Raw genomic sequence first — 57,063 nt, 5'->3', positions numbered from 1 at the left:
CCAGTGCAGGACGCAGATCAGGGTGAACAGGCGCCGGGCCGTGTCGTTATCGACATCGGCCTTGCCCTCCAGCCTTTCGCGCAGGATCGAAGCCCCCTCGTTGTGGATGCCGCGCCGGGCCATGTCGATCGCCTCGATCTGCGAGGGTGGCAGCCGTTTGACCGCATCGAAGTAGTTCTCGCAGATCTGGAAATAGTCCTTCACCACCTGCCGGAAGGGGCCAAGCGACAGGTGAAATTCGGCCGCCTTGTCACCATCTTCCGTGCCGATGTCAAAGACCAGCCGCCCCTCACGGATCGCCAGCCGCACGCGGTAGGGGCCTTCGGGGTGGATCCGGTCCGGCTTTGGCGGCAACCCGAACGAGTTCTCCTCCAACAGGTCATAGATCGCCACACGGCGTTCCTGTTCGATTTCCGGCGTTGGGCGGACGAGGCCCTTCTCGTCGATCTCGATCTGGCAGATGCGATTGGTCATGGGGCGGAGCCTTGCACGAAAGACCTGCCCGTGATGCCCGACCGGATGCGCCAGCGCAAGGGTTTAGGCCGGCGTCACCCGTTCAGCCGGTCCAGCCGCGCCCGCACGCTCAGGCCATGCGCCTCAAGGCTTTCGCTGATTGCCAGCCGTTCAGCCGCCGGACCAATGGCCTTCAGCGCGGCGGGGGTCATCTTGGCCAGCGTGGTGCGCTTCATGAAATCCAGGACCGACAATCCGCTGGAAAACCGGGCCGACCGGGCAGTTGGCAGCACATGGTTCGGCCCGCCGACATAGTCGCCAATCGCCTCGGGCGTGAAGGCCCCAAGGAAGATCGCCCCGGCATGAGGGATTTTCGCGGCCAAGGCGTCAGGGTCCGCGACCATCAACTCAAGGTGTTCCGGCGCTATCCGATTGGCCAGGGCCGCCGCCTCGTCCAGCCCGCGCACAGTGATCACCGCGCCATTGTCACGCCAGCTTGCCCCGGCAATCGCGCGCCGCTCCAGCGTCTCCAGCCGCTTGTCCACCGCGCGGGCCACGGCCTGACCAAAGCCGGGATCGGTGGTGATCAGGATCGACTGCGCGCTTGCGTCATGTTCCGCCTGGCTCAGCAGGTCAAGCGCCACCCAATCGGGGTCATTGTCGCCATCGGCGATGACCAGAATCTCGGACGGCCCGGCGATCATGTCGATCCCCACCCGGCCAAAGACCCGGCGCTTGGCCGCCGCCACATAGGCGTTGCCCGGCCCGGTGATCTTGTCCACCGGGGCAATGGTTTCGGTCCCGTAAGCCAGGGCCGCAATCGCCTGCGCGCCCCCGATCCGCAACACCAGATCGACCCCGGCAATCTCGGCCGCCAGAAGGACCAGCGGGTTGACCACCCCACCCGGCGTCGGGCAGGCCACAACCAGCCGCCCCACCCCCGCCACCTTGGCCGGAATCGCGTTCATCAGGACCGAGGACGGATAGGACGCAAGCCCCCCCGGCACATAGAGCCCCGCCGCCGAAACCGGCGTCCAGCGCCAGCCAAGTTCCGCACCCGAGCTTTCCGTCCAGCGCGCATCCTCGGGCTTCTGGCGGTCGTGATAGTCGCGGATACGCCCTGCGGCCAGTTCCAGCGCCGCGCGATCCTCGGCCCCGACCTTGGCAATCTCTGCGGCAATCTCGGCCTTGGAAAAGGCCAACGTTTCGGGTGTCAGCTCCAGCCGGTCAAACCGCGCGGTCAGTTCCAGCACCGCCGCATCGCCCCGCGCCCGGACATCGGCGATGATATGGGCCACGACCTGATCCACGTCTTCGGCCTCTTCCCGCTTCATCCCCAGAAGAGCGGCAAAAGCGGCTTCAAAGCCCGGGTCGGCGCTGGACAGGAAAACCGGCATCAAATGACCTCCATGGCAGACCCGCTCAGATAGCGCGCCCGGCCTGCCCTCTCAAGCACAGAACCGCAAGACAGGTTTCTGTCGCCAAATATCCTCAGGAAGGAAATGGGCATCTGGCCCCGGGGCGCGACACGGTCCCAGCGCCCACGGTCGCAGTCTTGGCCGCAAAAGGGGCAGACAGCCCGCCGCACCCGCTTGGCACCGCAGGCAAACGGTCATTCGTGCGCCGGCACCTTGCCCGACGGCGCGCGGTAAGGCCGCGTCACATCTTCCAGCCGCAGCTCAAGCGCCTCGACCTCCAGCGCCAAGCCGCCGTCACCCGCCAGCACCAGCACCAGCCGTCCCGTCCCGTCCGCCCCCGGCTCGAAGCTGATCGACAACAGCGACAGGACAAGATCCTTGTCAGCCCGGTCAAAGCCATGGCTTTGCACTTTCAGCACATCCTCGATGACCAGCACCGACCGCACCCGCTCATATGCACGCCCAACCGTCTCGGCCTCGGTCCGGTCCTCCCAGCGAAACCGGTTCACCAGCATGGCAAAGCGGCGGCGCTTGGCATCGTGCTTCATCTCGGTCACCGGCAGGACCGCATCCTGCACCAGCGCCGAAATCACCTGCACATCCTCGGCGTCCTGCGCCACAAGATGCAGCGGCGCCTCGCCTCCATCTTCGTACTTGGCATCCGTCATGCACTTATCCGTTCGATTTGCGCCCCACAGGCGCGCAGCTTTTCTTCCACCCGCTCATAGCCGCGATCAAGGTGGTAGACGCGGGAAACCACTGTCTCACCCTCCGCCGCAAGGCCGGCAAGGATCAGGCTGACACTGGCCCGCAAATCCGTCGCCATCACCGGAGCGCCCTTGAGCCGGTCAACCCCGGTCACTGTCGCCGTGCCGCCATGCACGTCAATCCTGGCCCCCATCCGCAAAAGCTCCGGCGCATGCATGAAACGGTTCTCGAAGATCTTTTCCTCCAGCACCGACACCCCGTCCGCCGTGCAAAGCAGCGCCATCATCTGTGCCTGAAGATCGGTCGGAAACCCCGGGAACGGTTCGGTCGTGACATTCACCGCCCGGACCCGGCCATTCTTGCGCGACACTTTCAGCCCCCGGTCGGTTTCGGTCACCGACACCCCGGCCTGATCCAGCTTTTCGGCAAAAGCGCCCACCAGTTCCAGCGTGCCGCCCAGACATTCCACCTCGCCGCCGCAGATCGCCGGGACCAGCATGTAGGTGCCAAGCTCGATCCGGTCGGTGACCACGGGATGCGTGGCCCCGCCCAGCCGGTCCGTGCCTTCGATGGTCAGGGTCGATGTCCCCTCGCCCTCGATCTTCGCGCCCATCTTCCGCAGGCAACGCGCAAGGTCCACGATCTCGGGTTCCCGCGCGGCGTTCTTCAGAACCGTCGTCCCCTTCGCCAGCGTCGCCGCCATCAGCGCGTTTTCCGTGGCCCCGACCGACACGAAGGGAAATTCGAACACCGCCCCCCTCAGCCGCCCTCCGGGCGCCTTGGCATGGACATAGCCGTCGCGCAGATCCAGTTCCGCCCCCATCGCCTCCAGCGCGCGCAAGTGCAGATCCACTGGCCGCGCCCCGATGGCACAGCCGCCGGGCAAGGACACGATCGCATGGCCATAGCGCGCCAGCATCGGCCCCAGCACAAGGATGGAGGCCCGCATCTTGCGCACGATGTCGTAGTCGGCCGTGTGGTTGGTGATCGAATGGGACGACATCGCCAGCACCAGCCCGTCCTGCAGACTGGCAACCTCGGCCCCCAGCGACTGCAAAAGCTGGGTCATCGTGGCGATATCCGACAGGCGCGGCGCGTTGGTCAGTGTCAACGGCTCGTCGCTCAGCAAGGTCGCCGGCATCAGCGTGAGGCAAGCGTTCTTCGCCCCCGCGATCGGAATCACCCCCGACAAAGCCCCGTTGCCGCGCACCAGAATCGAATCCATCTGCCCTATCCGCCTTCGTATCAGTTGTCGTCGGTTTCCCCGGACGCGGTTTTCCCAGACACCGGTTCCCCGGCATTCCGGGCCTTTGCCTGAGCCTTCCTGCGCGCCATATTGGCCTTGAGCGCCGCCTTCAACCGGTCTTCCCGCACCTTTGCAGGCTTGGCATTTGCGGGCCGGTCAGGGTTCGGCGGGTTGGATGGGGTACGCATGGCCCTCTCCATAGCGCAGCGCGGCAGAGCGGTCCAGTCAGCCGGGCCAGTCAGCCGGGCCAGTCACCCTGCCAGTCATCCGCCGCCAGACCGTCAACCAACATGCATCGGACTGGCGGAAAACCCTCTTGCACGCCCTGCCGATTGCGTCTATTCCCCCGCCACCAACAGCGCTGCAGTAGCTCAGTGGTAGAGCACTCCCTTGGTAAGGGAGAGGTCGAGAGTTCAATCCTCTCTTGCAGCACCATTTTTCTCCCTTTCAGGTCAAGAAGATAGGCGCCACAGACACGTTCGGGGGTTCAGGCCTGCACCGGTGCTCCAGACCATGGTCCGCCCCCGCACTGGCCTGTCCTTTGCTCAGATTGATCCGGCCTCGACCATGTAGCTGCTTGCGGTGCACATTGCCGCGTCGTCCGAGGCAAGGAACAGGACCATGCGCGCGACATAGACCGGCTCGATCAGGTCGGGCAGGCATTGCCGCGCGCGGTGTGCCTCGATGGCTTCGGGTTTCGCCCACAGCGTCTTTTGCCGTTCGGTCATGACCCAGCCGGGGACGACCGCATTGACGCGGATCCTGTGCTTGCCCAGATCCCGTGCCATTGTCCGGGTCAGACCATGAACCGCGGCCTTTGCGGTGGCATAGGCCGGAAAACCGCCGCCTGCTTCGAACCAGCTGTTCGACCCCATGTTGATGATCGACCCACCGCCGTTGGCGATCATGCCCGGCGCGACGGCCTGTGTCGCAAAGAACTGGTGCCGCAAGTTTGTGTGCATCCGGTCGTCCCAATATTCCGGCGTGACATCGTGCCAGGCGTGCCGATCATCCCTTGCGGCGTTGTTGACCAGAACCTCCGCCGGCCCTATCCTTGACCGCAGCTTTGCGAAGGCGGCGCGCAAGGCGTCGATGTCGCGCAGATCACAGACCTCATGCGTCACGTTTGAATGTGCGGCGCAGAGCGCGGCGCTTGCACTTGCATCCATGTCGACAAATCCGACCTTCGCGCCCTGATTGGCAAAGGCCGCCACGATCTCGGCCCCAATCCCGGATGCACCGCCAGTGACATAGACGACCTTGCCGGCAAGGCTTGGGTAGCGGGCGAATGTGTCGGTCATCTGGATTTTCCTTTGCACAACGATGGACCGGGTGACGCCGTTCGTCTGGTTGCCCTGCCCTGCGGGACGAATTTGCCGGTCTGACCGGAGGACGGCAAGCCTCAATCCGCCATGATCCAACGGAAGGCGCTCCTGCCCTATCTGCAAAAATCCGGTTTATTGGCCTTGACCTTCCCATCATGGGAAGCCCCATATACCAAAGGTCTCCGGCCAAAGGATCCATGGACCATGACCGCCACCTTACCTGTCGAACCGCTTTCGCTGCCCGTCACCGGCATGTCCTGCGCCGCCTGCGCCGGGCGGGTGGAGCGCGCGCTTCGCGCCCAGCCGGGCGTGACGGCGGCCAATGTGAACCTTGCCACCGAACGCGCCGAGGTCTCGGGAACGGCCACGCCCGAGGCCTTGATCCGCGCGGTGGAGAAGGCAGGCTATGCCGTCACCACCACCGTGCAAGAGATTGCCATCGACGGGATGACCTGCGCGTCATGCGTGGCCCGGGTCGAACGCGCCTTGCGGGCGGTGCCGGGGGTCACGGCGGCAAACGTCAACCTTGCCACCGAAAGCGCGCGCATCGAAGGTGTGGCCGAAGCCGGGGCCTTGCTGGCGGCGGTCCGGGCCTCGGGCTACGGCGCGCAGATCGCCGGGGCCGCCAATGCCGAGACCGCAGGCGAACGCCGCACGCGGGAGGCATCGGGCCTGAAGCGCAACGTGATCCTTGCTGCCATCCTGACGCTGCCGGTCTTCGTGCTGGAAATGGGCGGCCACATGGTTCCGGCCTTTCACCACTGGGTGCATGCGACCATCGGGATGGGCAACAGCTGGCTGATCCAGTTTGCGCTGACCACGCTGATCCTTGCCGTGCCGGGGCGGCGCTTCTTTGCCAAGGGCATCCCCGCCCTTGTGCAGGGCGCGCCGGACATGTCGTCTCTGGTGGCGATGGGGGCGGGGGCGGCCTGGGCCTATTCGACGCTGGCCACCTTCCTGCCTGCCCTGTTGCCGCCCGGCACCGTCGCCGTCTATTTCGAGGCTGCGGCGATGATCGTGACACTGATCCTGCTGGGCCGGTTGCTGGAATCCCGGGCGCGGGGCCGGTCGTCGCAGGCGATCGAACGGCTGATCGGGCTGCAACCTGCCATTGCCCATCTGCGGCGCGACGGGGTGACGGTGGATGTGCCGGTGGCCGAGGTGCGGCCGGGCGACCTCTTGGACCTGCGCCCCGGCGAAAGGGTGCCGGTGGATGGGCTGGTAACCAGCGGGACAAGCTGGGTCGACGAGGCGATGGTCACCGGAGAGCCGGTCCCCGTGGCCAAGACCACGGGCGAAAGGCTGATCGGCGGCACCGTCAACCAGACCGGCGCGCTGGTGATGCAGGCAACCGCCGTTGGGGCCGACACCATGCTGTCGCGCATCATCCGCATGGTCGAGGCCGCACAAGGCGGCAAGCTGCCGATACAGGCGCTGGTGGACCGGGTGACGCTGTGGTTCGTGCCGGCGGTCATGACGCTGGCGGTGCTGACCTTCGCGGTCTGGCTGGCCCTTGGCCCCGCCCCCGCCCTGCCAATGGCGCTGGTCAATGCGGTTGCCGTCCTGATAATCGCCTGCCCCTGCGCGATGGGCCTTGCCACGCCGGTCTCGATCCTTGTCGGCACCGGGCGCGGGGCGGAACTGGGCGTGCTCTTTCGCAAGGGCGAGGCGTTGCAGGCCTTGCAGGGCGTAGAGGTCGTGGCCTTCGACAAGACCGGCACCCTGACCGAAGGCAAGCCCACCCTGACCGGCTTTCACCCGTCCGAAGGCGAGACGCGCGAAACCCTGCTGCCCCTTCTGGCGGCGGTCGAGGCGCAGTCGGAACATCCCGTTGCCCGCGCCATCGTCGCGGCGGCCGACGGGATGACGCTGCCCGAAACCGAGGGCTTTCGCGCCAGCCCCGGCCACGGGGTTTCGGCACGGGTGAATGGCGTTGAAATCGTCATCGGTGCCGCCCGCGAGATGGCCGCACGCAGGATCGACATCAGCCCCTTCGCTGATCTTGCCACCACGTTTGCCGAACGGGGCGAAAGCCCGGTCTTTGCGGCGCGGGACGGACGGCTGGTAGCACTTCTGTCGGTGGCCGATGCGGTGAAGCCCACCACCCCCGCCGCGATTGCCGCCTTGAAGGCGCAAGGCTTGCGGCTGGCGATGATCTCGGGCGACGATGCCCGCACCGCCCGCGCCATCGCTGCGACCCTTGGCATCGATGAGGTGGTCGCCGAGGTGACCCCCGAAGGCAAGGTGCAGGCGGTGGACCGGCTGAAAGCCCTTGGCAAGCTGGCCTTCGTCGGTGACGGCATCAATGATGCGCCCGCGCTGGCCCATGCGGATGTGGGCGTGGCGATGGGGACCGGCACCGATGTCGCAATCGAGGCGGCGGATGTGGTGCTGGTGGCGGGCCGCCTGCCCGCGCTGGCCGAAGCAATCGGCCTGTCGCGCGCCACCATGGCGAACATCCGGCAGAACCTGTTCTGGGCCTTCGCCTACAACGTCGCCCTGATCCCGGTGGCCGCCGGGGCGCTTTACCCGACCTTCGGCATCCTCTTGTCACCCGTCCTTGCGGCGGGGGCAATGGCGCTGTCGTCGGTCTTCGTCCTGACCAACGCCCTGCGCCTGAAACGATACGGAGCCCGCTCATGAACATTGGCGAAGCAGCCAGCGCCTCGGGCGTGTCGGCCAAGATGATCCGCTATTATGAGGAAACCGGCCTGATCCCGCCCGTTGGGCGCACCGCGTCCGGTTACCGGACCTATGGGCCGCGCGACGTGCAGCTCTTGCGCTTTATCCGCCGGGCGCGCGACCTTGGCTTTCCGATGGACCGGGTGGCCGAACTTCTGGCGCTCTGGCGTGACCGGGACCGGGCCAGCGCCGATGTCAAACGACTGGCCGCAGCACAGGTCGCGGCGCTTGAAACCCGGATCCGCGAGATGGAAGAGATGAAGGCAACGCTGCAACATCTTGTCCACGCCTGCGCGGGCGACAACCGGCCCGATTGCCCGATCCTTGCCGATCTTGGCGGGGTGAAGGCCTGAAGCGGGGCGACAAGCGCCCCGCCCCCGGCTCAGACGTTGGACCAGCCGCCGTCGATCACATGCGGCACGCCCGTGGTGAAGGCAGATTCGTCGGACGCCAGATAGACCACCAGTGCGGCAATCTCTTCGGCGCTGGCAATCCGGCCCATCGGCTGCCGGGCGATGAAAGCCTTGCGCGCCGCCTCATAGTCGCCGGTATCGCGCATCCGCTGGTTCAGCGACGGGCTTTCCACCGTCCCGGGGCAGATCGCGTTGCAGCGGATGCCCTTGGTCACGAAATCGGCCGCAATCGCCTTGGTCATCCCGATCACGCCGGCCTTGGTCACCCCGTAGACGAAGCGGTTCGGTGCCGCGATGATCGACCCCACCGCCGAGGCCATGTTGATGATGTTGCCATGCCCGCGCGCCGCCATTCCCGGCAGCACCGCCCGGCACATCCGGTACATCGCCGTCAGGTTCAGATCCAGACTGAAGGCCCAGGCGTCCTCGTCACAATCAAGGATCGTGCCATTGGCCACGAAGCCCGCGCAGTTGAACAGCACATCCGGCGTGCCGATTGCGGCAAAAGTGGCGGTGATGGCATCGGGGTCGCGCACGTTCAGCAACCGCGTCTCCAGCCCCGCCGATGCCAGTTCTGCCAGCGCCGCTTCGTTCACATCGGTTGCGATGATCCGCGCGCCTTCCTTGGCCAGGGCCAGCGCCGAGGCCCGCCCGATCCCCTGCCCAGCCGCTGTCACCAGAACCGTCTTGCCGTCCAGCCGTCCCATCGCGTGATCCCTCCATACCGGTCTTGTCGCCACCCTAGCGGCTGTCAAACTGACATGCCAGTTCCCTCTGCGCCCTTGCGGCCCGGTGGCAGGGGGCGTTAGCCTGACACCCGATCAGCCCCCCGATCAGCTCAAGGAAACCCGGCCATGACCGTCACCACAACCGCCCGGGGCATCAGCTTCGACTTTGCCCCACGGGGGGGTGTGCTTGCCGGGTTTACCGTCACCGACGAAGGCACTCCGATCAGCCCGCTGCACCGCGCGCCATGGTCTGCCGACGAAGTGCCACCGGAGGCGCCGCCGCATCAGCGCTGGCTGGCCGGTGATTTCCTTGCCGCTCCAATGGGGGCCAGCCCGGGCGGCCTGCACGGGCTGACCGCAAACGGTGACTGGCACATCACACCCGCCGACCCCGGCACGCTGCGCGCGGTTCTGGAAGGGGCGGTGTCAGGCGCCACCATCGTCAAGGAGCTTTCCGTCACCGACGACCAGCCCTTCGTCTACCAGCGCCACCTGTTCATCGGCGGCACCGGCGCGCTGCCGGTGTCCAACCACGCGATGATCTCGGTTCCGAATGGCGCGAAGCTGTCCTTCTCGCGCAAGCGCTGGTGGGAAACGCTGGCCGAACCGATGGAAACCACAGAAGGCCGCTCGTGCCTTGCCTACCCCAGACGGCATGAGGACGCAGCCGATTTTCCGGGCGCGGATGGCGGCACGGTGAACCTGCACCGCTACCCCTGGGGTGCGGCGCATGAGGATTTCGTCACCGGTGTCGATGACCCCGGCACCCTGCTTGGCTGGACCGCCGTTGTCCGCCCCGCCGAGGGTGATCTGATCCTGTCGCTGAAGAATGCCCGCGCCCTGCCGATGACGATGCTGTGGCACTCCAACGGTGGCCGCGACTACGCGCCATGGAACGGGCGGCACAAAGGCTGCCTTGGGGTCGAGGAAGGCGCGGCGCTGCCCGTCCTTGGCCTGTCCTCGCGCGAAACCCCCGATCCCCTGACCGCCGCTGGCCAACCTGCCCTTGTGACGCTGGACCCGATGGGAACCGTCGAGGTTCGTCACATCCTTGGGGCGGTCCAGTGGCCCACGGGCCAAGCCATCGCCGGAGTGATGCTGGAAGGGGATGAGCTGACCATCACCGGCGACTGGGGCGCAGAACGCAAGCTGCCGGTCCGTGGCGGCTGGCTGCGGCTTGACGGGCAGGCGGCAAAGACGCAGGCGAAACCCGCGCCGGACTGGGACATCTGACCGCGCGCCTGATATCGGGTCAGGCTGAAAATCCCGGCTTCTGCGCCCAGGCCCAGGCGTCACCGATCATCTGGCGAAGCGATGAATGTTGTGGCTCCCAGCCCAATTCCGCAACCGCCCGCGTTGACGATGACACCAGCGCCGCCGCGTCCCCCGGGCGTCTTTCACCCATCACCACCGGCACCTCCCGGTTGGTCACGGCCCGGCTGGCCTCGATCACCTCGCGCACCGAAAATCCCCGTCCGGTTCCCAGACAGAAGACCCCGTTGCCCCGCCCATCCAGAAGCCGTCGCAGCCCAAGGACATGCGCCCCCGCAAGATCAGCCACATGCACATAATCGCGCAGGCAGGTGCCATCCGGTGTCGGGTAATCGGTGCCGAACACGGTCAGCGCCGGCCGTTTGCCCGCCACCGCGTCCAGCATCAGCGGGATCAGATGGGTTTCCGGGCGATGCTGTTCGCCGATCTCGCCATCGGGGTCCGCACCGGCCACGTTGAAATAGCGGAAGATCACATGATTGATCCCGTGCGCCACACCGAAATCGCGCAGCATCTGTTCGATGGCCAACTTCGACCCGCCATAGGCGTTGATCGGACGCTGCGGGGTGTCTTCGGTCAATAGCACCCCGTCCTGATCGCCATAGGTCGCGCAAGTAGATGAAAAGACAAAGTTCTTCACCCCCGCGGCGCTGCACGACTCCAGCAGGTTCAGCGCACCCCCGACATTCACCCGCCAGTAAAGCGCGGGATCTTTCACCGATTCCCCAACAAGTGACAGGGCCGCAAAATGCATCACCGCAACGGGCCGGTGTTCGGCAAGTGCCGCATCGATGTCTGGCCGGTCCATCAGGTCGCCCCGCACCAACGGACCCCATTTGACCGCCTCGGCCCAGCCATTCGACAGATTGTCAAAGACGACCGGAAGATACCCGGCCCGTGCCAAGGCCTTGCAGGCATGAGCCCCGACATAGCCCGCACCACCCGTCACCAAGACCCGGTCTGCCATACTGCCTCCAGTCGCCTTTCCTCAAAGGAACGCGATATCGTCCACCAGCAGAGATGCGTCGAAAATTCCCCGGATGTCCAGCGTGTTCCCCTCACCCAGAGAGAGGACAACGCCTGCTGCCGTGACCATTGCCCCGGCCAGCAGGTCATTGAGCGATGGCGGTTCGCCCGGCCAAAGCGCCCGGTCCAGAAGGATGCGGTCCACCCCATCCTCGAAGTCAGAGATCACATCGCGCCCGGCCGAAAAAATGAACGTATCCGCCCCGGCCCCACCGACCAGCATGTCATCGCCGCTACCGCCCAGGAGGGTGTCGTTGTCAGCGCCGCCGTCCAGAAGGTCATTGGCCGATCCGCCGTCCAGATGGTCCGCCCCCGATCCGCCGAACAGCCAGTCAAGGCCGGTTCCTCCAAAAAGACGATCATCGCCCGACCCGCCATACATCCGGTCATGGCCCGAGCCGCCGTCCAGCAGATCGTTGCCCGTGTCCCCGTAAAGCGTGTCGGCACCGTTGCCGCCGACAAGAGTGTCGGCCCCGCCGCCACCGTCCAGCCAGTCATCGCCGTTCGCGCCAAGGATCAGGTTCGCCGCCGCATCGCCCCGCAGCGTGTCGGCATGGGCCGACCCCTCCAGATCCTCGATCCCGATATAGACGTCCCCCAGCGCGTCGCCCGTGTTCTGGCCTGCGTTGGCAAGGTCGGCCAGCACGCCCGCACCCGCATCGCGGTAAGACGCAAGATCGCGCCCCGCCCCCCCGTCCAGCCGGTCTGCCCCGGCCCCGCCGACCAGCGTGTCATTGCCATCGCCGCCCAGGAGGGTGTCGTTGTCAGCGCCGCCGTCCAGAAGGTCATTGGCCGATCCGCCGTCCAGATGGTCCGCCCCCGATCCGCCGAACAGCCAGTCAAGGCCGGTTCCTCCAAAAAGACGATCATCGCCCGACCCGCCATACATCCGGTCATGGCCCGAGCCGCCGTCCAGCAGATCGTTGCCCGTGTCCCCGTAAAGCGTGTCGGCACCGTTGCCGCCAAGAAGCGTGTCGGCCTCTGACCCGCCGTCCAGCCAGTCATCGCCGTCACCGCCAACCAGCGTATCGGCACCGCCGCCGCCCGACAGAAGGTCATTGCCCGCGCGCCCGTCCATCAGGTCATCGCCGGCAAGGCCATGGGCAATATCGCCAAGCGTGGTGCCGAAGAAACTGTCGGCATGCTGTGAAAGCTCGAACTCCTCGATGGAAAGGAAGGTGTCGCCGACCGCCTCGCCCGTCGACAGGCTCAGGTTTGTGCGATCAAGATAGATGCCGGCGCTACTGTCGCGGTAGCTTGCCCTGTCGATCCCGGAACCACCGTCCATCCGGTCCGCACCGGCCCCGCCAATCAAGGTGTCATTCCCGTTGCCACCGAACAGACTATCGTCACCGGCAGCCCCCTCGATGAAGTCGTTGCCGTCTGAACCATAAAGGACATTTGCCGCGCCATCGCCGACAAGCGTATCGGCATGCCGCGAGCCTTCAAATTCTTCGATGCTGAGAAATGTATCCCCTGCCGCTTCGCCGGTATTGCGCGCCGGGTTGCCAAGATCCAGCAGGATGCCCGAACTTGCCTGGAAATAGCTGATGCGATCCCGGCCCGCGCCACCATCCAGCAGATCGGCCCCGGTCCCCCCCCACAAAGTGTCATTTCCCGTGCCGCCGTAAAGCGAGTCATTCCCGGCACCACCGAAGAGCCTGTCGTTTCCAGCCGCGCCGTCGAACAGATTGTCGGCACCGTTGCCGGTAAAGCTGTCCGCGAATTGCGTCCCGATGGCCCCTTCGACCGACAGATAGGTCTGACCAGCGGCAAGACCGCTATTCTGGTGTGGTGCCTGAAGGTTCAGCCCGACGGCCCCGGTAGCATTGCTGAAGTCAAGCAGGTCAAATCCATCACCGCCGACAATGGTGTCGTTGCCCAGCGAGACCAGGAATATATCATCGCCGTCGGTGCCATTCAAAAGATCCGCCTGTATCGTACCTTCGATCCGCGGGCTGGCGTCGGCGGTCGGCGGGGCATGCCACAGGCCGATGAAATCGATCAGCCTGAATGCTGCGGGAAGGATCGGCAGGCCATTGGCCGACCGGATTTCCAGCACCTCGTCGCCGTAGACAATCAGAGCGCCGTTCGCAAACGCGGTGATGCTCAACGCGGAAAGCGCGTGGATCTGTCCCCAGGCGGACAGGTCGACCCGGTCGATGCCAAGCTGGAAATCCCCGATCACATCGGCCACGCCATCCGCAGCCATCACAAAGATATCGGCCCCGGCCCCGCCAAACAGCGTATCCGTCCCGGCCCCATCGGCCACGAGATCGGCACCGGCACCACCTTCGATCCGTTCGTCACCGTCGCCGCCGATGATCATGTCACCGGATGCAGAGCCGATGATCGTCTCCGGCCCGGCCCCGCCGTTCCGGATCGGTGCAAGCGGGCCGGGGTCGATCTGCAAGCGGGTGATGCCGCTGCCTTCGCCGGCAACGAACAGATCGATCCGGCCATCGACCACCCTTGCCGTCATCGCGGTGATGTTGTGCAGCGCAAGCCCGGGGGCCTGAAGCTGCTGTCCGACCATCACCAGCCGACCATCCGGCATAAGCGTCATCAGCGTGACGCCACCGTCAGCGCCCCCGACCATGACAAAGACCCGATCCCCGAGCATGGCCGTCGCTACCGCCTGGACGCCCTGAAACCGGGTGTCAAGCGTGTCGACCACATGATCGGCCACGCGCATCACTCCGCCCGAAGACATTTCCAGCACACTCAGCGACGACGATCCAGGCGAGGCGACCAGAAGATAGGTCAGCTCTCCCATCAAGACCACCTGCACGGCCGATGGATCGGCAATGCCCAACCCTTGCGGAGCGCCCAGCATCTGCGGATTGCCCAGCGCACCATCCGACCCGATCGGAAAGGAGCGCACCACATCGCCGGTCAGCGACAGGCTGACAAGGTAGCTTTCGCCAGCGACCGTGACCGGGGTCAGCGCCGCAAGATCGACACCGGGACCGGGGCCGTCAATCACCCGGGTGGCGACCAGCGTCATGCTGCCGTCGGGGGCTACCTGATAGGCGTGGATCGCGCTTTCCCCCATCCGCGCGGCATAGAAATAGGTCGCCCCGTCGGCCTGCACGACAGTCTGGGCGCAAAGCGTGCCGGCAAGGCTGCCGGACAGTTGCAGCGGACTTGCCAGCGCGCCACCGGGTTGCAGGCCATGCGCCTGAACCGCGCCCTGATTGGCCCCGGTGACCACCAGATGTTGCGCGCCGCCGATCTGCAACACCTCCAGCGCTGCCTTGGCCGGAAGGGTCATCCCCGGCGCGATCTGGGCCTGAGACACCAGCGACATCCCGGCATCAACGTCCAGCGCCAGAACACCGCCGCCGGCGCGCGTGGCGGTGTAAAGCAGGACATTGCCGCCCTGCACCACCAATTCCATGTCGCTGATACCAGAGACCATGTTCAACGGCGCAGCCGTGAACGTCTCCATCACCTGAAAGGTATACATCCCAAGCCCCACACAACCCATTTACCCAAGAGGCAGGGTGCCGGGATCAGGTTACCGACGGGTAATCAGCCTGAGGCGGAAAGACGACGTTTCCTGCGGATTTTTAGCAAAGCCGCAGGAAATTCCAAGACTCGACGCCACAAGCACCCGGCCCGGACCGGGCGCTGCGCAAGGGCGCAACCTGCCGCCCGCTACCGACCGATGCCGACATAGCGGGCAAAGCCCGCCTCCCGCACTTCGGCGGGGTCGTAGACATTCCGCAGATCGGCCATCTGCGGCACCGCCATCTTGCGCGCCAGCTTGGCCAGATCAAGACCGCGGAATTCGTTCCACTCGGTCATCATCGCCAGAAGATCCGCCCCCATAGCCGCCTGATAGGGGCTGTCGACCCACTTCACCCCCGGCAACAGCGCTTCCCCTTCGTGGCGGCCTTGTGGGTCGGTGACCCGCACCTTCGCCCCGGCGCCCAGCAGCGCCGGGATGATGGTCAGGGACGGAGCGTCCCGCATGTCATCGGTGTTGGGCTTGAAGGTCACGCCAAGGACGGCGATCGTCTTTTCGCGCAAGGTTCCGTCGCAAAGATCGACGATCTTGTCGATCATCCGGCGCTTGACCTCGTCATTGACCTTGATGACCGTCTCGACAATCTGCATCGGCACGGCATGATCCTGCCCGATCCGCGCCAAGGCCTTGGTATCCTTTGGAAAACAGCTGCCGCCGTAGCCCGGCCCGGCGTGCAGGAACTTGTCGCCGATCCGGCCGTCCATGCCCATGCCCTTTGCCACGGCCTTCACATCCGCCCCCACCCTTTCGCACAAGGCGGCGATTTCGTTGATGAAGGTGATCTTCGTGGCCAGAAACGCGTTTGCCGCGTATTTGATCATCTCGGCGCTTTCCAGCCCGGTGTAGACCATCGGAAATTCGCGCAACGAAAGGGGCCGGTACAGTTCCGCCATCAGCTTTCTTGCCTGCTCGGTCTCGACACCCACGACCACCCGGTCGGGATGCATGAAATCGTCGATCGCTGCGCCCTCGCGCAGGAATTCCGGGTTAGAGGCGACATCGAATGCCGCGTCCGGTTTGGTGGCCTTGATCACCTCGGCCACCTTGCGGTTGGTGCCGACCGGGACCGTGGATTTCGTCACCACCACCGCATAGCCGGTCAGCGCCTGCCCGATCTCTGCGGCAGCGGCCATCACATAGCTCAGGTCCGCATGCCCATCGCCCCGGCGCGTCGGGGTGCCAACGGCGATGAACACCGCTTCGGCCCCGTCCACCGCCTCGGCCAGATTGGTCGTGAACGACAATCGCCCCGCGGCGGTGTTCTTGGCCAAAAGCGCCTCAAGCCCCGGTTCGAAGATCGGCACTTCGCCGCGTCGCAACCGTTCGATCTTGGCTGCGTCCTTGTCGACACAGATCACATCGTGACCAAAATCAGAGAAACAGGTTCCCGAGACAAGACCGACATAGCCCGTCCCGATCATCGCAATCCGCATTACAAACCCTCAAACTCCACTCCAAGCCTCGTCTATGCACAGCGATCAAGGCTGTCAAATGGCGACAAGCGTTTGAAAAGTGGGCCGTGCGGCAAGATTTGCCGCCCGGCAACGTTTCACAATGCAAAGCCGCGCCGCGCGGCCGGTGGCACCTGCATGATCGGCCCAGGTCAGGGCCAGATCGCAGGCGGGCAACAGGTGCCTCCGACGGCACTGGCAGCCCTCAGTAATCCGTCTCGACGTAAAGCCCCATCACAGCCATTCCGATGACCGAAGACGTGCCGCCGACGCTCAGGCGAGACCAGGGCGCCAGAAGGTTCGTGGCATCGGGCAGATCGGTTGTGACCGTTCCGGTTGCGCTTGCGCCTGTTTCAAGGTTCCTGACCTCGTATTGCAGAATGCGCGCCGTTCCGGGTGGGGCAAAGAGGGCGATTTCAAACACATCCGTGGCGTCAACGGTCGGCTTGGGCATCCCCAGATCGATCTTGGTTGCAGTGCCGGAGCCATCGTTGTGCATGAACTGGACGTTGGTATCCCCCGCATCCCAGCCCATACCGCAGATGTTCAACGAAGCGGACGGTTCCGCATCGGTCGGCGCGCTGGTGGTGGCCGCCATACCGACGAAGGAACGGTGGGTCGCGGTTGCCGCCCCGGTCGCCATCCCCCAGCGCCAAACGAGATGCAACCCGCCAAGGCTGTCGACAGGCCCGTTGATCGTATATTGCCGCTGTGACGCCCGCAGACCGACAACAGCGGTGGACGAGGCGCTCGTCACCCGGTAGCTCAGCCGCCGCATATAGGTGAAAAGCCGCGTCGTCGCGACGCTCTCGGTTGTGGCCGTACCGGTTGTTGCCCCGGTGAAACCGAAGGTCTGGACGGTCGTGCTGTTGCCGACCGGCTGCCACATGCCAATCTTGTTGCGCCCGAAGAACGGCTGCACTGCCGTATCAAGACCGCTTGGCCCCATGAACGCAGGCATTGCCCGCCCGGCAAGGGACCGCCCGAACAGCTTGAGGCCATCCGCAGCCGGCGCGGCTGGCGCGCCGATAGTCGCAAGCCGAAGCTGTCCGCCCTCGATCTCTACGTCCGCCGCGCCTGCGAAGGCGCCGGCGTTGTTCCATTGCACTTCGCCCGACACACCGCCCGGCGCGCCCCCGCCACCACCCGGAGGCGCTGCAAACGTGCCATCTGCCCGCAGAAAGTTGGCCGTTCCCCCGCCCGAGGCCGGGACAAGGCCCTTTGCGCCGCTGCTGAAGATGTCCAGCAAGGCCGTGGCCTGCGTCGCACTCAGATCTTCCGGGTCACCTGTGCCTGCCGTGCTGCGGCCCTTGATCGTGGCGGTTGCCATGTCAGCGAGTTTGGCGTTCGTCACCGCGTCCGCGGCAATGGTCAGCGCGCCGCTGCCGGTCACATCGCCAGTATGGGTTGCGTTTGTCACCTTGGCAGCGTTGGCCGTGACCGCCGCAGTTGCCGCAACCGCCGCCGCAAGATCGCTGATCGTCGCGGCGAGTTGCGAGCCGCTGTGCGTCGCACGATCCCGCAAGGCGGCATCTGTCGCATTCGCCGTGGCCCCGTCTGCCACGTTCAACAAGCCTCGCGCATCTGCCGGGGTCATGACTTCGGGACTGCCTGTCCCTGAAGCGGTGCGGCCAAGAAAGCTGGCCGTCGCCATGCTGGTCAACTTGCCCAACCCCACAGCGCCGTCATCAATCGTCCAGACCGCGCCGCCGCCGGACACGGTGATATCGCCCTTGTCGCCGTCGCTGACACCGCCGCCACCACCTCCCAGCGGCAGGGTATTGCCCGCGCTGCGCACCTTCACCTCGCCGGTTGTGGTGTTCAGCCACAGCGTGCCATCGCCCGGGCTTGCGGGGTCCGCCGCCTGCCCGCCCAGATGCAGGGGCTGCGGCAATGTCACCTCGCCCGTCGCCGCCTCGGCGGTCAGGGCAGTGGCGAACCCTGACCCGTCAGCGCTGACCTTGACCGAGAAATCATCCGTCCCCGCGGCTCCCATCTCGGCCCGGCCGGAAAACCCGGTCTGGAACAGAAGACTGGCTGTGTCCCCCGTCGAGGCCTTGTTCAGTTTCAGCTGATGGCCGCCCCCCGCATGGTTCAAAAGTGTCGCCGGCGCGGCAACCGTCAGACGGTTCGTCGCATCCGCCGTAGCCGAAACCCCAAGCTGACTGACCGCAAGCGGCCCGTCCGACACGGCCTTCCACGCCAGCCCGTCAAAGGCCGCGGTCTGCCCCTCGGCCAGCACATGCGCCTGCCAGCCGGGCAGGGGTTGGGTGAACTGCCACCCCGTCTCGGAGAATAGTGCGATCTGGCCCGCCTGCCCTGCCCAGTCACCCGTCGGCGCAGGCCCCACGATATGCCGGTCCCCGACCGATGGCAGCGCCGGAGGTGCGGTCAGTGTCCGGTTGATCACCGCCAGCTGGACAATCAGGTCCAGCTGCACCAGTGCCTCGTTGTGGGTAACATGTTTCTGCGCCTGCGCCGGAAGGATCAGGGGCAGCGACAGGATCGTCGTATCATCGGGCATGAAAACCTCCGCAGGATCGCCTTGACCCGCGACCCTAGGCAGGGACCGTCAACACGACCTCACCGCAGCGGGCGCAGAAGGCAGCGCCCACGCAACACCCTACGGCACCGGCTGCGGCGGAATCCGCCCGCGTCGCGCCTCGGCCCAGGTGTTCAGGCTGACCGCGCCCACGATCAGCGCGCCCCCCAGCAGCACGAAGGCATCCACCCCCTCGCCAAAGACCAGCGCGCCCAAGAGGGCGGCCCAGATGATCTGCAAGAACGTCACCGGCTGCGTGACCGCCAAAGGTGCAGCACTGAACGCCCGCGTCATCGTGTAATGCCCCAAGGTCGCCAGCGCCGCAACCAGCGCCAGCCATGCCAGTTGCACCCCCGTCACCGGTTGCCAGACCCACCACGCAATCGGCGCCAACCCCGCCGCCACCGTCACCGACAGCACCGCCACGACCACCGCCGCCGGGGCCAGCCCGCTTAGCCGCTTGGCAAAGATATAGCTGACCGCAAAGCACAAGGTCGCCGCCAGTTGCGCCAGATGCCCCACCGACACCTCACGCAGGCCCGGCCGCAGCACGATCAGCGCGCCCGCCAAGGCGACCAGCACGCTGATCACCCGCCCGCGCCCCAGCCCCTCGCCCAACAGAAGACCCGCAATCACCAGCACCACGACCGGGTTCAGAAACCCGATCGCCGCCATTTCCGCCACCGGCACCCGCGCCATGGCGTAGAACCAGAAGATCACCGCCGCCACATGCAAGGCCCCGCGCCAGCCGAACAGCCACAATACCGGCACCGGAAAGCGCGTCGCCCGCGCCTGCCATATCGCCGGGGCCAGGAACGAAAGCCCAAAGACAAAGCGGATGAAAGCCGATTGCGCCGCCGGAAGGTCGGTTCCAAGATGCCGGACAATGCCATTGACCCCGACAAAGGCAACCGTGGTGGCCAGCATCCACAAGACCCCTTCGACGGGGCGGCCCAGATCGCTTGGCACATGCATGGGGCGCACTGAAACCGAAGCCTCAGCCAAAGGCAAGCGCCGCCGCAATCGCCCACATCGTAGAGCCTACCCCAACCTCCAGCCAGACCCAGGCCACGGGCTTCGCAAAGACCGGCGCAAGCAGCCGCGCACCAAAGCCCAGCGCGCTGAAAAAGCTCAACGACCCGCAGGCCGCAGCGATTCCGAACGCCAGCTGATGCGGGGTATACTGCGCCGAGATCGAGCCGATCAGCACCACCGTATCCAGATAGACATGCGGATTGGCCCAGGTCAGCACCAGACAGGTCGCCACCACCTTGCCCAGCGGTGCCGCCGGCGCTTGCGACGGCAACAGCGCCTCGCCGCCCTTCAGCGCCGCGCGAAAGCACGCTGCGCCATAGACCAGAAGGAACGCCACACCGGTCCAGCGCATCGCCTCGCCGATCCATGGCACGGCCCGTGACAGCGCGCCAAACCCCGCCACCCCGGCACCGATCAGCATCGCGTCCGACAGCGCGCAGACGGCGACCACCGCCGCCACATGTTCCCGTCGCAACCCCTGCCGAAGCACAAAGGCATTCTGCGCCCCGATCGCAAGGATCAGGCTGATGGCCACGACATAACCCTGAAGCGCCGCCTCAAGCACGCGACAACGCCCGCAGGGCGGCCAGCGCTTCGTGGCGCCGGTCCCATTGCACGAAGATATGGTCGTGATGGAACCCCGCGATCACATTGGCGCTGATCCCGAACTCTGCCAGAGCCGTGGCAAGGGTCGCCGCCAAGCCAACGGCCGCAAGGTCACTGTGAATGGTCAGACTGATCCGCGCCCATGGGTCCGATGCCAACCCCTCGGCCTGCATCTCTGCCAACCCGGCCACCACGGTCAGCCCCTCGTCCTCGGCGACCGTGGCGAAGGGCCGAAGGACCAGCGCCCCGCCGGTCCAGACCGCAAAGCCATAGGGTGCCTCGGAAAGGACCGGCTCCATCCCCCGCAACAAGACCGCGATATCCCGCTCACCCATGTTCCTGCCCACCCTTGTCATTTCACCGTTTCCGGCTTGACCTATCCGCAGCGCGCTGCATCAATCAAATTAATATTTCTGAAGTAAAGTTAGCATCTCTCATGCTCGACCCCGCCCAACTCGCCGCTCTCGCCGCCGTCCACCGGCGCGGTTCCTTCGACTTTGCGGCGGCGGCGCTGGGGGTGACGCCCTCCGCCATCTCGCAACGCATCAAGGCTCTGGAAGAGGCGACCGGAACGCTGCTGGTCCGCCGTGGCCAGCCCTGCACCGCCACCGAAACCGGGCTTCGCCTGATCCGCCATCATGACGAGGTCGCGCTGCTTGAAAGAACCCTCGTGGCCGACCTGCCCGGGCTCTCCACCGGTCCGGCCACCCTGCGCATCGCCGTCAACGCCGACAGCCTTGCCACATGGGTGATCCCGGCCCTCGCCGCGACCGAAGGGCTGCTGTTCGACCTCGTGATCGATGAAGAAGACGTAAGCCAGGAATGGCTGAAGCGTGGCGAAGTGGTTGCTGCCATCACCTCCCACGCCGGGCCGCTTCAGGGGTGTGATACGCTGCCCCTCGGCAGCCTGCGCTTTCGCGCCACCGCGTCACCGACCTTCGCGCGGCGCTGGTTCCCCGACGGCCCGACCGCAAAGGCACTTGCTCAGGCGCCGGCGATCACCTTCTCGGACAAGGACCGCCTGCAGGAAAAGTGGATCATTCGCCATATCGGCACCGGCGCCCGCCGGGTGGCATTCTCCAGCCACCGCATGGCTTCGACGCAGGCCTTCCTCGATGCCAGCCTGCACGGCCTTGGCTGGACCATGAACCCCGAGATACTGGCGGCACCCCACCTCAACCAAGGCACTCTGGTCGAGCTTGCGCCGGATACCCCGCTGGACGTGGCGCTGCATTGGCAGTTCACCCGCCTTGCCGCGCCGGCCCTTGCACCGCTTACCCAGGCCATCCGCAGCGTCGCGGGCCGGATGCTGGTCCCCGCCTGACACGAAAAAGCAAACGGGGGCGGCTTGCGCCACCCCCGTTCAAGATCAGATCCCGAAGGACCGGTATCTTATGCGAGCGCGAGGTTCACAGCCGATTCACGGCCGTTGCGGTCTTGCTCGACGTCATAGGTCACAGCTTGCCCATCGGGAAGCGAACGGATGCCAGCGCGTTCCAGCGCGGTCACATGGACGAACACGTCCTTGGAACCACCAGCCGGAGCGATGAAACCGAAACCCTTGGTTGCGTTGAACCACTTCACGGTGCCATTGGCCATCGTGATATCTCCTGTCATTGTGCCACCCACAACATGCGATGGCCCGGCTCAAGTGTCGTCACGTTCGAAGAGCTGCGGGCCGAATGGCAGACAGAAGACCGAAAGAGAAGAAGCTTTGCCCCTGCTATATGCGCCATTTGGCGTCAGATTGCAAGGGTCTTGCCAGAAGATATCCTTGAGTGGCGGCAGGATGGAGCAATCACTCCAGTTGCGCGGCCACTTCCTCGGGGATGTCGAAGTTGTGCGTCACGGTCTGCACATCGTCATCTTCTTCCAGCAGATCGATCAGCCGCATCAACTTTTGTGCCGTGTCCAGATCAACCTCGGTCCGGGTCTGCGGCTTCCAGACCAGCTTGGATTCCGTTGATTCGCCCAAGGCCTTTTCCAGCGCGTCCGAAACCTCCGACAGCGCCTCGACCTGGCAATAGATCCAATGGCCGTCCTCGTCGGATTCCACGTCATCCGCCCCGGCCTCAAGGGCCGCCATCATCACGTCATCGGCCGAACCGGCCGAGGCGGGATAGCTGATCTCGCCCACCCGATCAAAGCTGTGCGCGACAGATCCGGTGGTGCCAAGGTTCCCGCCGCTCTTTGAGAAATACGACCGCACGTTTGACGCCGTGCGATTCACGTTGTCGGTCATCGCCTCTACGATGATCGCGATGCCGTTGACCCCGTAACCCTCATAGCGGATCTCGGTGTAATCGGCCCCGTCGCCCATCTGGGATTTCTTGATCGCCCGATCGATCACGTCCTTCGGCATCGACACGGCTTTCGCGGCCTTCACCGCCAGCCGCAGACGCGGGTTCATGTCCGGGTCCGGCATCCCCATCTTCGCGGCAACGGTGATTTCCTTCGCCAGCTTGGAAAACATCTTGGAGCGCAGCTTGTCCTGCTTGCCCTTGCGGTGCTGGATGTTCGCCCATTTCGAATGGCCTGCCATGAGCCCTGTCTCCGGTCATTTGTCGGTGCTGGCGTCCTCTACACCAGCGCCCGGCGCGACCGCAAGCCCGGTGCCGCAGGCCGATATGGCTCAGAACGGAAAGAACAGCGGGATCAGCGCCGACATCGCAAACATCATCACCACGTTCAACGGCAACCCGATCCGGATGAAATCGGTGAACCGATACCCCCCCGGCCCATAGACCAGCGTGTTCGTCTGATACCCGATCGGTGTCGCAAACGAAGCCGAGGCGGCGAACATCACCGCCACCACGAAGGGGCGCGGATCAACACCCATCTGGTTCGCCAGCCCGATGACCACGGGCGTCAGGATCACGGCAACCGCGTTGTTGGATACGATCTCGGTCAGGGTGGAGGTCAACCCGTAGATCACAAAGATCAGCAGGAACGGCGGCAAACCCGCCAGTCCCGGCGCTGCCGCGCCAACGATCATATCGACCGCGCCGGAATGTTCCAACCCGGCACCCACCGCAAGCATCGCAAAGATCATCGCCAGCAAGCGGCCGTCGACATAGCCAAAGGCCTCCTCGGCATCGATGCAGCGCGTGAGCAGCACCACCGCCACGCCCAGCAGCGCCAGCACCAGAATCGGCGCCACATCCAGTGCCGCCAGCCCAACCACCGCCGCCAGCACAGCCATCACAATCGGCGCATGCCGCCGCCGATAGGGCCGCTCGGACGGGGCCGAGATGTCCACCATCTCCATCTCTGCCGCCAGCCTCTGGATATCGCCCGGCGCGCCCTCCAGAAGCAGCGTATCGCCGACCTGCACCACCAGATCATCCAGCTGCCGGCCGATGTTCTGGTTCTTGCGATGCACGGCCAGCGGATAGACCCCATAACGCCGCCGCAGACGCATCGACCCCAGCGACCGGCCGACCATATGGCACCCCGGCGTGATCAGAACCTCCACCGTCGTGGTCTGCACCGAACTCAGCTTGTCGATCAGCCGCAATTCCTTTTCGCCTTGAAGCGCCAGTACCTCGGCCATCGGCGTGCGCAGAACCACCCGGTCGCCCGCCTCCAGCACCACGTCCTGCAAGCCCCGCCGCAGGCTGAGGTCACCGCGCAGGACGTCGATCACCCGGAGGCTTTCGCGCTTGAACAGCGCAACCTGATCCAGCCGCTGCCCGATCAGCCCGCTGTCCTCGGGGATGGCAACATCCGTAAAGAACTTCATCCGCGCGCGGTCGGTCAGCATCGCGGCCATGCTGTCGCGGTCGGGCAAGAGCCGCCGGGTGAACAGCGCCAGATAGACCATGCCCACGGCCGCACAGGCCAGACCCAAGGGCGTGATCTCGAAAATTCCAAACGGCTCCAGCCCCCGGTCGCGCGCCACCCCGTCAACCACCAGGTTGGTCGAGGTGCCGATCAGGGTCAGAGTCCCGCCCATGATCGAAAGATAGCTCAGCGGGATCAACAGCTTGGACGGAGAAACCTGCATCGCCTTCGCCAATCGCATGAAGACCGGGATTCCCACCACCACCAATGGCGTGTTGTTCATGAAGGCTGACATGCCGACAACCCCCGCCGAAATTCCGCCCAGCGCCCGCTTGGGCGCCGTCTCGACAAAGCGGATCGCCTGATGCGACAGCCAGTCCAGCGCCCCGGTCCGCACCAGCGCGCCGACGATGATGAACATCGCCGCAATCGTCCACGGCCCGGCGTTCGACAAGGCGCGCAAAACCTCACCCTGCGGCAGGATGCCCAGCACCACCATCGCCGCCGCCGCCCCGATCGAGGTCACCTCGACCGGATAGGTCTCGCGCACGAACAGCGCGAACATGACCACAAGGATCGCCAAAGCCACGAAAGGCTGCGTCTCCACAGGGATCGCAAGTCCGAACATCCACCCTCCGCCGTCAGACCAAGGCTTCCGCCCTGGCGCGTGGTTGCACCAATGCCACGCCGGTCAGCATGATCACAAGCGCGGCCCAGACCACGGGCGAAAATCGCTCGCCCAAAAGAAGCATAGCCCAGAAAACGCCCGACGCCGTCACCAGATAAGCGGTTTGCGAGGCGAAGACCGAACCCGCCTTGGATGCCAGCCAGACATAGCTGGCATAGACCAGCGCATGCACGACCGACGAGGCAGCCAAGGCCCATTCCGCCCGCGCCATCGGAAACGGGTCCACCCATTGCCCACTGCCCCAGGCAAGCGGCGCGGCCAGAACCATGCCCACCACCGACACACCGAACATCGCCTGCACCGCATCCATCCCGGCCGTGCCGCCCCGCGCCACGAAATTCGCCTCTATGGCATAAAAGAGCGGCCCCACCATCGCCACCATCAACCAGCCGATACTGACCGCACCGCCGCCCCCCGGCGACGCGATCAACGCCACGCCCGTCAGCCCCAGCGCCAGCCCCGCCAGCCGCCCGGCCGAGAACCGGTCCAGCCCCAAGGCCAGCGCCATCGGAAAAGCCAGAAACGGCACGGTCGAGATCAGGATCGACATGATCCCCGCCGGCAAATGCACGACCGACGCATAAAAGGTCGCGTTCGGGATGATCGTGCCGATCACCGCCACCACCACATAGAACGTCAGCGCCGGGCGTGTCAGCACCAGCCCCCTGCCTCGAAAGCCCGACACCGCCCCCAGCACCACCGCACCGACCAGCAACTGCCAGAAGATCAATCCGAACGGCTGATGCCCCGTCGCCGTCGCCATCTTGCCAAGGCTCTGCGTCGATCCCCAGGCAAGCCCCAGCAGGATCAGGACCAGCACAAGGAACCACCGGCTGTCGACAAAGGCGCTCTCTCTCTCGCGCGACAGGGCGGACGAAACAGGATCGGCCGCCGGGTTGGAAGGGGCCACAAGGCCACCTGCTCGGTGATCGCTCAAGGCAGCGCCTCTTCCAGCCGACCACCCACCCGTACCATCCGCACGCGCAAGGCAAGCCCGGTCTTGTCGTCCGTTTCCACGAACACGCCCGACAGGGTCGCGGCACCAGCCGCAGGCTCGAACCGCGACTTCGCCATCCCGGTGATGAAGCGGCGCAATGGCTCCAGCTTTTCCATCCCGATCACGCTGTCATAATCGCCGCACATGCCCGCGTCCGTCAGGTAGCCTGTGCCTTTCGCAAGGATCATCGCATCCCCGGTCGGCACATGCGTATGCGTGCCAACCACCAAAGACGCCATCCCGTCGCACCAATGCCCGGTCGCCATCTTCTCGCTGGTGGCCTCGGCATGGATATCGACAATCGCGGCCTGCACCACAGCGCCCAGCCGGTGCGTCTTCAAGACCGACTCCAGCGCGGAAAACGGGTCATCGAAAGGCCGCTTCATGAACACCTGCCCCAAGGCCTGCGTCACCAGAACCTTGCGGCCATGCGTCGCCTCGAACACCCGAAACCCCTTGCCCGGCGCAACCTTGGAAAAGTTCAGGGGCCGGATGATCCGCGGTTCCTGCTCGATGAAGCTCAGCATGTCCTTCTGGTCAAAGGCATGGTCGCCCAGCGTCAGACAATCCGCCCCAGCCGCCAAAAGCGCCTTGGCATGGTCGCCGGTGATCCCCGCACCCTGACTGGCATTCTCGCCATTCACGACCACGAAATCGAGGCCCCATTGCGCCCGCAATCCGGGCAGCCGCTCGGTCACCGCCGTCCGGCCAGATCGGCCCATCACATCGCCAAGGAAAAGCATTCTCATGGCCCCCGATTAGGCCTGTGGCCGTGGCCGGGCAAGGGGAATGACGCGCCCTTGCCGAAAAAGCGCGGCAGTTCCAGCAACACGACCCGGCCCGGAACAACCGCCCAGAAAAAAGACCGCGCGCCGGAAATCCTTCGCGCGCCCAGGTTCCGCAGGCCGCACCCCCCGATTCGGGCCGCAATGGCTGACGCCCGCTTGGTCTTTCGCGCGTGGAGACGGAAGCAAGATCAGGGCAAGACCCGGAGAAGACGCAGATTTTCCAACCAGATCAACGCATTGACACCAAGAGCGCTGCACCCGGTTTCCCAACTGTCCCCGCCGCATTATCTCTGCCGCATGACAACGCTCCCCGCAGCCCTTTCCGACTGGTTCGCCGCAAATGGCTGGACACTGCACCCCCATCAACAGGACATGCTGGCCCGGGCCAATGACCCCGCGACCCTCCTCATCGCGCCGACCGGTGGCGGCAAGACCCTAGCCGGTTTCCTGCCCACCTTGGCCGAACTGGGCGCCGCCCCACCCTCCGGCCTTCACACCCTCTATGTCTCGCCACTCAAGGCCCTCACCGCCGATATCCGCCGCAACCTTGGTCGGCCGATCGAGGGCGCGGGCCTCAAGATCCGGGTCGAGGATCGCACTGGCGACACCTCCTACACTCAGCGCCGCCGCCAGCGCGCCGACCCGCCACATATCCTGCTGACCACGCCCGAAAGCCTCGCACTTCTTCTCAGCTACGAAGATGCCCCCCGGATTTTTGCAGGATTGCAGCGGGTTATCGTTGACGAAATCCACGCTCTCGCGGAATCCAAACGCGGCGACCAGCTCACCTTGCAACTCGCCCGCCTGCAATCTCTGAACCCCAGCCTCCGCCGCATCGGCCTTTCCGCCACGGTCGAAAATCCGCCCGCCCTCGCCCGCTTCCTCTCCCCGGACACCACGATCCTGCAAGCAGACCCCGGCCCCGACCCCGACATCTCCATGCTGGAAACAGACGCCCCCCCGCCGTGGAGCGGCGGCGGCGGCCGCTACGCCATCCCCGCGATCCTGAACGAGATCACCCGCCACAAGACCACCCTCATCTTCCACAACACGCGCGCGCAGGCGGAACTCTTTTTCCACGACCTCTGGCTACAGAACACCCAAGACCTGCCGATCGGTATCCACCATGGCAGCCTAAGCCGTGAACAACGCGAACGCGTCGAACAGGCGATGACCGCAGGGGCGCTCAGGGCCGTCGTCTGCACTGGCTCCCTCGACCTCGGAATCGACTGGGGCGATGTCGATCTGGTCATTCAGGTCGGCGCACCGAAAAACGTGAAACGCCTCGTGCAAAGGATCGGCCGTGCCAACCACCGCTACAACGCCCCATCCAAGGCCCTTCTCGTCCCCGCCAACCGGTTTGAGGTTGTCGAATGCCAAGCGGCTTTGGATGCCGTCTGCGCCCACACGCTTGACGGCGAACCCCGCGGCCCCGGCCCGCGCGACGTCCTCTGCCAGCACATCCTCGCCACCGCCTGCGCCGGGCCGTTCGATGCCGACCAACTCTACGCGGAAATCATCACCGCTGGCCCCTATGCCCTTCTGACCAAACCGGAATTCGACGCCTGCCTCGATTTCGTCGCCACCGGCGGCTACGCGCTGAAGGCCTATGACCGCTGGCAAAGATTGAAGTCAACGAATGGTAAATGGCACCTGAGGGATTCCCGCAGCGCCGCCCTGATCCGCCAGAACCTCGGCACGATCATCGACATCGAGACCCTGAAAGTGCGCCTGCGCAACCACGGCACCCCGCTGGGAGAGGTCGAGGAATCCTTCGCCGCCACCCTCACCCCCGGCGACACCTTCCTGATCGGCGGCCAGATCGTCCGCTACGAGGGCTTGCGCGAAATGACCGTCGAGGTGTCCAGAACCCCCGGCCGCGACCCCAAGGTCGCCGTCTTCAACGGCACCAAATTCGCCACCTCCACCCTTCTCGCCGACCGCATCCTTGAAATCTTCCAAGCCGATAGCTGGCCCGACCTGCCCGCCCACACCGCACAATGGCTGGCCCTGCAACGCAAGGTCTCCCGCCTCCCGGAGCCTCACTCCCTCCTTCTGGAATCCTTCCCGCACGATGGCCGCGAACACCTCGTCGTCTACGGCTTTGCCGGCCGCAACGCCCAGCAAACCCTCGGCCTCCTTCTGACCAAACAGATGGAATCCCAAGGCCTTGCCCCCTTGGGATTCGTCGCCACCGACTACGCCACCCTGATCTGGGGCCTCGACCCGGTCACCGATCCCGCCCCCCTCTTTGACCCCGATACCCTGCGCCAGGGGCTGGAGATCTGGCTCTCCGGCAACGCCGTGATGAAGCGCACCTTCCGCGCCACCGCCATCATCGCGGGCCTGATCGAGCGGTCGCATCAGGGCCGCCGCAAGACCGGCCGCCAGGCGACCTTCTCCTCCGACATTCTCTACGACACGCTCCGAAAATACGACCCCGACCACCTCCTCCTCCAGATCACCCGCGAAGAGGCCCTCCGCGGCCTGATCGACTTCTCCCGCATCGAAGCCCTGCTCGCCCGCGTCAAAAACCGGATTGACCTGAAACGCCTCTCCCGCGTCACTCCCCTCGCGGCCCCCCTTTTCTTTGAACCCGGCCGCATCCCCGTCCATGGGACCGGCCGCGACCGCCTCGCCTCCGCCGAGGCCCAGACCCTGATGGAAGCCGCCGGCCTCGCCTGAGCATTTGCTCTTTTCAGAAATACTCCCGCCGGAGGCATCCACAAGCCGGTTGGCGCTTGCGCCAGAGGCGAGAATTCAACTTGTGCGAAGCACTCAATTTCGATCCCGCCCCTTGCCCCGAACCCGCCGCCGGGGCATGCATCCCCATGCATCACGCGTTTTTCTTCCACGGCGAAACCTTGCATCTGCGTCCCTCCGGCGCCCTCTTCTGGCCCGCGCGAAACCTTCTTGCCGTCTCCGACCTGCACCTTGGCAAGTCCGAGCGTCTCGCCCGCCGCGGCGGCACCCTTCTGCCGCCCTACGAGACGCAAGCGACCTTGGAAAAGCTCGACCGTGAACTGGAGATGACGGATGCATCAGCCGTCATTTGCCTTGGTGACAGCTTTGACGATTCCGAAGCTGCCAATGGGCTTGATGAAGATTGCCGCCTCTGGTTGACCCGTCTTATCGCCGGGCGCGACTGGACATGGATAACCGGCAACCACGATCCTGGCCCGATCGAGATCGGCGGCACGCACCGGGCCGAACTGCGGCTGGCCCCCTTCACATTCCGCCACATCGCAGATCCCAACGAAATGGCCGAGATCTCAGGCCATTACCACCCGAAAGCCCGGCTTGCGGGCCAGTCAAGACCCAGCTTTCTCGTCGATGCCGCCCGGCTGATCCTGCCAGCCTTTGGGGTCTATACCGGGGGTCTGCGCAGCGACGATCCCGCGCTTGTCACCCTCATGGCAAAGGACGCGCTGGCCGTTCTGACCGGCTCGCGCGCCCTTGCGATCCCCATGCCAAGGTAGGGTGCGCCAAAGCGCTCCTACGCCGTCAGCCCTTCCGGTTCCGCCAGCCCATTGGCCCGACAGCAGGCGGTCAGCGTATTGGCCAGAAGGCAGGCAATCGTCATCGGCCCCACACCGCCCGGCACCGGCGTGATCGCTCCCGCCACTTCGGCGGCGCTGGCATAATGCACGTCACCAACCAGCTTGGCCTTGCCGTCACGTTCGATCCGGTTGATGCCGACGTCAATCACCGTGGCGCCGGGCTTCACCATGTCACCGGTAATCATCTCGGGCCGCCCGACAGCCGCCACCAGAATATCGGCACGGCGGCAAACTTCGGTCAGGTCTTTCGTTCGGCTGTGCGCAATCGTCACCGTGCAGCTGTCGCCCAGCAAAAGCTGTGCCATCGGCTTGCCGACAATATTCGACCGCCCGACCACCACCGCGTTCAGCCCGGCCAGCGACCCGTGATGATCCCGCAGCATCATCAGACAGCCCAGGGGCGTGCAAGGCACCATGCTCTTTTGCCCGGTCCCCAGAAGCCCGACGTTCGAGATGTGAAATCCGTCCACGTCCTTCGCCGGATCAATGCGGTTGATCACCAATTCGGCGTTCAGATGCGCTGGCAGCGGCAACTGCACCAGAATTCCATGCACTTTCGGGTCAGCGTTCAACCGGTCGATCAGCGCCAGCAGTTCCGCCTCGCCCGTGGCCGCATCCAGCCGATGTTCGAAAGATGCCATTCCAACCTCGATGGTCGAGGCGTGCTTGTTCCTGACATAGACCTGCGACGCCGGGTCTTCCCCGACCAGAACCACGGCCAGACCGGGCTGGATGCCGTTTTCCTCTTTCAGCCGCGTCACATGCCCCGCGACCTGCGCCCGGACATTCGCCGCAAAGGCCTTGCCGTCGATCACCGATGCCGTCATCCCGTTTCCTCCCCTAGACCGCTGCCGCAAAGGCGCTGCGGTAATGTTCCATCTGCATTCGCGTGGCCAGCACGGCGTTCTTCATCAAGATCGCCACCGTCACCGGACCGACACCCCCCGGAACCGGTGTAATCCAGCCCGCAACCTCGGCACAGCTGTCGAAATCAGCGTCGCCCACCGTCTTTCCGTCTACCCGGTTGATCCCGATATCAATCAGCGCCGCCCCCGGCTTCAGCATCTCGCCCCTCACCAGACCGGGCTTGCCCACCGCCACGAACACCGCATCCGCCGCGCGGCTATGCACCGCGACCTGCCGCGTCATGTGGTGGCAGACAGTCACCGTGGCCCCCAGCCCCATCATCAGAAAGGCAATCGGCTTGCCGACAATCTCGGAATGGCCGATCACACAGACATCCAGCCCCTCCATCTTCAACGGCAGAGTCTTCAGGATCTCCACCGCAGCAACGGCGGTGCAGGGGCCAAGCGTCAGATCGTTGTAAACGATATTGCCGATGGAAGACGGATGCATCCCTTCCACATCCTTCATCGGATGCACGGCCTTTTGCAGCGCCTTCACCGGGATATGCGCCGGCAGAGGGCGCTGGATGATGATCCCGTTCACCCGAGGGTCCGCATTCAGACCGGCAAGCACGCCCTGCAACTGTTCAAGCGAGATCGTCTCGGGGTAGTTGCGCGCCTCGAAGGCCACGCCCGCCGCTTCGGCCTGACGCTGCTGATTGCGGACGTAAAGTTCCGCCGCCGCCACATCACCGACCGAGATTGACACAAGTTTCGGCGTCCATCCCGCCTCGGCCAAGGCTTCGGCCTCGGCCTGCGTGGCGCTGCGCATTCTGGCCGCGATGGCCTTTCCGTCAATCAAGGTCGCGGTCATTTGCCTAGAAAGTCCCTTGTTTTCAGCTCTTTCGCAAACTGTCCGGTCCGAGCTTGCTTTCCTCGCGCGCGATGGACCAGTCAATCAACCGCCGCCACAGCTTTTCCACCAGATCAGGCGGCAACCCATGGGTTGCGGCATGGCGGCGAACGTTCTGCACCACTTCCTCCACCCGCCCGTTGATCCTTGCGGGCAGATCCACCTCCGCCTTGATCTCGGCCGCGCGGTCGATATAGCCCGCCCGCTCGGCAAAGAGGCGGACCAGGTCTTCGTCCAGCCGATCAATCTCGGCCCGGATCTGGGCCATGGTCGTGCAATCTGCGGGCTTTGGCATCGGTGTATTCCCCGTTTCAGGCTGCCCCCCAGATAAGGGGACAGCCCGCAAAGGGCAATGCGCCCGACTGTCTCGTCCCCGACTGTCTCGTCTTAGAACAAGCCTTCGACCTGGCCCTGATCGTTCAGCCGGATCACCTCGGCGGACGGCACCTTCGGCAGACCGGGCATCGTCATGATCTCACCGCAGATCGCGACGATGAAACCTGCCCCGGCCGACAAGCGCACTTCACGCACCGGCACGGTATGGCCGGTCGGCGCGCCACGCACCGTGGGATCGGTGGTGAAGGAATACTGGGTCTTCGCCACGCAGATCGGCAGATGCCCGTAACCCGCGGCTTCCCATGTCTTCAGCTGATCGCGGATCGCCTTGTCGGCAATCACGTCATCGGCATGGTAGATGCGCTTGGCGATGGTCTGGAGCTTCTGGAACAGCGGCATCTCGTCGGGGTAAAGCGGGGCAAAGTTCGCCGCGCCAGATTCCGCCATCTGCACGACCTTGTGGGCAAGTTCCTCGATGCCCGCGCTGCCATTGGCCCAATGCTTGCACAGGATCGCTTCGGCCCCCTGTTCGGCGACATAGGCCTTGACGGCTGCGACCTCGGCATCGGTATCGCTGTAGAAGTGGTTGATCGCCACGACAACCGGCACCCCGAAGGATTTCACGTTCGAGATGTGGCGGCCAAGGTTCGGGCAACCCTTCTTGACGGCATCCACATTCTCGGCACCCAGATCGGCCTTGGCCACGCCGCCGTTCATCTTCATCGCCCGCACCGTGGCGACGATGACCGCTGCCGAGGGCTTCAACCCCGCCTTCCGGCACTTGATGTCGAAGAACTTCTCGGCACCAAGGTCAGCCCCGAAGCCCGCTTCGGTGACGACATACTCGCCCAGCTTCAGCGCGGTCTTGGTGGCGATGACCGAATTGCAGCCATGCGCGATGTTGGCAAACGGGCCACCATGCACGAAGGCCGGGTTGTTCTCCAGCGTCTGCACAAGGTTCGGCTGCATTGCGTCCTTCAGAAGAACGGTCATCGCGCCATCGGCCTTGACGTCGCGGGCATAGATCGCCTTCTTCTCGCGGGTATAGGCCACAACGATGTCGCCAAGCCGCTTTTGCAGGTCTTCCAGATCGTTCGACAGGCACAGGATCGCCATGACTTCCGAGGCCACCGTGATGTCAAACCCGGTCTGGCGCGGAAAGCCGTTGGCAACACCACCAAGGTTCACCACGATATCGCGCAGCGCGCGGTCGTTCATGTCCATCACCCGGCGCCAGACGATGCGGCGCTCGTCGATCGCCAGTTCGTTGCCCCAGTAGATGTGGTTGTCGATCATCGCCGACAAAAGGTTGTGGGCGGATGTGATCGCGTGGAAGTCGCCGGTGAAGTGAAGGTTCATCTCCTCCATCGGCACGACCTGCGCCATCCCGCCGCCCGCAGCCCCGCCCTTCATCCCGAAGTTCGGGCCAAGGCTCGCTTCGCGGATACAGACCACGGCCTTCTTGCCGATCCGGTTCAGACCGTCGCCCAGACCCACGGTCGTCGTGGTCTTGCCTTCGCCAGCAGGCGTCGGGTTGATCGCGGTCACCAGCACCAGCTTGCCATCGGGACGTCCCGCCAGCGATTTGATGAACTCCTGGCCGACCTTGGCCTTGTCATGGCCGTAAGGCAGCAGATGCTCCGAAGGGATGCCCAGCTTGGCCCCGATCTCCATGATCGGCTGCTTCTTCGCCTCGCGCGCAATTTCGATGTCGGTCTTGAAGGCCATGTGCGTCTCCCATCCAGCGGATATTCCGTTTGCGACGTGATACCGGGCTATTCCGGGTTGACGAGGCCGGTTTCCGACCTAAACGCCGCGAAATTCGCCAGCACAGGTTTCCGATCGGAAATATCGCGCACGCAACGCGACGGCCCGCGCAATTTGATTCAAATTGCCCCTGCTCTTTTGAGAAATACTCCGCGGGAGGTTCGGAGGGTGTGAAACCCTCCGGGGCAGACAACAGACCCGGCTCAGCCCGGCTTGCGCGCCGCGTCCAGATGCGCCCAGACGCGCTGGTCGGGGATATGCAGCGTCAGCACATCCCCCAGCCGCAAGACACCCTCGCGTTCTACCCAGGCTGTCACGCCGCGCTTTCCCGTTGCCGCGCGCAAGAACCCCTTGCCCTGCCCGGGCAGCACCTTGTCGATGGTCACCGCAGGCTCCTGACAGGGGCGGTTTTCCATGTCGATCACCAAGGTCACACCGTCCGGCCCCTGCAACCGGCTGGAGGGCGGCAAATGGGTGAAATCGGGTATGCCCTCCACCACCAGCGACGCGCCGACCCATGCGTAATCCATCACCGCCAGCCCCATCGCGGCGGCGACTTCGGCCATTTCCTCGGCGCTGACGATCGCCAACTGCCGGACGTTGCGGATCTCGGTCCCGCGCTTGTGCTGCTTCAGCACCCGGCTACAGGATGGCCGCGTCAGCCCGGCGTGGCTTTCGCCTGCAAAGCCGGCAAAGCTCAGCGGCATTTCCGGCACCGGCAGCGACCGGATGATCAGCTTCTCCACCGGTTCAGGTTGCGCGCCCAGCCAGATGACACGGGCGCTATGGGTGGTCGGGATCAGGGCGGGCATCGGAACCTCGTGGAAAAGTCTGCCAGAGCGGATTTTGCATGACGGGTGGCGGCGATCAAAGCCATTTCTTCCACCGAAAGATCGCCCAAGGCACCAAGGCCGACAGAAGCATCAGGCCCAGCGCCATCGGATAGCCCCATGGCCATTCCAGTTCCGGCATATGGACAAAGTTCATCCCGTAGATGCTGGCGATCAGGGTGGGGGGCAGGAAGACGAAGGCCACAACCGAGAATATCTTGATGATGTCGGACTGCCTTATGCTGATCACCCCCAGCGTCGCATCCAGCAGGAACCGCACCTTTTCCGCCTGCGCCGCCGAGACTTCCTTCAGCGACCGCACGTCATGCAGGATTGTCCGCGCGACTTGCCGTTCCCGCCCTTTCAATGTCACCTCGCCCGGGTGGTCGGCCGTCGCGGTCAGGTGACCAAGCAATCGCTGCAACGTGCCAAGACTTTCGTTCACCTTGCCGTTCAGGTCTTCCCCACGCCCCAGCCGTTCCAGAACCACCCCCAGAGTCTCGCTTTTCCCCGAAGGCCGATGCGCCTCGAAGATTGTCGTTGAAAGAAGATCCAGTTTCCGCGCCTCGCCTTCCAGAATATCGGCCAGACGGTCCACCGCAGCCTCAAGCAGGCCCAAAAGCGTATCCATCCCCGAGGCCAGCGGCACATCATGCCGCACGGCCCGATCGGCGAAATTCGTCAGAGACCCGGGGCGGTGATAGTGAACGCTGACCAGCCGGTCCGGCAGCACGACAAAGGTCACCGGTCCGATCTCGGTTTCGTGCGCCGCAACCGTCGCCAGAATCTGAGCGGTCAGAAACAGCGCACCGTTCTCGCGGTAGATGCGCGATGAGACCTCGATCTCCTGCATGTCTTCCCGCGTCGGGATGCCTATCCCCAGCGCGGTTTCCACGGCCTTTTCCTCGGCAGAGGAGGGGGCCTCAAGATCGATCCAGACCGCATCCAGCAACCGGTCGCGGTCAAGATCAAGCCGTTCCAGCCTTTGCCCCCGGGATCGGTAAGCCGTCAGCACGCTGCACCTCGTCATTGCCCGACAAAAATCTAGCGGGCTACCCCATGAAGCGAAAGGCCCCGCATTTGCGGGGCCTTTGCAATCCTTGATTCCGGGCGGTCAAAGCGGTGCCGGCTCTGGCTCGCTTCCCGGTTTCGGCTTGCGGGCGCGGGTCTTCGGGATCGCCGCGATCGAGGTGGTTCCCCCGCCCGAGGCAGGCTTGTCACCATCATCGCTGCCACCCAGCGGCTCACCCGCGATAACCTTGCGGATCTCGTCGCCGGTCAGGGTCTCATATTCCAGAAGCCCCTTGGCCAGCCGCTCGAAATCTTCCGACTTCTCGATCAGGATCCGCCGCGCGGTTTCATAGCCCTCATCGATCAGCGATTTCACCTCGCCCTCGATCGCCTGCTTGGTCTCGGCCGAAACCGAAAAGCCTGCCGTGTTGCCCTGATAACCCTCATGCGCTTCGGAATAGTCGATGTTGCCGATCTTGTCGGACATCCCCCAGCGCATCACCATCGCCCGCGCCAGACCCGAGGCCTGCTGGATATCGCCCACCGGGCCGGAGGACACGCCTTCCTCACCATATTTGATGATCTCGGCCGCCTTGCCCGCCATCGTCATCGCGATGCGCTGCTTGGCTTCGTCCTTGTGCATCTGCAACCGGTCCATTTCGGGCAAGGAAACCACCATCCCCAAGGCACCGCCCCGCGGGATGATCGTGGCCTTGTAGACCGGGTCGCATTTCGGCAGCGCCATGCCGACGATGGCGTGACCAGCCTCGTGATAAGCCGTCTTTTCCTTCTGGTCGTCAGTCAGGACCATGCTGCGGCGTTCCGCGCCCATCATGACCTTGTCCTTGGCCTGCTCGAAATCGACCATCGTCACAAAGCGCCGACCAACGCGGGCGGCCATGAGAGCGGCCTCGTTCACCAGGTTCATCAGGTCAGCGCCCGAGAACCCCGGCGAGCCGCGCGCGATGGTGCGCAGATCCACATCCGGCCCCAGCGGCACCTTGCGGGCATGGACGGACAGGATCTTTTCCCGGCCCTTGATATCGGGGTTCGGCACATGGATCTGACGGTCAAAGCGACCGGGGCGCAGGAGTGCGGGGTCCAGCACGTCCTTGCGGTTGGTGGCGGCGACGATGATCACACCCTCGTTCGCCTCGAACCCGTCCATTTCGACCAGAAGCTGGTTCAGCGTCTGCTCGCGTTCGTCATTGCCGCCGCCCATGCCAACGCCACGCGCCCGGCCGACAGCGTCAATCTCGTCGATAAACACGATGCAGGGCGCGTTCTTCTTGGCCTGCTCGAACATGTCGCGGACACGGGATGCACCCACACCCACGAACATTTCCACAAAGTCGGACCCGCTGATGGTGAAGAACGGCACACCAGCCTCCCCCGCGATGGCGCGGGCCAGAAGCGTCTTACCCGTGCCGGGCGGACCAACCAGCAGCGCCCCTTTGGGGATCTTGCCGCCCAGACGGCTGAACTTCTGCGGATTGCGCAGGAATTCGACGATCTCTTCCAGCTCTTCCTTGGCCTCGTCGATGCCGGCCACATCGTCAAACGTGACGCGGCCCTGCTTTTCGGTCAGCAGTTTCGCGCGGCTCTTGCCAAAGCCCATGGCCCCGCCACGCCCGCCACCCTGCATCCGGTTCATGAAGAACAGCCAGATGCCGATCAGCACGATGAAAGGCAGCCACAGCGACAGAAGCGACATGAAGCCCGACTGCGCCTGCGGCTCGGCCTGCACCTGAACGCCCTTGGCGATCAGATCGCGGGACAGATTGTCGGTCACCGCATCACCCGGCGGCTTGATGGCGACATAGGTATTTCCGTCCTTGGACCGGACGATAACCCTTTCACCGTCAAGCGTCACACCGGCGATCTGCCCGGCATCGACCCTTTCGATAAAGTCGGAATAGCTCAGCGTCCGAGACGACGACGTGGTCTGTCCACCTGAAAACAGCTGGAACAAGGCCATGACGAGGATCAGCAGGACGACCCAGAAAGCGATATTGCGCGCATTGCCCACAAGGCATCTCCCGTAATTGCCGCACGCCCTGCGTCGGGGGCGGCCTTGGGTTACAAGATAGTCAGTTTGGCGTCCGGTTCAATGCGATAACAGGAACGCGTGAAAGCTGGGCGCGCATGTCGCAGTTGCCGGGCCAAATCCCGCACAAGGGGCTGCGATCAGGGTGTCGCCCAGCCAAAGGGCCGGAGTCACCTCCAGCACCTGCCGGGGCAGGCCCGTGGACCGCCAGTCAGGGCATTGCCGCAAGCCCTCGGCCCCCAGCGCGCGCACGTCGCCCATGCCACCGCTCACCTCCCAGCGTCCGTCCCACAGCGCGCCCGGCGGCACCTGCCCGCCCAACGCCCGCGCCTCGCGGCTGACCCAGACCCGGCCATCCTTGTGGCGAAACCGGCACCCGGCCAGCGTGGCATCCTTGCCGTGGCGCAGGGCAAGCAGAAGCGTATGGATCTGGTCGGCCCGCGGCGCATGGCGCAAGCCCGCCATCCACCGCAATATCTCCACCAAGAGAAGGCGGTCGACCTCGCCCCCCAGATCCAGAAAGGCGCGGACCTCGAAGGTCAATGCGCCGGCAACCTCGGTCACCACATCCCGCGCGGCCTCGCGAATCGTGTCATTCACCACCCCCTGCGCCAGCGCCAGATTACGGACAACCGCGGCCAGCCGCTCCACGGTGATCCCCAAGGGCTGCAACGCCTTCAGCGCCCGGCGCGCCCGGGTTCTGGTGTAGCGGTCATCATCATTGGTCGGGTCATCCACCCAGCCCAGGCCATGACGGACAAGAAATTCCCGCAACTCTGCCCGGCCAGCCTTCAGAAGCGGGCGGCGGAACGTCACGCCCTCTTGTTGAAACTGCGGCCGCATGCCGGAAAGCCCGTCCAGACCCGCGGCGCGTGACAGCCCCATCAGGAAGGTTTCGGCCTGATCGTCAGCGGTATGGGCCAGCACCACCTGCCCGATGTCATGGGCCTTGGCCCAGGACGTCAGCAATCGGTAGCGCGCAGTCCGCGCGGCTTCCATGAGATTTCCCGTGACCGCGTCATGTTCCCAGACCAGCACCGAATGCGGAATGCCAAGCCCCGCGCAGACCGAGGCGACAAAGGCCGCTTCGGCAGCGGCTTCGGGCCGCAGGCGATGGTCTACAGTCACGGCATGCAGCCTGTCGCCCACATCCTGCGCCGCATGCGCCATCAGATGCAGCATCGCCATGGAATCGCCGCCGCCTGACACCGCAAGGCCAACCCTGCCCGGCACCGCCAGGACCGCCCGCGCCCGCGCCAGCAACGCGGCGTCCGGCTCCGCCTTCTGCAAACCATCCTGCTGGTTGCCTAGCGGCACCCCAGACCTTGCATCGCGATACTCGCCTCGGTCGCCGCCATGCTGCCGGGGTAGCGCACGCCAACTTCGCCCAGCGTCACGCAGGCCTCCTGGACCTGGCCGAGTGTGCCAAGCCCCTGCCCAAGCCGCAGCAGCGAGCCGGGCGCAAATGTCCCGTCAGGTGCAGCTGAAAACGCATCCAGATAGGCCCGCGCGGCATTTGACGTCTCTCCCAGACTGCTCAGCGCTTCGCCGCGCAGATAGTGGGCTTCCTGGGTCAGCGGCCCGCCAGGATAGGATTGGGCAAAGGTCTCAAAGAGCGTTGCAGCACCGCGAAAGTCACCGGTGCCGAGCACCTCCTTGGCCCGGTCAAAGTCTGCCTGTTCACTGACGGCAAGTTCTGCCGCGCCGGTGCCGGGATTGCTGATCACTGGCGTGGCAATTGCCCCGCCACCGGCGCCGTCACCACCCAGAACCGAGGTCGCCCCAAGGCCGGTCGGGTCGCAGCCCGGCGTCGCCTCGCACAGCCGGTATTCGATATCGCCGATCCGGTTGGTGCCGTCGGCAACCACCCGGTTCAGCTTCAGTTCGACCGTCTCGGTCCGCGCGGTCAGGCGCGACAGTTCCGCCTCGATCGTGTCCATCCGCTGCAAGGCGTCACCCCCGGCAAGACCGCTGGAGGCGGCCCCGGTTGAAATCAGTTCCGACTTCAGCGCGTTGAACTCGGCCGCAAGCGCGGCCAGTTCGCCACGAATGTCGGCAAGCGTCTGCGTGCGGTCCTGCGCCATCGCCCCAAGGGGCGACAACGCAAGCAGCAGGGAAAGACCGATCAGCCGCATCTGCCTCAGACCCCGGCGCCGACCGAAAGCACCGTCACTGCGCGGCGGTTCTGCGAATAGCAGGCCTCGGTCGAGCAGACCTCGATCGGGCGCTCCTTGCCGTAGCTGATGGTGCGCAGACGGTTGGCCGGCACGCCCTGACTGATCAGGAAGTTCTGCACCGCGGCCGCACGACGCGCGCCAAGGGCAAGGTTGTATTCCCGGGTGCCTTGTTCATCTGCGTGGCCTTCGATGATCGCCGCATAGCCGGTGTTGGTCATCAGCCACTGGGCCTGCGCCGTCAGCACTGCACGCCCCTCGGGCGAGATGGTGGACTGGTCCACCGCGAACAGCACCCGGTCACCAACGCGCTGGTTGAAATACGCGATGGAGGTCGGGTTGTTCGGATCACCCAGACCCGTGGTGTCGATGCCGCCCGCCCCACCGGGGCCACCCGCGCCGCCGGGACCACCGGCACCATAACGGTCGGGATTGTTACAGGCGGCAAGCGCCAACGTGGCGATGAGGAGAAGCGACTTAGCGGCAAGGGTCATGGATTTCTTCCTTTTTATTGGCTCGATTGCGGCCACAGTATCAGCTTTGCGCCGCCGTGGGAATCGGCGGCGCGTCACGATTTATGGCAAAAGCGGCGACCATGCCGGGTCTGACGCCGGGCCTTCGGTCGGGATCTGTTTCAGGTTGCGCCCGGTGATGTCGACCGACCACAGCGTCGCCTGACCGCCCGCACCGCTGGTTTCGCGGGTGAACATCAAGACACGGCCATTTGGCGCCCATGTCGGGCCTTCATCAAGGAAGCTGGCAGTCAGCAGCCGCTCTTCGCTGCCATCGGTGCGCATGACGCCAATGTGGAAGCGGCCCTGATGCTGCTTGGTAAAGGCGATCAGGTCGCCGCGCGGGCTCCAGACCGGGGTGCCATAGCGCCCCTGCCCGCCGGAAATCCGCGTCCCCTCGCCACCGCTCGCCGGCATGACATAGATCTGCGGCGTGCCGCTCCGGTCGCTTTCGAAGACGATCTGGCGGCCATCGGGGCTGAACGACGGCGCGGTTTCGATCGACGGCGCGTTGGTCAATTGGGTAAGACCGCCGGTGCCGACAGCAAGCGCGTAAATGTCGGTGTTGCCGCCGCGTTCCAGACTGAAGACAACGGTCTGGCCATCCGGGCTGAAGCGCGGCGCAAAGGTCATGGTGCCGGGTTGTTCGTCAAGCGACTGCCGCCGAAGCGAGGCCACATCCAGCAGAGTGATCCTCGGAAAGCCCGATTCATAGCTGGTGTACAGGATCCGGTCACCCTGCGGCGAAAATCGCGGGGCCAGAACGATCGCGCTTGAATCGGTCAGATACTGCACATTCGCGCCGTCATAATCCATCACCGCCAGACGTTTCAGCCGCTGGTTCTTCGGCCCGCTCTCGCTGACAAAGACCACACGGCTGTCGAAATAGCCGCCCTCACCGGTGATCTTGGAATAGACCACATCGGCCACCTTGTGCGCCATCCGCCGCCAGCCCTGCGTGGTGCCGGCAAATTGCAGCGCCGCACCTTCCAGCACCTGCCCGTTGAACACGTCATAGGCCCGGAACTTCACCGTGATCCGGTCGCCCGAGACGGAAACCGCCCCGGTCACCAGCACTTGTGCGTTGATCGCCTTCCAGTCCTCAAAGGCGATCCCGCCGTCAAAGCTGGTGATCCGGCTGATGTAGGCATCCTGCGGGATGTTGCGGAAAAAGCCGGTGCCTTCCAGATCCGAGGTTACCACCCGGCTGATTTCGCGCGCATATTCCCCTGCCCCGCCTTCATCGATGAAGGTCGGGATCGCGATGGGCATGGGTTCGATCACCCCCGGACCGATCACGATCCGCGGTGGGGCGTTCTGTGCCTGAATCGGGGCAACCCCCGCCAGCGTCAGACCCAAGGCAAGGGCAAACAGGGTTCGGATGGCTGATCTCATCGGGTTCAAGCTCCGTTTCTTTTGTGTCTTTGCCCGCCTGAAAGACGGGTCGGAAGGGGGAAATTCCGGGATTCCTGCCCCTTCGGGCAAATATCTGGGCGCCGTCATCGCTGCCTCATCCCGTTGGCATCGAAGACAAGGTCAAGCACACGCCAGGTTTCGTATTTTCCGGGAGGCAGCGGCAGCCCCCCATCAGCATGCGCCCGGTTCACCGCGCGCTTTGCGGTATCAAGCAGCATGTTGATCCCGGTCTGGCTTGGCCCGTTCGATTCCAGCAGTTGGAAATCGGCGGGCCTGCCGTCTTGCCCAAAGCTGACCCGGACGACAATCATCGTGCTGAGCGCTTCGGTCCCGGCGGCCCCAAGGTTCCACTTCCGCGCAATCGCGCTGGAGATATCGCCCATCTCCCCCCCCGTCAGCGGCGGCCCCTGCGGCAAGTCCGGTCCGGACGAAGCGACGGGCTGCGTCACCGGCTCTTCGGCGGCGGCCTCGGCCAGAAGGGCTGCAATCGCATCCTCCGTCGCGCTGTCATCAACCGGCTGTTGTGGTGTCTCGGGCGTCGCGGCGACGGTTTCAGGCTGCGGGTCCGGTTGGGGCGCAGGCCGCGTGGGCCTTGCCTTGGGTCGCAGCGAGGCGGTCATGCCCGTCGCAGCGGTCTGGTCGCGGTTGGCCTCGGTCAGGGTCACGTCGCCGGTATCGGGAGCCACGGTTTCTTCGGTCGGCTGCTGGTCCACGACCTCGGCTTCGGCAGGCAGGTCGCTGACGGCGGGGGTCGGCGCATCAGAGATTTCGGCCACCGCCTCTTGCTCCACCGGGTTCGGCGCCACGATCTCGGCAGCTTCGGGCAAGGGTTGCTCTTCGGTGGAAAGCGACGGCAAAACCTGCTCGACCTCTGCCACCGGAACTTCGGGCTGCGGTTCGGGCTCTGGGACAGGCTCCGGTTCCGGCACAGGTTCCGGCTCTGGTGCGGGCTCCGGTTCGGGCGCGGGCTCTGGCTCTGGCACAGGTTCCAGTTCTGGCTCTGGCACAGGCTCTGGCACAGGTTCCGCCTCTGGCCGTGCCTGCGGCCGAACCGGCGTCGGCTCCTGCGAAGGCGTCGGCGTCGGCGTCGATGCCGCCTGCAACGCATCGAACTCGGCACTCGTCATCATCGAGACCTGGGTGACAATGACCTCTTCCACGGGGGTCGGCGCAAAAAGCCATTCCCCGACCAGGACCCACAGGATCACCCCTGCATGCCCGATCCCCGAAAAGATCGTTCCCGTCTGCATCCGCCTCAGCCGCCCGATTCCGCGCCAGTCGCAGCATCTGACGCAGCGCCCCCGCTGAAACTTGGACCCTGAGCGTCGGTCACAAGACCAATCTCGTTGAACCCACCCGCGTTCAGCGCGCCCATGACCTGCGCCACGCGCTCATAGGGGATCGAGCCATCGGCCCTGAGGAACACCTTCTTCGAGACCCGTTCGGCGGCAATCGCCTGCAACTTCGGGATCATCTCGCCGTCGGCCACTTCGGTCGTCTGTATGGCGATACGGCCCTCGGCGGTGATCGTGACGGTCAACGGCTCTTCCTGCTCTGTCGGCAAGGCCGTCGCCGCCGTCTTCGGCAGCTCCACCGGAACGCCGACCGTCAGCATGGGCGCAGCCACCATGAAGATGATCAAAAGCACCAGCATCACGTCCACGAAGGGCGTGACGTTGATCTCGCTCATCGCTGCGGCACGGCCCTTGCGCCGCCCCCGGCGCCCACCCCCGCCGCCTGCGGATTTGACGACCCCGGCCCCCATCGGTCAGGAATCCAGCTGGCGCGACAGGATCGTCGCGAATTCGTCGGCAAAGCCCTCATATCCGCCAACGATCCGCTCGCTGTCGGAATTGAGCTTGTTGTAAAACACGACCGCCGGGATCGCCGCAACAAGACCCACACCCGTGGCCAAAAGCGCCTCGGCAATGCCGGGGGCCACGACGGCAAGGTTGGTGTTCTGCGAAATCGCGATCTGTTCAAAGCTGTGCTTGATGCCCCAGACCGTGCCGAAAAGCCCGATGAACGGCGCGGTTGACCCGGTGGTGGCCAGAAACGACAGCCCGGTGTTCAGCGATTCACTCTCGCGGTTGATCGCCACATCCATCGCCCGGTCGATCCGCGCCTGCGCGCCCGCGATCAGCCCGCCGTCCTGCTTGTGGCTGCGCCGCCATTCCAGCATGCCCGCCGCAAAGATCTTTTCCGACTGGCCCTGCGGATCAGCGCCGATCTTTTCGAACAGCTCATCCAGCGGCTCACCCGACCAGAAGGCCCGGTCAAAGATCGTCGCCTCGGCGCGCGCGCGGCGAAACATCAGGTGCTTCTGAATGATGATCGCCCAGCTCCAGAACGACATGACCAGAAGCATGATCATGACGATCTTGACCGTAAAGGTCGCGCGGGCAAAAAGGGCGAACAAAGAGAAATCAATCTCCTGCGCCATCGCAAGGGTGCCTGGTTCCATACGCCTGCTCTTCTATATCGGGCCGTTGATCGGCTCCGTTAGCGCGGATTCTATCAAGTTTGCAGGGGGAATGCCAACACAAGTCTGTGGGTGGCAGGCTTTTGCCCACCGAGCCAGCCACCGAGCCAACCACCGAACCGCGCACCGATCCGTTCAGCCAATCGGGCCAGTCAGTGCAACGGGCCGGACAGCCGCGCCCTGACCGCTACAGGCAGCCGCGCCGCATGGCCGTCATCGGCCAGACAGACCAGCGTGACGACCGCCTGAAACACCCGCTCACCGCCTCGGGTGATCCCCTGATCCAGCACCAGCCGCGCCCCGCCAATGGCCTGAAGCGTGGTTTCCACCAGAAGGTCGTCGCCAAAACGCGCGGGCCGCAGATAATCTGCCTCGACACGGCGCACGGCAAAGACGATCCCGTCGCTGGCCTTCAACGCCATCTGGTCGATCCCCAGCGAGGCCACCCACTCGGTCCGCGCCCGCTCGATGAATTTCAGATAATTGGCATAATAGACGATCCCGGCCAGATCGGTGTCTTCGTAGTAGATCCGGATGAAAAACTGGTGCGCCACGGGGCAGACCCTCCCTTTCCCGCTGACCCTAGGAGGGGCGCCCTGCCACCGCAACCCGCGCCGCCAGCCGCAACGCATGGCTTGGCTCATGGGCCACGGCGGGCATGACCCGGTCATATCCCGCCCGGATCACCCCGGCGATGTCCGGCCGCAAGATCACCGCCTCGCCTGCCCGCGCCAGCGGGGATCCGCCATCAAACGCCCGGTCAGACCACAAAAGGATCGTCTGCACCGCCTGCGCCAGCGCCAGCGTCTCGGCCGGCATTTCGGCCAGCGCCGCATCCATCCGCAGGAACACGAAAGCCGCCTTGATCGCGCCCGAAGCCTCGAACCGGAAGATCCGGTACTGGTTCGCCCCCGCCCCCTGCAATCGCCCGACCAACCCGGCCAGTTCCGGCACCAGCCGGTCAAGGTCCGGCACGGCCAGAAGCTCATCCCAGTCGCGCACGAAGAACACCATCAGGTTCGCGCCAAGCTCGGGGTCGGTATCGGCCATCTTGTGCCCGGCCAAGGCCACCACGGCCTCGAAGGCGCCCTTGATCACCGGCAGGCTTTCCTCGGCCACCCCAAAGACCACCAGCACGATCGGCCGGTCCCAGCGCGCGAAGAGATAACTCCCGTCGCCCCGCGTGAACAACGCCTCGACCGCACCCGGTTCCATGCCCGCCCCTTCGATCCCTGCCAGCCAGACCCGGCTACCACCAACCCAAAGCATGGGACAAGCCTGCCCCCATTGCTCTTTTCAAAAATACTCCCGGGGGTTTGGGGGCAGGATGCCCCCATTACCGCAGCCGGTTGCGCGCCCCTGGCGCGCAGAAGGCAAGACAAGGGCTTGCGCGGAACGCACCCCACCTGCTTCGCCCCGCCTACTTCGCTTCGAAGAGGTCCGCCTGACCCGGCTTTGCGGCCTCAGACCCCTTCGGTGCCTCCAGACCCAGATGCCGCCAGGCCTTTGCCCCCAGCATCCGCCCCCGCGGCGTGCGCAGGATCAGGCCCTGTTGCAGAAGGTAAGGCTCGATCACTTCCTCGATCGCATCGCGCGGCTCGCTCAGGGCGGCGGCAATGGTCTCCACCCCCACCGGCCCGCCACCGTAATTCTCGGCCAGCAGCACCAGATAGCGCCGGTCCGCCCCGTCCAGCCCCAGGTTGTCCACCCCCAGCCGCGTCAGCGCCCGGTCAGCCAGCGCCCGGCTGATCCGCCCGCCCTCCTCGACCAGGGCGAAATCCACCACCCGCCGCAAAAGCCGCCCGGCGATGCGGGGCGTCCCCCGCGCGCGGCGCGCAATCTCGCGGCAACCTTCGGCCTCGGCCTCGACCCCCATCAGCCGCGCGCCCCGGCTGACGATCTCATAAAGCTCGGCCTCGGAATAGAATTCCAGCCGGGTCGGGATGCCGAACCGGTCGCGCAGCGGCGTGGTCAACAGCCCCAGCCGCGTCGTGGCCCCCACCAGCGTAAAGGGCTGCAAGTCGATCCTCACCGTCCGTGCCGCCGGCCCCTCGCCGATCACCAGATCCAGCGCGAAATCCTCCAGCGCGGGATAAAGCACCTCCTCGACCACCGGGGAAAGCCGGTGAATTTCGTCGATGAACAGCACATCCCTCGGCTCAAGATTGGTCAGGATCGCCGCAAGATCCCCCGGCTTGGCCAGCACCGGCCCCGAGGTCATGCGGAACCCCACCCCAAGCTCGCGCGCCATGATCTGCGCCAACGTGGTCTTGCCCAGACCGGGCGGGCCGTGAAACAGCGTGTGATCCATCGCCTCGCCCCGCATCCGGGCGCTTTCGATGAAGACGGCAAGGTTCGCCCGCGCATCAGCCTGACCGATGAACTCGGTCAGCATCTGCGGGCGCAAGGCCCGGTCCATGTCCTCGGGCAGCTTGTCGGGGCGAAGCGCGGGATCGGGTTCCATGCCTTACCCCGGCGCCAGAAGTTTGAGGCTGGCGCGGATAAGCGTCGCGGTATCCGCCTCGGGCTGGTCGCCCGCAACAGTGGCCACCGCCTGCGCTGCGTCGCCCTGCCCATAGCCAAGGTTCACCAGCGCCGACAGGGCGTCGGCAGTCGAGGCCGCACGTTGCATGGCCCCTTCATCAGCACGCACCGGCCTTTTCGGCGCGGCTGCGGGTTCGATCACCAGATCCTCGGCCTCGGCCTTCGCCGAAAGGCCCACGCCCGCCGCCATCACCCCCGGGGCCTTGGCCTTCAATTCCAGAATGATCCGCTGCGCCAGCTTCGGCCCTACCCCCGGGGCCGCCTGCACCGCCCGCGCATCGCCCAGCGTGATCGCCCGGCCCACGCCTTCGGCCCCCAGCGTGCCAAGAATGGCCATCGCGGCCTTCGCACCCACCCCCTGCACCGTCATCAGAAGCTTGTGCCATTCCTTTTCCAGCATGGTCGGAAAGCCGAACAGCTGCAAAAGATCCTCGCGCACCAGAAGATCGGTATAAAGACTGACCGCCTCTCCCAGCCCCGGCAAGGCCGAAAGCGTCCGGTCGCTGACATGGACGATATAGCCCACCCCGCGCACGTCGATCAGCACATGGTCCGGCCCGCGCCAGTCCAGCCGCCCCGAAATCCTGCCAATCATGCAATCCTGCCGATCATCCCGCCGCCCTCAACGCCGCCTCAAGCCGCCCGGAGGATTGAACATGATGCGCATGGCAGATGGCAATCGCCAGCGCGTCGGCGGCATCCGGCCCGTTGATCTTTACCCCCGGCAGGTGCAGCCGCACCATATGGTCGATCTGCACCTTGGCCGCATGTCCCACGCCCACCACCGTCTTCTTCACCGCGTTCGGCGCATATTCCCCGACCGCCAGCCCGAACTGCGCCGGCACCAGCAGCGCAATCCCCCGCGCCTGCCCCAGCTTCAGCGTCGCCACCGCATCCTTGTTGACGAAAGTATGTTCCACCGCCGCCGTCTCTGGCTGAAACTGGCGCAGCACAGCGGTCAACTGGCTGTGCAGCGACAGCAACCGCGCCGCAAGATCACCATCGGTCGCGTCGGAATGGCAGATCCCGTTGGCAACATGGGTCAGACGTGAGCCGGCCACGTCGATCACGCCCCAGCCCATGTTCCGCAAGCCCGGATCTATGCCGATGACACGCATTCTGCCCCCGTTTCTTGCTCTTGGCTTCCGATTAGCACGAAAAGCGAACATCCGCCAATGGCTTTCCGCAGCACCTTCCCCAGCGCGAAGCCAGATTTGCACTTGCAGAATACGACCGACTGTCGCAGAAAAGCGACGCGCGCGGCCGAGACACCGGGAACGCGCTGAAAATCATGACAGAATTGCGACCTGAGTCATGCAATGGCTGCAAGGCGGCCATGTCCGTACGTCGCTTGCTTTGCACACGCAGCAAGACTATCTGGCGATGCATGAAGGAATAAGCCTTCGATTTGTGCAGTATGAAAACAAGGATGCAAGCCATGGCCGCTGTCGAGATGACCCGCCCGGCGCCCTTTGGCGCCATCAACACCTACCGTGCCATCAATGGCCTGTCGAACGCCCTGCGCGTTCTGGCAGACTGGAATGATGCACGCGTCACCCGCAAGGCTTTGAACAAGCTTTCCGACCGCGAACTTGACGATATCGGCCTGTGCCGTGGTGACATCGAGTTTCTGGGCCGCTGAGCCGCCCGAACAAGACCTTCCGGAATGCCAAAGGCCGCATCAGTGATGCGGCCTTTTTGTTTGTCCGTTCGCGACCGATCAATCAGCGGGGCAAAAGCGCCTGCAACTGACCGGAGACCAGCAGGGTGGCCGGGTCAGCGTGCATCAACCAGGCGCCCACCGGGTCGAACCCGGATCCGGCCGCAAGGGAGCTGACCCGGCTTTCGTAGGTCTGCGCACCGATGTAGTAGTGGATCACGCCCTTCAGCCCGACCCCGACCACCAGCGCCAGCACCAGCGGCTTGATCAGCTTCATCATCCGAGATCCGGCGCGCGACGAGGCCTTTCGCCCCAGCGTACCAGTCGCCTCGAAGCCATAGCCCTTCGCGTGCGACTTTTCGATCCGCGAAACGCGGCTGTAAAATTCGTTCAGATTCGGATCAACCCACATGACACCCACCGAGATCAAAAATGCTGCAATTAGCCTTTGGTGCCGCAGTTTTATGGCGAAAATGCGGCACGGTTCCAAGGGTCGCGGCAAAGGGGCGCTGAGTCAATGATTGTCCACCAAATCAGCTTCTTTGTAGCACAAGCGTGGACCATTCCCCGATATCGTCGCGATCTTGCAGACATAGACCAGCAGCAACATAGGCCGCCGTGACCGCCTCTGCCTGCACTGCGAGTAGACCAGATAGAATCGCTCTGCCGCCGGTTGCAAGCTGCTTGCTGATTCCGGGGGCCAGTTCGATCAACGGCCCCTTCAGGATGTTGGCGAAGATCAGGTCATAGGGGCCGGCAGCACGCAAGCGCGGATGGTCAAGGCCGGCGGCCTCCAGGCATTCCACCCGGCCTTCAAGCCCGTTGATGGCGACATTGGCCTCGGCCACGTCCACAGCGACCCGGTCGATGTCGCTGGCGATCACCAGCGCGTCGGGCAGCGTCGCGGCAGCGGCCATGGCCAGAACGGCGGTCCCGCAGCCGATATCGGCGACCCTGGCCGGACGCTCCCCGGCCGTCAGCAGCCGGTCAAAGGCCTTCAGACAGCCCAGCGTCGTGCCATGGTGGCCGGTGCCAAAGGCCACCGTCGCCTCGATCTGCAACGGAACCCGGCCCGGATCGGTCGGCACCTTGTCGGCATCATGGCTGCCAAAGACAAAAAAGCGCCCGGCTTCGACCGGGGCCAGTTCGCGGCGGACCTTGGCGACCCAGTCGATCTCTGGCAGTTCGGAAAAGGCAAAGGGCCGGGCGCCGAAAGCGGCGGCGAAGACTTCAAGCATCACCAGATCAGGTGCTTCAAGGAAATAGGCGCCGACTTCCCAAAGGCCGCTGTCGTCTTCGATCTCGAAGACGCCAACCCCGATGGGTTCCGGCGTCATCCGCTCCATCGCGGCGGCAAGGGCGCGGGCGGCGTCTTCGCCGGGAAGGGTGGTCAAGGCGGAATAGGTCGGCATGGGCGGCACTCCTTTGCCCCGCCCTTACGCCCTCAGCCGCCTCCCGGCAAGTTTTGCACCGCCCGATCCCAAGCCAAAATTCCTCGCCGAAGAATTTTGACGACCTTCAGGCGGTGACACCCGTCCCGATCGGGCAAGTCACGCCTGTTCCACCGATCCCGCAATAGCCGTTCGGGTTCTTTGCAAGGTATTGCTGGTGATAATCCTCGGCAAAGTAGAACACCGGCGCGGCCAGGATTTCCGTCGTGATCACCCCCTGCCCCGCCGCCGTCAGCGCCTGCTGGTAAACCGACTTCGAAGCCTTGGCCGCCGCCGCCTGTTCATCCGTACAGGCATAGATTCCCGACCGGTAGGTAGACCCGACATCGTTGCCCTGCCGCATGCCCTGCGTCGGGTCATGGCCTTCCCAAAACAGCTTGAGAAGCGCCTGATAGCTGACCACAGCGGGATCAAAGATCACCCGAACCACCTCGTTATGGCCAGTCAGCTGGGTGCAGGTCTCCTTGTATGTCGGGTTTGGCGTAAAGCCTGCCGCATAGCCGACCATGGTCAGCCAGACCCCGGGAACCTGCCAGAACTTGCGTTCAACGCCCCAGAAGCAGCCCATCCCGAACATCGCTTCCTCCATCCCCTCTGGCACCGGGGATTTCAGCGGGATGCCGGTCAGGAAATGCGTCTCGGCGGTTGGCAGCGGCTCTGCCCGGCCCGGCAGGGCATTTTCAGGCGTGACCATTTCCATCTTGGACCTGCTGGCGAAGAACATCGGGAAACCTCCATTGTCGGGTGGAATATAGGGCGCGCCGATCGCGATGCCAGCACCCTATTCGGCCGGCAACGGCAGCCCGCGCGAAAAGACCGTCTCATTGCCCGGTTCGGGATGGCGCGGGATCAGGCAGATCAGCCCGAAGGCAAACAGCGCCATGCCCGCCCCCAGAAGGAAGACGTGATCGGGCGAGGTGGCCCAGAGATAGCCAAGCACCGCCGGCAGAAACACCGCCGCGATATGGTTGATCGTGAAGGCCACGGCAGCGGTGGGCGCAATGTCTCGCGGATCGGCGATCTTCTGGAAATAGGTCTTCAGGCTGAACGAAAGCGCGAAGAACAGCTGGTCAAGGATGAAAAGCCCCGAGGCGATCACCAGCCCCCAGCCAAACCAGTAAAGCCCGCCATAGGCCAGGAACACCAGCGTCAGGCCGATGTATTCAAAGCCCATCACGTTGCGCTCGCCATATCTGCCCAGCGCCCGGCCCATGCTGGGTGCCACGGCCATGTTGATCAGGTAGTTGACCAGCAAAAGCATGGTCATTTCCGAGACCTTCATCCCGAAGCGTTCCACCATCATGAACCCAGCAAAGACGACAAAGATCTGCCGCCGCGCCCCGGCCATGAACTGCAAGGCGTAGTAAAGCCAATAGCGCCGCCGCAGCACCATGTGCTTGTGCTGCGGGTTGGGGTTCTCGAACTGCGGAAAGGCCAGCGCCGCAAACAGCACGATCAGCACCGTCAGCCCGCCCGACGCCAGATACACCTTGTTGTAATCCAGCCCCAGCACCTCCCACAGCGCGACAATCGCCCCGTAAGCCACCAGCGACGCCCCCGCCCCCACCGCCACGATCCGCCCCAGCACGATGGGCGCGCGGGCCTTGTCGATCCACTGGAGTTGCAAGGACTGGTTCACCGTCTCGAAATAGTGAAACCCGATCGACGACAGCAGCGTGCAGACCAGGATCCCCGTGAAGCTGGGAAACCACGCCGTCACCCCCGAGGCCGCCCCCAGTAGCGCCAGTGCCACCAGCGCCAGCACCTGTTCCCGCAGCACCAGAAGGATCAGGATGACGCCAATCGCCAGAAACCCGGGGATCTCGCGCACCGTGTGCAGCCAGCCGATCTCCTTGCCGGTGAAACTCGCCACCTCGATGACGAAGTTGTTCAACAGCGCTGACCAGGTGGCAAAACTCAGCGGCATCGCCGCCGCCATCAGGTAAAGCAGCCCCTCAGGCCGCCGCCAGAGGGGCAGGCTCGCGGCATCGGCAAGGGGCATCATGGCGCGGGACATGCGCAGGACTTAGCCAAATCCCCCGGCAAGGCAAAGCCAAAGCTTGTGTCCGGCACAATCCCCCGCCACCCTTCCCCAACAGGAGGAACCCGCCATGTCCGAAAAGATCGAGGTCGAGAACGTCGGCCAGCCCGGCAAGACCTACCGCGTGGATCCCTCCAAATACGCCGAGATGCGCAAGGCCGTCCTCGCCGTCACCCCGTCCGAGGCCCCCGGCCTCACCCCCGCCCAGATCATCGCGGCGGTGAAACCCCACCTCTCCGAAACGCTCTTTCCGGGCGGCGAGACCGCAGGCTGGTGGGTCAAATGCGTGCAGCTGGACCTTGAGGCGAAAGCCATCCTGAAACGCGCCCCGAAATCGCCCGTTCGTCTCTGGAAAGCCTGACCACCCCAGCCTCCCCCCTCCCTTCACCCGGAATCAAGGCGCTTTAGCGCCACCGGGCAGCGCCCGACCGCCCCCTCGGGCGGGCGCTGCCCTATGGTGGTGCGGGATAGGATTTTCGCGCAAGGCTCAAAGACCGTAGGGTGGGATACAGCGCACCATTCGCCGGTGCCGTCTAGTACAAGCCCCCCTCACAAAAAACTCTGCGGATCAATATCCACCGCCAGCCGCAAATCCCTCGGCAGCTTGAACCCCGCCAACCACTCCGCCAGCGCCGCCTGCAACGGCGCCCCCTTCTCCGCCTTCACCAGCAACCTTACCCGGTGCCGCCCCCGCACCCGCGCAATCGGGGCAGGAGCAGGCCCCCAGACCTCCGCCCCGATCCGCTTCAAGGGCTCACAGCGCCGGGCCAATTCCCCGCCAAAGTCAAACACCGCAGCCACGTCCGGGGACGACAGGATGATCCCCGCCATCCGCCCATAAGGCGGCACGCCGGCGGCGCGACGCTCCGCCGCCTCCGCCGCCCAGAATGCCTCCTCATCGCCCCCAAGGATCGCGCGGATCACCGGATGCTCGGGCTGATGGGTCTGAAGCCAGGCCTCGCCCTTCCGTTCCGCCGTCCGCCCCGCGCGCCCCGCCACCTGCCGCATCAGCTGGAACGTCCGCTCCGCCGCCCGCAGGTCCGACCCCTGCAAGCCAAGGTCCGCGTCGATCACCCCCACCAGCGTCAGCAGGGGAAAGTTATGCCCCTTGGCCACGATCTGCGTGCCGATGATGATATCGGCCCCGCCCTCGGCAATTGTGACAATCGCTTCCTTCAGCGCGCGCGCCGTTCCGAACAGATCCGAGGACAGCACCGAAAGCCGCGCCTCCGGGAACCGCGCCGCCACTTCCTCGGCCAGCCGCTCCACCCCCGGACCCACGGCAGCCATCCGGCCTTCGACCCCGCAGGCGGGACAAGCAACAGGCACCGGCTTTGTCGCGCCGCACTGGTGGCAGACCAGCCGCTTCTGGAACCGGTGCTCCACCATCCGCGCATCGCAGTGGTCACAGCCCACCTGATGCCCGCAGGCCCGGCACAGCGTGACCGGCGCGAACCCCCGGCGGTTCAGGAACAACAGCGCCTGCTCCCCCCGCCCGATCACAGTCTCCACCTTCGCGGCTAGGGTTGGGGAAATCCAGCGATCCCCCGGCAGGCGTTCGGCGCGCATGTCGATGGCGCGCATCTCCGGCATGTCGGCGGCACCGAAACGGCTGGCAAGGTCAAGCCGCTGATACTTGCCCGCCTCGACATTGGCCCAGCTTTCAAGGCTTGGCGTGGCCGAAGCCAGAACCACCGGGCAGCCGCAGATCGCCCCGCGCAAGACCGCCATGTCGCGGGCGTGGTAAAGAACGCCGTCCTCCTGCTTGTATGAGGTGTCGTGTTCCTCATCGACGACGATCAGGCCAAGATCCTGAAACGGCAGAAACAGCGACGACCGCGCCCCCACCACCAGCCCGGCTTCTCCCTCGGCCACCATCCGCCAGAGCCGCCGGCGTTCCGTCATGGTCACGCCGGAGTGCCATTCGGCGGGCTTGGCGCCAAAGCGCGCCTCGACCCGGGTCAGGAATTCCGAGGTCAGCGCTATTTCCGGCAAGAGGACCAGCGCCTGACGGCGGGTCCGCAGGGTTTCGGCCACGGCCTCCAGATAGACCTCGGTCTTGCCGGATCCGGTCACGCCCTTCAGAAGCGTCGCCGAATAGCCACCCATGGCGATGGCCGCGACCAGCGCATCGGCTGCCGCGACCTGATCGCCCTCCAGCCGCACATCGCGATTTGGCACAAGGCGCGGATAGGGCAGATCGCGCGGCGCCTCCTCCTCCGAGATCACGCCCAGCTTCACCAGCCCCTTGACCACCGAAGCGCCGCAGCCCGCCGCCTCGGCCAGTTCCCCCAGCGTCACCGGAGCGGCACCAAAGGCCCGCAGGGCCTCCACCACCCGGTGCCGCGCGTCGGTCAGGCTGTTCGGCACTGCCCCCGTCAGCCGGTAGACCTTGCGCATGGATGGCGGATCGCCAAGCCCCGGCGCGCGGGTGGCCAGCCGTAGCATCGCGGGCAAGGGGGTCAGCGTGTAATCGGCCGCCCGCGCAAGGAAGCTGCGCAACTCCGACCGCATCGGCCGCGCGTCCAGTACCCGGTTCACCGCCCGGATCTTCGCCGGATCAAACTTCCCCTCGCCCGGCCCCCAGACCACGCCCAGCACCCGGCGCGGCCCCAGCGGCACCTCGACGAAATCGCCGTCCCCGCAGCCGCCTTCCGGCGCGCGATAGTCCAACACCCGGCCCAGCGGTTCGGTCGTCAGCACGCCCACAAGATCGCCCGCCTGATAGACCCGGTCCGCCAATCCGCCACCTTTCCCTGCCAAGCACTTTGCGGTAAACCCCGCCCCGAGAGCATACAACCCCCGAGTTGCGGCCCCCGCAACCGTGCAGGAGGAAATCCCGATGAAGTTCTTTGTCGACACCGCCGACGTGGACGCGATCCGTGAGCTGAATGACCTTGGCATGGTCGATGGCGTCACCACCAACCCCTCGCTGATCCTGAAATCGGGCCGCGATATCATCGAGGTCACCAAGGAGATCTGTTCCTTCGTGACCGGCCCGGTTTCCGCCGAGGTCGTGGCGCTGGAAGCCTCCGAGATGATCGCCGAGGGCCGCAAGCTCGCCGCCATCGCCCCGAACATCGCGGTCAAGGTGCCGCTGACCTGGGACGGTCTCAAGACCTGCAAGGTGCTGTCGTCGGAAGGCTTCATGGTCAACGTGACGCTGTGCTTCTCCGCCAACCAGGCGCTTCTGGCCGCCAAGGCCGGGGCCACCTTCATCTCGCCCTTCATCGGGCGGCTGGATGACATCAACCTCGACGGCCTCGACCTGATCGGCGACATCCGCACGATCTATGACAACTACGACTTCCAGACCCAGATCCTCGCCGCCTCGATCCGCAGCGCCAACCATGTGAAGGATTGCGCCCTGATCGGCGCCGACGTCGTCACCGCGCCCCCTTCGGTGATCAAGGCCCTGGCGAGCCATGTCCTGACCGACAAGGGGCTGGAGCAGTTCATGAAGGACTGGGCGAAAACGGGCCAGAAGATCCTGTAAAGACACCTCCCCGCGCGGGGTGGGTGCCAAGGCGACACCCCATGGGTCGGGGCCTGCCCCGGCCCTCTCCGCCGCCGCAGGGCGGACTTTGGCCTGATTGATGCAGATCAGGTTTCGCCTGCGCGGGATGTGCTTAGTATGCAGATCAGTTCAAAAGTTCTGAAGGGAGACGGACCATGCGTAGATTCACCGCCATAATCGTGGCTTCCTCGACATTCGGCCTCATCGGCTGCGTCGCGGACACCAGCCTTGAGCGCGCCGTCGTCGGCGCCGCCATCGGTTGCGCCGCAGGGGAAGTCCTGGTCGACGGACGCTGCGTCGAAGGCGCCATCGTCGGAGCCGGCGTCGGCGTCCTGACCAATTAAGTGACCTCTTAGCCACCAGAGGCGAAACCTCCGCTTCTGGTGGACATCGGTCATCTGAAGGACTGGGCGAAAACGGGCCAGAAGATTCTCTGAGCCCCTTCACCGTCACGCCGGTCTGAAGCCCGGCCTACGCCGTTTGGGGGCTGCCCTGCCGCCACCCGGCCGCAGGTCGGGCTTGAGCCCGACTCCTCCAAAGCGCACCAAAGGGCAACGCCCCCCCTCGGGCCGCCGCTGCAACGGCCGACCTAGGCGCTTTATGGTGCCAGCCCGCCCGTAGGTCGGGCTTCAGCCCGACTCCTCCGAAGCCCACCAAAGGGCCGCGCCCTCCCTCGGGCGGGCGCTGCAACGGTCGATGGAAGCGCTTTATACCGCAACCCCTCCCACCGAAGTTCGTGTGACCAACACTGCAAAAGCGCCCTCCCGGGGGGAGGGCGCGGCCCGGCGGCGCTAAAGCGCCTTGATTCCGGGCCAAGAGACGCTCCCAGCCACCGCCCCGTGCCCCGATCACCCATCGTAAGTTGCGCTACAGCGCACCAACCTTCCGACCATTAGCGTTGCACCCTGGCGTAGGCAGTATTGATGGCGATTTGGCTGTCTGATCGACGCTTGAACGATCGTCAAGTGGAGACACTTGCAACACATCCTTGATCTTCATATGTTCCAATGCTCGCTGCACATGAGGATCAGATGCCATACACGGAAGAACAGGTTCGCAACGAAGCTATGATCGAACTATTGCATTCGCCCGGTGGTCGTCTTTCGACCACTCAGCTTATTGACCGACTTTCAGCCCGTTTGCCGATAGTAGGCAAGGATGCCCAGATTGCCCACGGCAGAAGCGATACGTATTTCTCGCAGAAGGTTCGTGACCTGCCCCCCGGAAGTTCCCTCGCTGTGATGTAGAGTCTGCCCAACCTGAG

At 64.9% G+C, this 57,063-nt stretch carries 53 protein-coding genes and 1 tRNA gene (1 of these 54 only partly in view); 11 read left to right on the top strand and 43 right to left on the bottom strand.

Annotated features, from left to right (window positions below; translation table 11 throughout):
- From QUV21_RS16835 to QUV21_RS16815, 5 genes are all read right to left on the bottom strand, one after another.
- Nucleotides 1-474, bottom strand: the 5' portion of a protein-coding gene (locus tag QUV21_RS16835) for a UPF0262 family protein (RefSeq protein WP_300856471.1). Its footprint begins 6 nt before the window's first position; only the first 474 of its 480 coding nucleotides appear in the window; its start codon is at nt 472-474; the stop codon falls past the left edge of the window.
- A gap of 74 nt (nt 475-548) precedes the next feature.
- Nucleotides 549-1,850, bottom strand: coding sequence for a histidinol dehydrogenase (gene hisD, locus QUV21_RS16830; RefSeq protein WP_300856470.1), 1,302 nt, complete (start codon nt 1,848-1,850; stop codon nt 549-551).
- Between the two features lie 215 nt (nt 1,851-2,065).
- A complete protein-coding gene (locus QUV21_RS16825; protein ID WP_300856469.1) occupies nt 2,066-2,539 on the bottom strand; it encodes a DUF2948 family protein in 474 nt (157 codons plus the stop codon).
- The gene (murA, locus tag QUV21_RS16820; protein WP_300856467.1) at nt 2,536-3,804 is read right to left on the bottom strand and encodes a UDP-N-acetylglucosamine 1-carboxyvinyltransferase; all 1,269 of its coding nucleotides are present in this window, start codon (nt 3,802-3,804) and stop codon (nt 2,536-2,538) included. The genes QUV21_RS16825 and murA overlap by 4 nt, the downstream gene beginning before the upstream one ends.
- Before the next feature lie 20 nt (nt 3,805-3,824).
- Nucleotides 3,825-4,013 carry a hypothetical protein gene (locus QUV21_RS16815; RefSeq protein WP_300856466.1) on the bottom strand — a complete coding sequence of 63 codons (189 nt, stop codon included), beginning with the start codon at nt 4,011-4,013 and terminating at the stop codon, nt 3,825-3,827.
- A 172-nt stretch (nt 4,014-4,185) separates the two neighbouring features.
- On the opposite strand from QUV21_RS16815, the gene QUV21_RS16810 reads away from it, so the two are divergent.
- A tRNA-Thr gene (locus tag QUV21_RS16810) sits at nt 4,186-4,260 on the top strand.
- A 110-nt stretch (nt 4,261-4,370) separates the two neighbouring features.
- Here QUV21_RS16810 and QUV21_RS16805 read toward each other — a convergent pair.
- The gene (locus QUV21_RS16805) at nt 4,371-5,126 is read right to left on the bottom strand and encodes an SDR family oxidoreductase (protein ID WP_300856464.1); all 756 of its coding nucleotides are present in this window, start codon (nt 5,124-5,126) and stop codon (nt 4,371-4,373) included.
- 228 nt (nt 5,127-5,354) lie between these two features.
- Here QUV21_RS16805 and QUV21_RS16800 point away from each other — a divergent pair, with 228 nt between their 5' ends.
- Nucleotides 5,355-7,793 carry a heavy metal translocating P-type ATPase gene (locus QUV21_RS16800; RefSeq protein WP_300856463.1) on the top strand — a complete coding sequence of 813 codons (2,439 nt, stop codon included), beginning with the start codon at nt 5,355-5,357 and terminating at the stop codon, nt 7,791-7,793.
- Nucleotides 7,790-8,185: a Cu(I)-responsive transcriptional regulator gene (gene cueR, locus QUV21_RS16795; protein ID WP_300856462.1), complete on the top strand. Its 396-nt coding sequence runs from the start codon at nt 7,790-7,792 to the stop codon at nt 8,183-8,185. Before QUV21_RS16800 ends, cueR begins: the two co-directional genes overlap by 4 nt.
- A 29-nt stretch (nt 8,186-8,214) precedes the next feature.
- Here the strand turns inward: cueR and QUV21_RS16790 are convergent, their stop codons facing one another.
- Complete coding sequence (locus QUV21_RS16790; protein WP_300856461.1) at nt 8,215-8,952, bottom strand: SDR family oxidoreductase; 738 nt, start codon at nt 8,950-8,952, stop codon at nt 8,215-8,217.
- Between the two features lie 147 nt (nt 8,953-9,099).
- Between QUV21_RS16790 and QUV21_RS16785 the strand changes: the two genes are divergently transcribed.
- A complete protein-coding gene (locus QUV21_RS16785) occupies nt 9,100-10,206 on the top strand; it encodes a hypothetical protein (protein WP_300856459.1) in 1,107 nt (368 codons plus the stop codon).
- Nucleotides 10,207-10,225: 19 nt separating this feature from the next.
- Here the strand turns inward: QUV21_RS16785 and galE are convergent, their stop codons facing one another.
- From galE to QUV21_RS16750, 7 genes are all read right to left on the bottom strand, one after another.
- Nucleotides 10,226-11,212: a UDP-glucose 4-epimerase GalE gene (gene galE, locus QUV21_RS16780; RefSeq protein ID WP_300856458.1), complete on the bottom strand. Its 987-nt coding sequence runs from the start codon at nt 11,210-11,212 to the stop codon at nt 10,226-10,228.
- A gap of 21 nt (nt 11,213-11,233) precedes the next feature.
- Nucleotides 11,234-14,740: a hypothetical protein gene (locus tag QUV21_RS16775; RefSeq protein WP_300856456.1), complete on the bottom strand. Its 3,507-nt coding sequence runs from the start codon at nt 14,738-14,740 to the stop codon at nt 11,234-11,236.
- 191 nt (nt 14,741-14,931) lie between these two features.
- Entirely contained in the window at nt 14,932-16,236 is a 1,305-nt protein-coding gene (locus QUV21_RS16770) for a UDP-glucose/GDP-mannose dehydrogenase family protein (RefSeq protein WP_300856454.1), read from the bottom strand.
- Nucleotides 16,237-16,459: 223 nt separating this feature from the next.
- Nucleotides 16,460-18,778: a DUF2793 domain-containing protein gene (locus QUV21_RS16765; protein WP_300856453.1), complete on the bottom strand. Its 2,319-nt coding sequence runs from the start codon at nt 18,776-18,778 to the stop codon at nt 16,460-16,462.
- Nucleotides 18,779-18,877: 99 nt separating this feature from the next.
- Nucleotides 18,878-19,771 carry a DMT family transporter gene (locus QUV21_RS16760; RefSeq protein ID WP_300856452.1) on the bottom strand — a complete coding sequence of 298 codons (894 nt, stop codon included), beginning with the start codon at nt 19,769-19,771 and terminating at the stop codon, nt 18,878-18,880.
- 22 nt (nt 19,772-19,793) lie between these two features.
- Nucleotides 19,794-20,396, bottom strand: coding sequence for a LysE/ArgO family amino acid transporter (locus tag QUV21_RS16755; RefSeq protein ID WP_300856451.1), 603 nt, complete (start codon nt 20,394-20,396; stop codon nt 19,794-19,796).
- The gene (locus tag QUV21_RS16750) at nt 20,389-20,793 is read right to left on the bottom strand and encodes an ACT domain-containing protein (protein ID WP_300856449.1); all 405 of its coding nucleotides are present in this window, start codon (nt 20,791-20,793) and stop codon (nt 20,389-20,391) included. The genes QUV21_RS16755 and QUV21_RS16750 overlap by 8 nt, the downstream gene beginning before the upstream one ends.
- A gap of 80 nt (nt 20,794-20,873) precedes the next feature.
- Between QUV21_RS16750 and QUV21_RS16745 the strand changes: the two genes are divergently transcribed.
- A complete protein-coding gene (locus tag QUV21_RS16745; protein WP_300856447.1) occupies nt 20,874-21,761 on the top strand; it encodes a LysR family transcriptional regulator ArgP in 888 nt (295 codons plus the stop codon).
- Between the two features lie 68 nt (nt 21,762-21,829).
- Here QUV21_RS16745 and QUV21_RS16740 read toward each other — a convergent pair whose 3' ends face one another.
- The 5 genes from QUV21_RS16740 to QUV21_RS16720 form a co-directional block, all read right to left on the bottom strand.
- Nucleotides 21,830-22,036, bottom strand: coding sequence for a cold-shock protein (locus QUV21_RS16740; protein WP_300856480.1), 207 nt, complete (start codon nt 22,034-22,036; stop codon nt 21,830-21,832).
- Nucleotides 22,037-22,235: 199 nt separating this feature from the next.
- Nucleotides 22,236-22,979 (bottom strand): YebC/PmpR family DNA-binding transcriptional regulator, encoded by a 744-nt coding sequence (locus QUV21_RS16735; RefSeq protein ID WP_300856445.1) that lies wholly within the window; start codon nt 22,977-22,979, stop codon nt 22,236-22,238.
- Between the two features lie 90 nt (nt 22,980-23,069).
- Nucleotides 23,070-24,848 carry an SLC13 family permease gene (locus QUV21_RS16730; RefSeq protein WP_300856444.1) on the bottom strand — a complete coding sequence of 593 codons (1,779 nt, stop codon included), beginning with the start codon at nt 24,846-24,848 and terminating at the stop codon, nt 23,070-23,072.
- A gap of 13 nt (nt 24,849-24,861) precedes the next feature.
- Nucleotides 24,862-25,845, bottom strand: coding sequence for a DMT family transporter (locus tag QUV21_RS16725; protein WP_300856443.1), 984 nt, complete (start codon nt 25,843-25,845; stop codon nt 24,862-24,864).
- Nucleotides 25,842-26,654, bottom strand: a complete 813-nt coding sequence (locus QUV21_RS16720) for a TIGR00282 family metallophosphoesterase (protein ID WP_300856442.1) — start codon at nt 26,652-26,654, stop codon at nt 25,842-25,844. The genes QUV21_RS16725 and QUV21_RS16720 overlap by 4 nt, the downstream gene beginning before the upstream one ends.
- Before the next feature lie 336 nt (nt 26,655-26,990).
- Here QUV21_RS16720 and QUV21_RS16715 point away from each other — a divergent pair, with 336 nt between their 5' ends.
- Together QUV21_RS16715 and pdeM are read left to right on the top strand one after the other, a co-directional pair.
- Entirely contained in the window at nt 26,991-29,378 is a 2,388-nt protein-coding gene (locus QUV21_RS16715) for a ligase-associated DNA damage response DEXH box helicase (RefSeq protein ID WP_300856478.1), read from the top strand.
- Nucleotides 29,379-29,524: 146 nt separating this feature from the next.
- On the top strand, nt 29,525-30,172 hold the full coding sequence (pdeM, locus tag QUV21_RS16710; RefSeq protein ID WP_300856441.1) for a ligase-associated DNA damage response endonuclease PdeM: 648 nt from the start codon (nt 29,525-29,527) through the stop codon (nt 30,170-30,172).
- Nucleotides 30,173-30,189: 17 nt separating this feature from the next.
- On the opposite strand, the gene folD is transcribed toward pdeM, so the two are convergent.
- From folD to ruvC, 19 genes are all read right to left on the bottom strand, one after another.
- A complete protein-coding gene (gene folD / locus QUV21_RS16705; RefSeq protein WP_300856440.1) occupies nt 30,190-31,080 on the bottom strand; it encodes a bifunctional methylenetetrahydrofolate dehydrogenase/methenyltetrahydrofolate cyclohydrolase FolD in 891 nt (296 codons plus the stop codon).
- Between the two features lie 13 nt (nt 31,081-31,093).
- Nucleotides 31,094-31,972 carry a bifunctional 5,10-methylenetetrahydrofolate dehydrogenase/5,10-methenyltetrahydrofolate cyclohydrolase gene (locus tag QUV21_RS16700; protein ID WP_300856439.1) on the bottom strand — a complete coding sequence of 293 codons (879 nt, stop codon included), beginning with the start codon at nt 31,970-31,972 and terminating at the stop codon, nt 31,094-31,096.
- A 22-nt stretch (nt 31,973-31,994) separates the two neighbouring features.
- Nucleotides 31,995-32,306, bottom strand: coding sequence for a chorismate mutase (locus QUV21_RS16695; RefSeq protein WP_300856438.1), 312 nt, complete (start codon nt 32,304-32,306; stop codon nt 31,995-31,997).
- Between the two features lie 92 nt (nt 32,307-32,398).
- On the bottom strand, nt 32,399-34,075 hold the full coding sequence (locus tag QUV21_RS16690; RefSeq protein ID WP_300856437.1) for a formate--tetrahydrofolate ligase: 1,677 nt from the start codon (nt 34,073-34,075) through the stop codon (nt 32,399-32,401).
- Nucleotides 34,076-34,317: 242 nt separating this feature from the next.
- Nucleotides 34,318-34,926: a sulfurase gene (locus tag QUV21_RS16685; protein ID WP_300856436.1), complete on the bottom strand. Its 609-nt coding sequence runs from the start codon at nt 34,924-34,926 to the stop codon at nt 34,318-34,320.
- A 55-nt stretch (nt 34,927-34,981) separates the two neighbouring features.
- The gene (locus tag QUV21_RS16680) at nt 34,982-35,974 is read right to left on the bottom strand and encodes a magnesium transporter CorA family protein (RefSeq protein ID WP_300856435.1); all 993 of its coding nucleotides are present in this window, start codon (nt 35,972-35,974) and stop codon (nt 34,982-34,984) included.
- Between the two features lie 84 nt (nt 35,975-36,058).
- A complete protein-coding gene (gene ftsH, locus QUV21_RS16675) occupies nt 36,059-37,984 on the bottom strand; it encodes an ATP-dependent zinc metalloprotease FtsH (RefSeq protein ID WP_300856434.1) in 1,926 nt (641 codons plus the stop codon).
- Between the two features lie 78 nt (nt 37,985-38,062).
- A complete protein-coding gene (gene tilS / locus QUV21_RS16670) occupies nt 38,063-39,292 on the bottom strand; it encodes a tRNA lysidine(34) synthetase TilS (RefSeq protein ID WP_300856433.1) in 1,230 nt (409 codons plus the stop codon).
- Nucleotides 39,293-39,309: 17 nt separating this feature from the next.
- A complete protein-coding gene (ybgF, locus tag QUV21_RS16665; RefSeq protein WP_300856431.1) occupies nt 39,310-40,137 on the bottom strand; it encodes a tol-pal system protein YbgF in 828 nt (275 codons plus the stop codon).
- A gap of 5 nt (nt 40,138-40,142) precedes the next feature.
- Nucleotides 40,143-40,670, bottom strand: coding sequence for a peptidoglycan-associated lipoprotein Pal (gene pal, locus QUV21_RS16660; RefSeq protein ID WP_300856430.1), 528 nt, complete (start codon nt 40,668-40,670; stop codon nt 40,143-40,145).
- Nucleotides 40,671-40,751: 81 nt separating this feature from the next.
- Complete coding sequence (gene tolB, locus QUV21_RS16655; RefSeq protein ID WP_300856428.1) at nt 40,752-42,083, bottom strand: Tol-Pal system beta propeller repeat protein TolB; 1,332 nt, start codon at nt 42,081-42,083, stop codon at nt 40,752-40,754.
- A 104-nt stretch (nt 42,084-42,187) separates the two neighbouring features.
- Complete coding sequence (locus QUV21_RS16650) at nt 42,188-43,312, bottom strand: cell envelope biogenesis protein TolA (protein ID WP_300856427.1); 1,125 nt, start codon at nt 43,310-43,312, stop codon at nt 42,188-42,190.
- 47 nt (nt 43,313-43,359) lie between these two features.
- Nucleotides 43,360-43,869, bottom strand: coding sequence for a protein TolR (tolR, locus tag QUV21_RS16645; RefSeq protein ID WP_300856425.1), 510 nt, complete (start codon nt 43,867-43,869; stop codon nt 43,360-43,362).
- A gap of 3 nt (nt 43,870-43,872) precedes the next feature.
- Entirely contained in the window at nt 43,873-44,568 is a 696-nt protein-coding gene (gene tolQ / locus QUV21_RS16640; protein WP_300856424.1) for a protein TolQ, read from the bottom strand.
- Nucleotides 44,569-44,738: 170 nt separating this feature from the next.
- Nucleotides 44,739-45,140, bottom strand: coding sequence for a tol-pal system-associated acyl-CoA thioesterase (gene ybgC, locus QUV21_RS16635; RefSeq protein WP_300856423.1), 402 nt, complete (start codon nt 45,138-45,140; stop codon nt 44,739-44,741).
- A 28-nt stretch (nt 45,141-45,168) separates the two neighbouring features.
- Nucleotides 45,169-45,801 (bottom strand): hypothetical protein, encoded by a 633-nt coding sequence (locus QUV21_RS16630; protein ID WP_300856477.1) that lies wholly within the window; start codon nt 45,799-45,801, stop codon nt 45,169-45,171.
- A gap of 205 nt (nt 45,802-46,006) precedes the next feature.
- Nucleotides 46,007-47,050, bottom strand: a complete 1,044-nt coding sequence (gene ruvB / locus QUV21_RS16625) for a Holliday junction branch migration DNA helicase RuvB (RefSeq protein WP_300856422.1) — start codon at nt 47,048-47,050, stop codon at nt 46,007-46,009.
- Nucleotides 47,051-47,053: 3 nt separating this feature from the next.
- A complete protein-coding gene (gene ruvA / locus QUV21_RS16620) occupies nt 47,054-47,725 on the bottom strand; it encodes a Holliday junction branch migration protein RuvA (protein ID WP_300856421.1) in 672 nt (223 codons plus the stop codon).
- Nucleotides 47,726-47,738: 13 nt separating this feature from the next.
- A complete protein-coding gene (gene ruvC / locus QUV21_RS16615) occupies nt 47,739-48,248 on the bottom strand; it encodes a crossover junction endodeoxyribonuclease RuvC (RefSeq protein WP_300856420.1) in 510 nt (169 codons plus the stop codon).
- Between the two features lie 320 nt (nt 48,249-48,568).
- On the opposite strand from ruvC, the gene QUV21_RS16610 reads away from it, so the two are divergent.
- Entirely contained in the window at nt 48,569-48,772 is a 204-nt protein-coding gene (locus QUV21_RS16610; RefSeq protein WP_300856419.1) for a DUF1127 domain-containing protein, read from the top strand.
- Nucleotides 48,773-48,854: 82 nt separating this feature from the next.
- On the opposite strand, the gene QUV21_RS16605 is transcribed toward QUV21_RS16610, so the two are convergent.
- The 4 genes from QUV21_RS16605 to QUV21_RS16590 all read right to left on the bottom strand — a co-directional run bounded on the left by QUV21_RS16605 (nt 48,855) and on the right by QUV21_RS16590 (nt 52,258).
- Nucleotides 48,855-49,202: a hypothetical protein gene (locus tag QUV21_RS16605; protein WP_300856418.1), complete on the bottom strand. Its 348-nt coding sequence runs from the start codon at nt 49,200-49,202 to the stop codon at nt 48,855-48,857.
- A gap of 121 nt (nt 49,203-49,323) precedes the next feature.
- Nucleotides 49,324-50,202: a 50S ribosomal protein L11 methyltransferase gene (locus QUV21_RS16600; RefSeq protein ID WP_300856417.1), complete on the bottom strand. Its 879-nt coding sequence runs from the start codon at nt 50,200-50,202 to the stop codon at nt 49,324-49,326.
- Nucleotides 50,203-50,308: 106 nt separating this feature from the next.
- On the bottom strand, nt 50,309-50,965 hold the full coding sequence (msrA, locus tag QUV21_RS16595; protein ID WP_300856416.1) for a peptide-methionine (S)-S-oxide reductase MsrA: 657 nt from the start codon (nt 50,963-50,965) through the stop codon (nt 50,309-50,311).
- A gap of 57 nt (nt 50,966-51,022) precedes the next feature.
- On the bottom strand, nt 51,023-52,258 hold the full coding sequence (locus QUV21_RS16590; protein ID WP_300856415.1) for an MFS transporter: 1,236 nt from the start codon (nt 52,256-52,258) through the stop codon (nt 51,023-51,025).
- Between the two features lie 94 nt (nt 52,259-52,352).
- Between QUV21_RS16590 and QUV21_RS16585 the strand changes: the two genes are divergently transcribed.
- A complete protein-coding gene (locus QUV21_RS16585; protein ID WP_300856414.1) occupies nt 52,353-52,643 on the top strand; it encodes a hypothetical protein in 291 nt (96 codons plus the stop codon).
- Nucleotides 52,644-52,831: 188 nt separating this feature from the next.
- On the opposite strand, the gene QUV21_RS16580 is transcribed toward QUV21_RS16585, so the two are convergent.
- Nucleotides 52,832-54,991, bottom strand: a complete 2,160-nt coding sequence (locus QUV21_RS16580) for a primosomal protein N' (RefSeq protein ID WP_300856475.1) — start codon at nt 54,989-54,991, stop codon at nt 52,832-52,834.
- Between the two features lie 133 nt (nt 54,992-55,124).
- Here QUV21_RS16580 and fsa point away from each other — a divergent pair, with 133 nt between their 5' ends.
- Both fsa and QUV21_RS16570 read left to right on the top strand, forming a co-directional pair.
- Nucleotides 55,125-55,778 carry a fructose-6-phosphate aldolase gene (gene fsa, locus QUV21_RS16575; RefSeq protein ID WP_300856412.1) on the top strand — a complete coding sequence of 218 codons (654 nt, stop codon included), beginning with the start codon at nt 55,125-55,127 and terminating at the stop codon, nt 55,776-55,778.
- A 176-nt stretch (nt 55,779-55,954) separates the two neighbouring features.
- Nucleotides 55,955-56,143, top strand: coding sequence for a hypothetical protein (locus QUV21_RS16570; protein WP_300856411.1), 189 nt, complete (start codon nt 55,955-55,957; stop codon nt 56,141-56,143).
- Nucleotides 56,144-57,063: the final 920 nt, after the last annotated feature.

Origin of the sequence: Tabrizicola sp. (assembly GCF_030373185.1) — a bacterium.
Taxonomy (GTDB): Bacteria; Pseudomonadota; Alphaproteobacteria; order Rhodobacterales; family Rhodobacteraceae; genus Tabrizicola.
The sequence above is the reverse complement of the archived record's forward strand: the minus strand, read 5'-3'. Positions and strand labels throughout refer to the sequence as shown.

Coding starts and splice junctions, on each gene's coding strand:
- cueR (WP_300856462.1), top strand. CDS start 7,790: ATGAACATTGGCGAAGCAGCCAGCGCCTCGGGCGTGTCGGCCAAGATG.
- QUV21_RS16680 (WP_300856435.1), bottom strand. CDS start 35,974: ATGACGAGGTGCAGCGTGCTGACGGCTTACCGATCCCGGGGGCAAAGG.
- hisD (WP_300856470.1), bottom strand. CDS start 1,850: ATGCCGGTTTTCCTGTCCAGCGCCGACCCGGGCTTTGAAGCCGCTTTT.
- tolQ (WP_300856424.1), bottom strand. CDS start 44,568: ATGGAACCAGGCACCCTTGCGATGGCGCAGGAGATTGATTTCTCTTTG.
- QUV21_RS16815 (WP_300856466.1), bottom strand. CDS start 4,013: ATGCGTACCCCATCCAACCCGCCGAACCCTGACCGGCCCGCAAATGCC.
- ruvA (WP_300856421.1), bottom strand. CDS start 47,725: ATGATTGGCAGGATTTCGGGGCGGCTGGACTGGCGCGGGCCGGACCAT.
- QUV21_RS16750 (WP_300856449.1), bottom strand. CDS start 20,793: ATGACAAGGGTGGGCAGGAACATGGGTGAGCGGGATATCGCGGTCTTG.
- murA (WP_300856467.1), bottom strand. CDS start 3,804: ATGGATTCGATTCTGGTGCGCGGCAACGGGGCTTTGTCGGGGGTGATT.
- QUV21_RS16765 (WP_300856453.1), bottom strand. CDS start 18,778: ATGCCCGATGATACGACGATCCTGTCGCTGCCCCTGATCCTTCCGGCG.
- QUV21_RS16760 (WP_300856452.1), bottom strand. CDS start 19,771: ATGCATGTGCCAAGCGATCTGGGCCGCCCCGTCGAAGGGGTCTTGTGG.
- QUV21_RS16745 (WP_300856447.1), top strand. CDS start 20,874: ATGCTCGACCCCGCCCAACTCGCCGCTCTCGCCGCCGTCCACCGGCGC.
- QUV21_RS16740 (WP_300856480.1), bottom strand. CDS start 22,036: ATGGCCAATGGCACCGTGAAGTGGTTCAACGCAACCAAGGGTTTCGGT.
- ruvC (WP_300856420.1), bottom strand. CDS start 48,248: ATGCGTGTCATCGGCATAGATCCGGGCTTGCGGAACATGGGCTGGGGC.
- QUV21_RS16805 (WP_300856464.1), bottom strand. CDS start 5,126: ATGACCGACACATTCGCCCGCTACCCAAGCCTTGCCGGCAAGGTCGTC.
- QUV21_RS16775 (WP_300856456.1), bottom strand. CDS start 14,740: ATGTATACCTTTCAGGTGATGGAGACGTTCACGGCTGCGCCGTTGAAC.
- QUV21_RS16695 (WP_300856438.1), bottom strand. CDS start 32,306: ATGCCAAAGCCCGCAGATTGCACGACCATGGCCCAGATCCGGGCCGAG.
- QUV21_RS16825 (WP_300856469.1), bottom strand. CDS start 2,539: ATGACGGATGCCAAGTACGAAGATGGAGGCGAGGCGCCGCTGCATCTT.
- QUV21_RS16770 (WP_300856454.1), bottom strand. CDS start 16,236: ATGCGGATTGCGATGATCGGGACGGGCTATGTCGGTCTTGTCTCGGGA.
- QUV21_RS16790 (WP_300856461.1), bottom strand. CDS start 8,952: ATGGGACGGCTGGACGGCAAGACGGTTCTGGTGACAGCGGCTGGGCAG.
- QUV21_RS16690 (WP_300856437.1), bottom strand. CDS start 34,075: ATGGCCTTCAAGACCGACATCGAAATTGCGCGCGAGGCGAAGAAGCAG.
- QUV21_RS16720 (WP_300856442.1), bottom strand. CDS start 26,654: ATGAGAATGCTTTTCCTTGGCGATGTGATGGGCCGATCTGGCCGGACG.
- QUV21_RS16715 (WP_300856478.1), top strand. CDS start 26,991: ATGACAACGCTCCCCGCAGCCCTTTCCGACTGGTTCGCCGCAAATGGC.
- fsa (WP_300856412.1), top strand. CDS start 55,125: ATGAAGTTCTTTGTCGACACCGCCGACGTGGACGCGATCCGTGAGCTG.
- galE (WP_300856458.1), bottom strand. CDS start 11,212: ATGGCAGACCGGGTCTTGGTGACGGGTGGTGCGGGCTATGTCGGGGCT.
- QUV21_RS16610 (WP_300856419.1), top strand. CDS start 48,569: ATGGCCGCTGTCGAGATGACCCGCCCGGCGCCCTTTGGCGCCATCAAC.
- QUV21_RS16730 (WP_300856444.1), bottom strand. CDS start 24,848: ATGTTCGGACTTGCGATCCCTGTGGAGACGCAGCCTTTCGTGGCTTTG.
- QUV21_RS16605 (WP_300856418.1), bottom strand. CDS start 49,202: ATGTGGGTTGATCCGAATCTGAACGAATTTTACAGCCGCGTTTCGCGG.
- QUV21_RS16700 (WP_300856439.1), bottom strand. CDS start 31,972: ATGACCGCGACCTTGATTGACGGAAAGGCCATCGCGGCCAGAATGCGC.
- tolR (WP_300856425.1), bottom strand. CDS start 43,869: ATGGGGGCCGGGGTCGTCAAATCCGCAGGCGGCGGGGGTGGGCGCCGG.
- QUV21_RS16785 (WP_300856459.1), top strand. CDS start 9,100: ATGACCGTCACCACAACCGCCCGGGGCATCAGCTTCGACTTTGCCCCA.
- QUV21_RS16800 (WP_300856463.1), top strand. CDS start 5,355: ATGACCGCCACCTTACCTGTCGAACCGCTTTCGCTGCCCGTCACCGGC.
- tolB (WP_300856428.1), bottom strand. CDS start 42,083: ATGAGATCAGCCATCCGAACCCTGTTTGCCCTTGCCTTGGGTCTGACG.
- QUV21_RS16585 (WP_300856414.1), top strand. CDS start 52,353: ATGTCCGAAAAGATCGAGGTCGAGAACGTCGGCCAGCCCGGCAAGACC.
- ruvB (WP_300856422.1), bottom strand. CDS start 47,050: ATGGAACCCGATCCCGCGCTTCGCCCCGACAAGCTGCCCGAGGACATG.
- folD (WP_300856440.1), bottom strand. CDS start 31,080: ATGACGGCATCGGTGATCGACGGCAAGGCCTTTGCGGCGAATGTCCGG.
- QUV21_RS16630 (WP_300856477.1), bottom strand. CDS start 45,801: ATGGAACCGGGTGCGGTCGAGGCGTTGTTCACGCGGGGCGACGGGAGT.
- QUV21_RS16685 (WP_300856436.1), bottom strand. CDS start 34,926: ATGCCCGCCCTGATCCCGACCACCCATAGCGCCCGTGTCATCTGGCTG.
- pal (WP_300856430.1), bottom strand. CDS start 40,670: ATGACCCTTGCCGCTAAGTCGCTTCTCCTCATCGCCACGTTGGCGCTT.
- QUV21_RS16735 (WP_300856445.1), bottom strand. CDS start 22,979: ATGGCAGGCCATTCGAAATGGGCGAACATCCAGCACCGCAAGGGCAAG.
- QUV21_RS16590 (WP_300856415.1), bottom strand. CDS start 52,258: ATGTCCCGCGCCATGATGCCCCTTGCCGATGCCGCGAGCCTGCCCCTC.
- ybgF (WP_300856431.1), bottom strand. CDS start 40,137: ATGCGGCTGATCGGTCTTTCCCTGCTGCTTGCGTTGTCGCCCCTTGGG.
- pdeM (WP_300856441.1), top strand. CDS start 29,525: ATGCATCACGCGTTTTTCTTCCACGGCGAAACCTTGCATCTGCGTCCC.
- QUV21_RS16600 (WP_300856417.1), bottom strand. CDS start 50,202: ATGCCGACCTATTCCGCCTTGACCACCCTTCCCGGCGAAGACGCCGCC.
- QUV21_RS16570 (WP_300856411.1), top strand. CDS start 55,955: ATGCGTAGATTCACCGCCATAATCGTGGCTTCCTCGACATTCGGCCTC.
- msrA (WP_300856416.1), bottom strand. CDS start 50,965: ATGTTCTTCGCCAGCAGGTCCAAGATGGAAATGGTCACGCCTGAAAAT.